56 protein-coding genes, 1 tRNA gene and 1 pseudogene are annotated in these 54,044 nt (G+C 61.1%); 28 read left to right on the top strand and 30 right to left on the bottom strand.

The annotated features are described in order from the left end of the window. Nucleotides 1-266: 266 nt before the first annotated feature. The 3 genes from ACLEJW_RS17800 to ACLEJW_RS17790 form a co-directional block, all read right to left on the bottom strand. On the bottom strand, nucleotides 267-1,952 hold the full coding sequence (locus ACLEJW_RS17800) for a hypothetical protein (protein ID WP_313458789.1): 1,686 nt from the start codon (nucleotides 1,950-1,952) through the stop codon (nucleotides 267-269). 121 nt (nucleotides 1,953-2,073) lie between these two features. Further along, nucleotides 2,074-2,982 (bottom strand): glycosyltransferase, encoded by a 909-nt coding sequence (locus ACLEJW_RS17795; RefSeq protein WP_440777978.1) that lies wholly within the window; start codon nucleotides 2,980-2,982, stop codon nucleotides 2,074-2,076. Next, the gene (locus ACLEJW_RS17790) at nucleotides 2,972-4,345 is read right to left on the bottom strand and encodes a lipopolysaccharide biosynthesis protein (protein ID WP_313458795.1); all 1,374 of its coding nucleotides are present in this window, start codon (nucleotides 4,343-4,345) and stop codon (nucleotides 2,972-2,974) included. Before ACLEJW_RS17790 ends, ACLEJW_RS17795 begins: the two co-directional genes overlap by 11 nt. Nucleotides 4,346-4,654: 309 nt before the next feature. Between ACLEJW_RS17790 and ACLEJW_RS17785 the strand changes: the two genes are divergently transcribed. The 6 genes from ACLEJW_RS17785 to ACLEJW_RS17760 all read left to right on the top strand — a co-directional run bounded on the left by ACLEJW_RS17785 (nucleotide 4,655) and on the right by ACLEJW_RS17760 (nucleotide 11,468). Next, entirely contained in the window at nucleotides 4,655-5,617 is a 963-nt protein-coding gene (locus ACLEJW_RS17785; RefSeq protein ID WP_409520670.1) for a UDP-glucose 4-epimerase family protein, read from the top strand. Further along, entirely contained in the window at nucleotides 5,614-6,639 is a 1,026-nt protein-coding gene (locus ACLEJW_RS17780; RefSeq protein ID WP_313458798.1) for an MraY family glycosyltransferase, read from the top strand. The genes ACLEJW_RS17785 and ACLEJW_RS17780 overlap by 4 nt, the downstream gene beginning before the upstream one ends. Before the next feature lie 42 nt (nucleotides 6,640-6,681). Further along, nucleotides 6,682-8,679, top strand: coding sequence for a polysaccharide biosynthesis protein (locus ACLEJW_RS17775; RefSeq protein WP_313296027.1), 1,998 nt, complete (start codon nucleotides 6,682-6,684; stop codon nucleotides 8,677-8,679). Nucleotides 8,680-8,920: 241 nt separating this feature from the next. Continuing rightward, nucleotides 8,921-9,988, top strand: a complete 1,068-nt coding sequence (gene rfbB, locus ACLEJW_RS17770) for a dTDP-glucose 4,6-dehydratase (RefSeq protein ID WP_313458801.1) — start codon at nucleotides 8,921-8,923, stop codon at nucleotides 9,986-9,988. 81 nt (nucleotides 9,989-10,069) lie between these two features. Further along, complete coding sequence (gene rfbA, locus ACLEJW_RS17765) at nucleotides 10,070-10,951, top strand: glucose-1-phosphate thymidylyltransferase RfbA (RefSeq protein ID WP_178108377.1); 882 nt, start codon at nucleotides 10,070-10,072, stop codon at nucleotides 10,949-10,951. Between the two features lie 184 nt (nucleotides 10,952-11,135). Next, nucleotides 11,136-11,468, top strand: a complete 333-nt coding sequence (locus ACLEJW_RS17760) for a ComEA family DNA-binding protein (protein ID WP_145192127.1) — start codon at nucleotides 11,136-11,138, stop codon at nucleotides 11,466-11,468. Nucleotides 11,469-11,518: 50 nt separating this feature from the next. On the opposite strand, the gene ACLEJW_RS17755 is transcribed toward ACLEJW_RS17760, so the two are convergent. Continuing rightward, entirely contained in the window at nucleotides 11,519-11,686 is a 168-nt protein-coding gene (locus tag ACLEJW_RS17755) for a DUF2897 family protein (protein ID WP_145192124.1), read from the bottom strand. A gap of 166 nt (nucleotides 11,687-11,852) precedes the next feature. Beyond that, nucleotides 11,853-13,013 carry an acyltransferase family protein gene (locus tag ACLEJW_RS17750; protein WP_178108371.1) on the bottom strand — a complete coding sequence of 387 codons (1,161 nt, stop codon included), beginning with the start codon at nucleotides 13,011-13,013 and terminating at the stop codon, nucleotides 11,853-11,855. A gap of 249 nt (nucleotides 13,014-13,262) precedes the next feature. Here ACLEJW_RS17750 and pyrF point away from each other — a divergent pair, with 249 nt between their 5' ends. Then, entirely contained in the window at nucleotides 13,263-13,964 is a 702-nt protein-coding gene (gene pyrF, locus ACLEJW_RS17745) for an orotidine-5'-phosphate decarboxylase (RefSeq protein WP_145192118.1), read from the top strand. A 57-nt stretch (nucleotides 13,965-14,021) separates the two neighbouring features. Here the strand turns inward: pyrF and ACLEJW_RS17740 are convergent, their stop codons facing one another. The 3 genes from ACLEJW_RS17740 to ACLEJW_RS17730 form a co-directional block, all read right to left on the bottom strand. After that, entirely contained in the window at nucleotides 14,022-14,852 is an 831-nt protein-coding gene (locus tag ACLEJW_RS17740; RefSeq protein WP_440777977.1) for an undecaprenyl-diphosphate phosphatase, read from the bottom strand. A 200-nt stretch (nucleotides 14,853-15,052) separates the two neighbouring features. Beyond that, nucleotides 15,053-15,895, bottom strand: a complete 843-nt coding sequence (gene kdsA, locus ACLEJW_RS17735) for a 3-deoxy-8-phosphooctulonate synthase (protein WP_145192112.1) — start codon at nucleotides 15,893-15,895, stop codon at nucleotides 15,053-15,055. Between the two features lie 111 nt (nucleotides 15,896-16,006). After that, nucleotides 16,007-17,008: an NADP-dependent oxidoreductase gene (locus ACLEJW_RS17730; protein ID WP_313296039.1), complete on the bottom strand. Its 1,002-nt coding sequence runs from the start codon at nucleotides 17,006-17,008 to the stop codon at nucleotides 16,007-16,009. A 172-nt stretch (nucleotides 17,009-17,180) separates the two neighbouring features. On the opposite strand from ACLEJW_RS17730, the gene ACLEJW_RS17725 reads away from it, so the two are divergent. Next, entirely contained in the window at nucleotides 17,181-17,942 is a 762-nt protein-coding gene (locus ACLEJW_RS17725) for an SDR family oxidoreductase (RefSeq protein ID WP_313458812.1), read from the top strand. A gap of 21 nt (nucleotides 17,943-17,963) precedes the next feature. Here the strand turns inward: ACLEJW_RS17725 and ACLEJW_RS17720 are convergent, their stop codons facing one another. Further along, complete coding sequence (locus ACLEJW_RS17720; RefSeq protein ID WP_313296042.1) at nucleotides 17,964-19,124, bottom strand: MFS transporter; 1,161 nt, start codon at nucleotides 19,122-19,124, stop codon at nucleotides 17,964-17,966. Between the two features lie 147 nt (nucleotides 19,125-19,271). Between ACLEJW_RS17720 and ACLEJW_RS17715 the strand changes: the two genes are divergently transcribed. The 3 genes and pseudogenes from ACLEJW_RS17715 to ACLEJW_RS17705 all read left to right on the top strand — a co-directional run bounded on the left by ACLEJW_RS17715 (nucleotide 19,272) and on the right by ACLEJW_RS17705 (nucleotide 22,721). Then, nucleotides 19,272-20,669, top strand: coding sequence for a PLP-dependent aminotransferase family protein (locus ACLEJW_RS17715; RefSeq protein WP_440777976.1), 1,398 nt, complete (start codon nucleotides 19,272-19,274; stop codon nucleotides 20,667-20,669). Nucleotides 20,670-20,708: 39 nt separating this feature from the next. Continuing rightward, nucleotides 20,709-21,860 (top strand): annotated as a pseudogene (locus ACLEJW_RS17710) (HAMP domain-containing protein); the annotation flags it as partial. Next, entirely contained in the window at nucleotides 21,849-22,721 is an 873-nt protein-coding gene (locus tag ACLEJW_RS17705) for a methyl-accepting chemotaxis protein (protein WP_371921300.1), read from the top strand. The pseudogene ACLEJW_RS17710 and the gene ACLEJW_RS17705, both read left to right, overlap by 12 nt. A 111-nt stretch (nucleotides 22,722-22,832) precedes the next feature. On the opposite strand, the gene ACLEJW_RS17700 is transcribed toward ACLEJW_RS17705, so the two are convergent. Next, a complete protein-coding gene (locus ACLEJW_RS17700) occupies nucleotides 22,833-24,023 on the bottom strand; it encodes a benzoate/H(+) symporter BenE family transporter (RefSeq protein ID WP_440777975.1) in 1,191 nt (396 codons plus the stop codon). A gap of 147 nt (nucleotides 24,024-24,170) precedes the next feature. Between ACLEJW_RS17700 and ACLEJW_RS17695 the strand changes: the two genes are divergently transcribed. After that, a complete protein-coding gene (locus tag ACLEJW_RS17695) occupies nucleotides 24,171-24,773 on the top strand; it encodes a glutathione S-transferase family protein (RefSeq protein ID WP_440777974.1) in 603 nt (200 codons plus the stop codon). Nucleotides 24,774-24,793: 20 nt separating this feature from the next. On the opposite strand, the gene ACLEJW_RS17690 is transcribed toward ACLEJW_RS17695, so the two are convergent. The 5 genes from ACLEJW_RS17690 to ACLEJW_RS17670 form a co-directional block, all read right to left on the bottom strand. After that, on the bottom strand, nucleotides 24,794-25,159 hold the full coding sequence (locus ACLEJW_RS17690) for a glutaredoxin family protein (protein ID WP_440777973.1): 366 nt from the start codon (nucleotides 25,157-25,159) through the stop codon (nucleotides 24,794-24,796). Nucleotides 25,160-25,217: 58 nt separating this feature from the next. Beyond that, nucleotides 25,218-25,763 carry a GTP cyclohydrolase I FolE gene (gene folE / locus ACLEJW_RS17685; RefSeq protein ID WP_440777972.1) on the bottom strand — a complete coding sequence of 182 codons (546 nt, stop codon included), beginning with the start codon at nucleotides 25,761-25,763 and terminating at the stop codon, nucleotides 25,218-25,220. A 70-nt stretch (nucleotides 25,764-25,833) separates the two neighbouring features. After that, entirely contained in the window at nucleotides 25,834-26,394 is a 561-nt protein-coding gene (locus ACLEJW_RS17680; RefSeq protein ID WP_145192082.1) for a Smr/MutS family protein, read from the bottom strand. Nucleotides 26,395-26,479: 85 nt separating this feature from the next. Continuing rightward, the gene (locus ACLEJW_RS17675; protein WP_145192079.1) at nucleotides 26,480-26,800 is read right to left on the bottom strand and encodes a hypothetical protein; all 321 of its coding nucleotides are present in this window, start codon (nucleotides 26,798-26,800) and stop codon (nucleotides 26,480-26,482) included. An 89-nt stretch (nucleotides 26,801-26,889) separates the two neighbouring features. Beyond that, nucleotides 26,890-27,480 carry a cysteine hydrolase family protein gene (locus tag ACLEJW_RS17670; RefSeq protein ID WP_145192077.1) on the bottom strand — a complete coding sequence of 197 codons (591 nt, stop codon included), beginning with the start codon at nucleotides 27,478-27,480 and terminating at the stop codon, nucleotides 26,890-26,892. 179 nt (nucleotides 27,481-27,659) lie between these two features. Between ACLEJW_RS17670 and prmB the strand changes: the two genes are divergently transcribed. After that, nucleotides 27,660-28,568, top strand: a complete 909-nt coding sequence (prmB, locus tag ACLEJW_RS17665) for a 50S ribosomal protein L3 N(5)-glutamine methyltransferase (RefSeq protein WP_440777971.1) — start codon at nucleotides 27,660-27,662, stop codon at nucleotides 28,566-28,568. Between the two features lie 34 nt (nucleotides 28,569-28,602). Here the strand turns inward: prmB and ACLEJW_RS17660 are convergent, their stop codons facing one another. Further along, nucleotides 28,603-29,391: a hypothetical protein gene (locus tag ACLEJW_RS17660; protein WP_313458831.1), complete on the bottom strand. Its 789-nt coding sequence runs from the start codon at nucleotides 29,389-29,391 to the stop codon at nucleotides 28,603-28,605. Nucleotides 29,392-29,533: 142 nt separating this feature from the next. Continuing rightward, nucleotides 29,534-30,496: an alpha/beta hydrolase gene (locus tag ACLEJW_RS17655; RefSeq protein ID WP_440777970.1), complete on the bottom strand. Its 963-nt coding sequence runs from the start codon at nucleotides 30,494-30,496 to the stop codon at nucleotides 29,534-29,536. A gap of 125 nt (nucleotides 30,497-30,621) precedes the next feature. Between ACLEJW_RS17655 and aroC the strand changes: the two genes are divergently transcribed. From aroC to ACLEJW_RS17640, 3 genes are all read left to right on the top strand, one after another. Then, nucleotides 30,622-31,713 carry a chorismate synthase gene (aroC, locus tag ACLEJW_RS17650; protein ID WP_145192066.1) on the top strand — a complete coding sequence of 364 codons (1,092 nt, stop codon included), beginning with the start codon at nucleotides 30,622-30,624 and terminating at the stop codon, nucleotides 31,711-31,713. Nucleotides 31,714-31,802: 89 nt separating this feature from the next. Continuing rightward, on the top strand, nucleotides 31,803-32,960 hold the full coding sequence (locus tag ACLEJW_RS17645) for an MFS transporter (protein WP_313296063.1): 1,158 nt from the start codon (nucleotides 31,803-31,805) through the stop codon (nucleotides 32,958-32,960). Beyond that, the gene (locus ACLEJW_RS17640) at nucleotides 32,957-33,493 is read left to right on the top strand and encodes an oxidase (protein WP_313458839.1); all 537 of its coding nucleotides are present in this window, start codon (nucleotides 32,957-32,959) and stop codon (nucleotides 33,491-33,493) included. Before ACLEJW_RS17645 ends, ACLEJW_RS17640 begins: the two co-directional genes overlap by 4 nt. A gap of 121 nt (nucleotides 33,494-33,614) precedes the next feature. Here the strand turns inward: ACLEJW_RS17640 and ACLEJW_RS17635 are convergent, their stop codons facing one another. Then, the gene (locus tag ACLEJW_RS17635; protein WP_054883680.1) at nucleotides 33,615-33,887 is read right to left on the bottom strand and encodes a DUF3509 domain-containing protein; all 273 of its coding nucleotides are present in this window, start codon (nucleotides 33,885-33,887) and stop codon (nucleotides 33,615-33,617) included. Nucleotides 33,888-34,156: 269 nt separating this feature from the next. Between ACLEJW_RS17635 and ACLEJW_RS17630 the strand changes: the two genes are divergently transcribed. Together ACLEJW_RS17630 and ACLEJW_RS17625 are read left to right on the top strand one after the other, a co-directional pair. Then, nucleotides 34,157-34,681: an ankyrin repeat domain-containing protein gene (locus tag ACLEJW_RS17630; RefSeq protein ID WP_440777969.1), complete on the top strand. Its 525-nt coding sequence runs from the start codon at nucleotides 34,157-34,159 to the stop codon at nucleotides 34,679-34,681. Between the two features lie 57 nt (nucleotides 34,682-34,738). Continuing rightward, nucleotides 34,739-35,269, top strand: coding sequence for a hypothetical protein (locus tag ACLEJW_RS17625; RefSeq protein ID WP_440777968.1), 531 nt, complete (start codon nucleotides 34,739-34,741; stop codon nucleotides 35,267-35,269). 22 nt (nucleotides 35,270-35,291) lie between these two features. On the opposite strand, the gene ACLEJW_RS17620 is transcribed toward ACLEJW_RS17625, so the two are convergent. Continuing rightward, the gene (locus tag ACLEJW_RS17620; protein ID WP_145192051.1) at nucleotides 35,292-36,233 is read right to left on the bottom strand and encodes a ZIP family metal transporter; all 942 of its coding nucleotides are present in this window, start codon (nucleotides 36,231-36,233) and stop codon (nucleotides 35,292-35,294) included. Between the two features lie 122 nt (nucleotides 36,234-36,355). Between ACLEJW_RS17620 and ACLEJW_RS17615 the strand changes: the two genes are divergently transcribed. From ACLEJW_RS17615 to ACLEJW_RS17600, 4 genes are all read left to right on the top strand, one after another. After that, nucleotides 36,356-36,583, top strand: a complete 228-nt coding sequence (locus tag ACLEJW_RS17615; protein WP_313296069.1) for a PLD nuclease N-terminal domain-containing protein — start codon at nucleotides 36,356-36,358, stop codon at nucleotides 36,581-36,583. Nucleotides 36,584-36,688: 105 nt separating this feature from the next. Further along, a complete protein-coding gene (locus ACLEJW_RS17610) occupies nucleotides 36,689-38,743 on the top strand; it encodes an LTA synthase family protein (protein WP_440777967.1) in 2,055 nt (684 codons plus the stop codon). Between the two features lie 116 nt (nucleotides 38,744-38,859). Beyond that, nucleotides 38,860-39,096, top strand: a complete 237-nt coding sequence (locus ACLEJW_RS17605) for a hypothetical protein (protein WP_440777966.1) — start codon at nucleotides 38,860-38,862, stop codon at nucleotides 39,094-39,096. Nucleotides 39,097-39,268: 172 nt separating this feature from the next. Continuing rightward, complete coding sequence (locus ACLEJW_RS17600; RefSeq protein WP_313296072.1) at nucleotides 39,269-39,601, top strand: ribonuclease E inhibitor RraB; 333 nt, start codon at nucleotides 39,269-39,271, stop codon at nucleotides 39,599-39,601. Between the two features lie 64 nt (nucleotides 39,602-39,665). Here ACLEJW_RS17600 and ACLEJW_RS17595 read toward each other — a convergent pair whose 3' ends face one another. After that, nucleotides 39,666-40,475 (bottom strand): c-type cytochrome, encoded by an 810-nt coding sequence (locus ACLEJW_RS17595; RefSeq protein WP_440777965.1) that lies wholly within the window; start codon nucleotides 40,473-40,475, stop codon nucleotides 39,666-39,668. A gap of 478 nt (nucleotides 40,476-40,953) precedes the next feature. Between ACLEJW_RS17595 and ACLEJW_RS17590 the strand changes: the two genes are divergently transcribed. Further along, entirely contained in the window at nucleotides 40,954-41,688 is a 735-nt protein-coding gene (locus ACLEJW_RS17590; RefSeq protein WP_313296074.1) for an amidotransferase, read from the top strand. A gap of 14 nt (nucleotides 41,689-41,702) precedes the next feature. Here ACLEJW_RS17590 and ACLEJW_RS17585 read toward each other — a convergent pair whose 3' ends face one another. The 3 genes from ACLEJW_RS17585 to ACLEJW_RS17575 form a co-directional block, all read right to left on the bottom strand. Beyond that, complete coding sequence (locus ACLEJW_RS17585; protein ID WP_440777964.1) at nucleotides 41,703-42,674, bottom strand: magnesium and cobalt transport protein CorA; 972 nt, start codon at nucleotides 42,672-42,674, stop codon at nucleotides 41,703-41,705. 63 nt (nucleotides 42,675-42,737) lie between these two features. Further along, nucleotides 42,738-43,457: a lysophospholipid acyltransferase family protein gene (locus ACLEJW_RS17580; protein WP_145192028.1), complete on the bottom strand. Its 720-nt coding sequence runs from the start codon at nucleotides 43,455-43,457 to the stop codon at nucleotides 42,738-42,740. A gap of 94 nt (nucleotides 43,458-43,551) precedes the next feature. Continuing rightward, nucleotides 43,552-44,241: a crotonase/enoyl-CoA hydratase family protein gene (locus ACLEJW_RS17575; protein ID WP_145192025.1), complete on the bottom strand. Its 690-nt coding sequence runs from the start codon at nucleotides 44,239-44,241 to the stop codon at nucleotides 43,552-43,554. 289 nt (nucleotides 44,242-44,530) lie between these two features. Between ACLEJW_RS17575 and ACLEJW_RS17570 the strand changes: the two genes are divergently transcribed. Continuing rightward, nucleotides 44,531-44,620, top strand: a tRNA-Ser gene (locus tag ACLEJW_RS17570). A gap of 122 nt (nucleotides 44,621-44,742) precedes the next feature. On the opposite strand, the gene ACLEJW_RS17565 is transcribed toward ACLEJW_RS17570, so the two are convergent. From ACLEJW_RS17565 to ACLEJW_RS17555, 3 genes are all read right to left on the bottom strand, one after another. Then, nucleotides 44,743-46,881 (bottom strand): TonB-dependent siderophore receptor, encoded by a 2,139-nt coding sequence (locus ACLEJW_RS17565; RefSeq protein WP_440777963.1) that lies wholly within the window; start codon nucleotides 46,879-46,881, stop codon nucleotides 44,743-44,745. Between the two features lie 128 nt (nucleotides 46,882-47,009). After that, on the bottom strand, nucleotides 47,010-47,480 hold the full coding sequence (locus ACLEJW_RS17560) for a GreA/GreB family elongation factor (protein WP_145192019.1): 471 nt from the start codon (nucleotides 47,478-47,480) through the stop codon (nucleotides 47,010-47,012). A gap of 1 nt (nucleotide 47,481) precedes the next feature. Then, nucleotides 47,482-47,874 carry a hypothetical protein gene (locus ACLEJW_RS17555; protein WP_313296084.1) on the bottom strand — a complete coding sequence of 131 codons (393 nt, stop codon included), beginning with the start codon at nucleotides 47,872-47,874 and terminating at the stop codon, nucleotides 47,482-47,484. 129 nt (nucleotides 47,875-48,003) lie between these two features. Between ACLEJW_RS17555 and earP the strand changes: the two genes are divergently transcribed. Both earP and efp read left to right on the top strand, forming a co-directional pair. Beyond that, the gene (earP, locus tag ACLEJW_RS17550; protein WP_440777962.1) at nucleotides 48,004-49,137 is read left to right on the top strand and encodes an elongation factor P maturation arginine rhamnosyltransferase EarP; all 1,134 of its coding nucleotides are present in this window, start codon (nucleotides 48,004-48,006) and stop codon (nucleotides 49,135-49,137) included. A 48-nt stretch (nucleotides 49,138-49,185) separates the two neighbouring features. Further along, on the top strand, nucleotides 49,186-49,755 hold the full coding sequence (gene efp / locus ACLEJW_RS17545; RefSeq protein ID WP_013971530.1) for an elongation factor P: 570 nt from the start codon (nucleotides 49,186-49,188) through the stop codon (nucleotides 49,753-49,755). 55 nt (nucleotides 49,756-49,810) lie between these two features. Here the strand turns inward: efp and ACLEJW_RS17540 are convergent, their stop codons facing one another. The 3 genes from ACLEJW_RS17540 to ACLEJW_RS17530 all read right to left on the bottom strand — a co-directional run bounded on the left by ACLEJW_RS17540 (nucleotide 49,811) and on the right by ACLEJW_RS17530 (nucleotide 51,847). Further along, nucleotides 49,811-50,239: an organic hydroperoxide resistance protein gene (locus ACLEJW_RS17540; protein ID WP_313296091.1), complete on the bottom strand. Its 429-nt coding sequence runs from the start codon at nucleotides 50,237-50,239 to the stop codon at nucleotides 49,811-49,813. 140 nt (nucleotides 50,240-50,379) lie between these two features. Next, a complete protein-coding gene (locus tag ACLEJW_RS17535) occupies nucleotides 50,380-50,835 on the bottom strand; it encodes a MarR family winged helix-turn-helix transcriptional regulator (protein WP_145192007.1) in 456 nt (151 codons plus the stop codon). Between the two features lie 55 nt (nucleotides 50,836-50,890). Beyond that, the gene (locus tag ACLEJW_RS17530) at nucleotides 50,891-51,847 is read right to left on the bottom strand and encodes a LysR family transcriptional regulator (protein ID WP_313296093.1); all 957 of its coding nucleotides are present in this window, start codon (nucleotides 51,845-51,847) and stop codon (nucleotides 50,891-50,893) included. A gap of 123 nt (nucleotides 51,848-51,970) precedes the next feature. Between ACLEJW_RS17530 and ACLEJW_RS17525 the strand changes: the two genes are divergently transcribed. Continuing rightward, on the top strand, nucleotides 51,971-52,720 hold the full coding sequence (locus ACLEJW_RS17525; RefSeq protein WP_440777961.1) for a sulfite exporter TauE/SafE family protein: 750 nt from the start codon (nucleotides 51,971-51,973) through the stop codon (nucleotides 52,718-52,720). A gap of 25 nt (nucleotides 52,721-52,745) precedes the next feature. Here ACLEJW_RS17525 and ACLEJW_RS17520 read toward each other — a convergent pair whose 3' ends face one another. After that, complete coding sequence (locus tag ACLEJW_RS17520; RefSeq protein ID WP_145191997.1) at nucleotides 52,746-53,597, bottom strand: LysR substrate-binding domain-containing protein; 852 nt, start codon at nucleotides 53,595-53,597, stop codon at nucleotides 52,746-52,748. 96 nt (nucleotides 53,598-53,693) lie between these two features. On the opposite strand from ACLEJW_RS17520, the gene ACLEJW_RS17515 reads away from it, so the two are divergent. Beyond that, complete coding sequence (locus ACLEJW_RS17515) at nucleotides 53,694-53,912, top strand: DUF1127 domain-containing protein (protein ID WP_440777960.1); 219 nt, start codon at nucleotides 53,694-53,696, stop codon at nucleotides 53,910-53,912. Nucleotides 53,913-54,044 lie beyond the last annotated feature (132 nt).

Below are 54,044 nucleotides of genomic sequence, written 5' to 3'. Positions count from 1 at the left end.
CGTTACCGGGCGCCTGACGCGCCCCGCTTGCAGCCGGTTATCGGCAGTCATACGGTCGAAGGTCTGGCAGGATTAGAAATCGTTCCGACTGTCAGGAAAGTTTGTTATAGCTGTTAACGATAGGGCGAAGACCCATTGTCTTGACCGCCCATACGCGCGCACGCTTTGAAGGCCTACGGCGCTCACTCCATTAAGGTGATCGGATAAGGCCTCGCCATCCAAGATGCCGAGGCCATTCTTGCACAGTGCCTGTGGTTAGCTCACAGTCATGCCGGTTGCGCTGCAGCAGCTCGCTTATGCCCCGATCTGGTCAAGAGCAAGCGTGCCACGTACAGCCCCGCGATGAATCCAAATATCTCGATCAGGAAGAAAAATTGGACTCTAGGGAAATTGGTTTGAACCACCAAGTAAGCGAGCGCTACGCCGATCGTCGCCTGTGTGAATATATTGCCGACCAGCTGCTTCGCCAAGCGCTCCATTAACGTCCCAGCCACGAATAGCAACACAAGACCTGCGGCCAGTATCGCGAAGCTGTCACTGTAAAGAAGTATCGCAATAGGGCCTGGGATGGTCATGAACGTGAAGTTCTCGTAGGCCGCGTATTGTGCGTTCGACATGCGCTGGTAGATCGCTTGCGTGCCGCTTTCAGGGCGCTCGCTCAGGCTGCGAACAAAAAGTGGCAATCCTTTTTCTGGATAACTTACAACCGTAAGAACGCCTTCGATTCCAACCCACCTATCCACTACAAGCTTGCTCAGCTCTGTGAGCATACCCTTCCAGCGTGCACGTTTGATCGCTTCAGTTTCTACCGGCGGTATCACTGGCTCTGGAATCAACACCGAGGCTGCAGCGGCCGGCGTCGCCGTTTGTGGCGTAACCTCGGGAGTTGGAGCTGGGAGTTCGGAATTGAACTGCAGTTCAAGCGGCGCAGGTTCGATGATCGCAGCCAGCATCTTGGTTGACTTGGTAGGATCGATGACTACCGTCTCAAACCGGGACGAGTCATAAGCAAGGCTGGGCTCGGGTTCAGGCGCCTCCTCTACGATCGTTATAGCGGGGGGCGGCGTTTCGACGGGCTTCGCTTGCGCAAAGGAGTGCACGCGATCAATAGAGACGAGCAGCAGTGAAGCGACAAACAACGCTGCAGTAACACACAGAATTCTGACCCACTGCACCGGCCGCAATAAGCTCACTAGGGCCCGGGCGTGAATCAGGTAGACTGCGAACGGCGCAGCGACATGAAGGATCATCTGCGCTCGACTGCCCATCGAAACGGCAGTGACAGCGCCTTCTAGGATGAGAATATAAAAAAGCGTTTCTAGCTTCATCTTCCGAGCTTGAACCAGCCAATAGCCCAAGGTCGCCAGAAGGATGAGGTTGCCCCATGCGATCATGAACGACACAACTACATAGATGTAGCTATGTAATTGAATGAGCGGTTCTGTACCTACTTTGAGAATGGCGAACTTGAAATTGAAAGCCAGCAGCAGTGCTGTAAAGGCAAGCGACAGCCACAGGGCCGGCTTCAGCAATGTGCCGTAGTAATCAGAGGACTTGGCGCCTGCCGTATGCCAGTGCGAGGTAATCCATTGGCAGCACAGCAGTGTCATAAACGCGACATTCGTTGCGAGCAAGGCCTCGTCCCAGCCTTGTGCGGAGTTATCGAATGTCCCGATGGGCTCAATGAACTGTGTGTCCAAAATAAAGTGCAGGACGAGTTTCGCCCAGCATCCTAGAATCAAGAAAACTATCAAGAAAAAAGAAAAAAAACTGCTGCGATTGTTGAGGACATTACGGACCAATAAGGCTGCCAAGCAGCCATTAATCAGAAAAGGGGCCAGCGCGCCGGGGTAGCTGAATGCCGCGGCTAGGGTCGCTACCGCGACGAGCAGTATCGCCACCAACTGCAGGTAACGATTACCCAGCAGGTGCCCTTGTACTATCTGAATCATTGAAACGCTCCGATGATGCTGTCTAGCTGAATGAAATCGGGCGCTAGACAGTGGTCCTATACTCTTGAATCACGCTCAGGCGCGGTGTTTTCCCGCGCCAGCTTTATGGGTAGCTTAACGTTTAGTTAGATTTTGGCTTGGGTCGACAGACGGTCACCACGTAGCTCACCATCTTTCGAGATAACACTGACGACGGATCCAATAAAGCAGCCTTGCCGATACGCGCGACGAACAGTGCATAACGGCCAGAGAAACCGTGCATGAACCCAGACAACATCAGTGCGTTGGCCGTGGCTTTACGTTTCCACCCCAGAATAGAAGAAGGAAGGTCGCGGCGCTCATAAAGACTTCTGATCACCCGCAGAGGCTCGTCCGCGCGTTGGGCATTACATGGATTGTAGGTGGTCGAGCCCGAGTGGATACGGAAGTCGGCAAGCGGTTGCGGCACGCGTTTGAATGGCCCGAATTGACACAACCGCAGGAAGAAATCCATGTCGGGGATGTTGCGCAATTCTGTGTTCCAACCACCGACTTTTTCCCACACGGTTCGGCGGAATAGAGCGCCTGGCCCGGGTAGGCACTGGAAATTGGCGATGAGCAGGCGCTCTTCGTATTCCGGTGTCGTTACGGTGCGCACGGGTTCTGAATGCTCGTCGATCACACAAAAATCTGGATAGGCCAACACCGCCTCCGGGGCACTGGCCATCGCCTCGACGATGACTTCGACCGCGTTGGGGTGCATGCGGTCGTCAGCACTCAAATAGCCCAGCAGTTCACCGCTGCTCTGTTGCCAGCCAAAATTCATCGCAGCACTCTGGCCGGCATTAGCCTGACGGAATCGGGTGAAATTTCCAGCGTGCTGTTGAAGCAGCGCTGAGGTGTCATCGGTGGAGCCATCGTCGACGACGATCAGTTCAACATTCGGATAGCTTTGCGCTAGCACGCTGTCGATGGCATCTAGCACATATCGCCCGGTATTATAGGTGGGGATGATGATCGAAACCTTGGGCATCATTTTACTAGCGACCATGTGAAACCTTTCGACGGTAATAGAAACGCGCGAAGCGACGTAGGGAGGAATAATTGGCTGTTGTGCTCAGGTCAAATTCCCGCCTGACGAAATAAATTTGAGCGAGTGACTGGCTAATGCCGCCCAGGCTGTATACCACGGCCAGCCCAATGATTCCATAAAGCCACATCGCCAACATGCCCGCTACGATCATGCTGACCCCGCTGATTACTGAGATTCGCATGGCAATGTGCTGTTTCTGAAGCATCATCAGCACAAATCCGGCGGTTCCGGCGTAAGTCTGCATCAATTGTGACGCACCGAGTATGGCGAAAATGTAGTACGCGTCGCTGTAGTCGCTCGACCATACATGGGACAGTACGAATTGGCCGCATAGAAGAAAAACGGCATAGCCCGCCAGGCCCAGGGTGGTTGCGGCGCCCGCGCCCACGCCAAGCACCCGCTGCAGGTACCTTTTTTTGCCTCGTACCCAGATGCGTCCGATGGACGGCGCGACGACGGTGTTGATCACCGCAAGAGGAATAAGAACAAGCGCAGCCAGTCGTGACGCCAAACCATAAATCGCCAAGCCTGCGGCGTCGCCAAACCAAGCAATGATCCAGAGGTCCGCCTGGGCCATCACGAATAAAACTACTGTAGTAGTCAGGTTGGGGCGGGTTTCACGCAGCAGGCCCAGGTAGCTGATGCCTAGTTGAGGCTCGTTGACTGGTTGAGTGCGATACCAGCGGGTGAGGCTGTAACTGCCAAGAACCGTGGTCAGACCGGCTCCTACCACCCCGGCTAGTACGACTGCGTCGAGATCGAGGCTGATCTGACTGCGCCACGCGATCGTGACCGTCGCAGCGCTTGCCAAGCTGGCGCCGGTGGTCAGGAAACTGGCTTGTACAAAATGCCCCAGAGCTCGATGTTGCTCAGAAATAATGGTGCTGAAAGCGGCGAGCACCATGCTTATGGACACTAGCGGCGCAATTCCGTACAGCATGTTGAGCAGATCATCGCCCTCAAAACGCGATAAGACTTCCATGAACAAATTGAAGCCCACGGCCACCGATACGGTGGAAAATATCGCGAGCAGGAGGCTTCGGCGTATGACTAGCTTGACCCGCCCGGTATCGCGACGTCCTTGAGCCGTGGAAATCCCAGCCGGTGCCGTGATGCTAAGCCCAAGCTGCCCTAAGGTTGCCAGTGCCGCGATCAGCGATTGGGCTAAAAAAAACAGGCCCACCGACTCCTGCGGCATGGTCAGTGGGATGATTACTCCTGTCAGGGCGCCAGTGCCAAGCAAGAGAAACCGTCCTCCGACTGCCGCAATACTGGCTGCGATTGGAGACGACAAGGCGTTAGTGACTTTCCCTTTGGACATGTGTAGTTAGAGCTAACCTGAGAGGAGGCGGGGATTTTGTTGTGTTTTGCTTACCCTGTCTATCCATTCGTTGCCGGGCCCAGCAGCGTTGTTTTGATATCTAGCGATTATTTTGCAATCATCGGCAGAATGTCGCTGTCCTGGCTCTGGTAAGCCTGGTCAAAGGTTTGTGGTAGATTGTCGCGATAGACCGCGCCCTTTGCTGCGTTGAAATCGAGCACACAGCCGTCCCCCTTCGCCCGTCCGATCAGCCAGATCAGCCAGATCAGTCCGATAGGGAGGTCAAAAATCTAGATCCATAGGGTGATCATGAAAGTTATTCTTACAGGTGCGTCTGGCTTCGTGGGCGCCGCAGTATTGAAGGCCCTATGCCGCGATGCCGAAACGCAGGTCATATTGCCTTTACGATCGCCGTTGCGCCAAGCGCCGGCCGAAGTCATTACCTATCAGATCGGCGATTTGACCGATGATCAATCGCGCGCCTTGGAAACTCATCGTCCTGAGGTCATCATCCACTGTGCGTCTCGCGTCCACGTCATGGCCGATACTTCCGAAAATCCGTTGGCCGAATATCGGCGGACCAATGTGGATGGCACGTTGTCGCTCGCGCGAGCAGCCAGCAAAGCAGGTGCCCGCCGCTTTATCTTTGTCAGTTCCATCAAGGTCAATGGGGAGCAGACGCCACCGGGCAAGCCTTATCGTGCCGACGATCAGCCTTGCCCCGTGGATCCTTACGGTATCTCCAAACTTGAAGCGGAACGCGGCTTGCTTGCCCTCGGGGAAGAAAGCGGAATGGAGATCGTGATCATTCGCCCGGTGCTGGTGTATGGCCCCGGTGTTAAAGCCAATTTTTTGAACATGATGCGCTGGCTTGATCGTGGGGTACCGCTGCCTTTGGGTGCAATTCACAATCATCGCAGTCTGGTCGCACTGGATAACCTCGTCGATCTGATCATAACCTGCGTGGATCACCCAGCTGCTGCCGGTCAGGTCTTCCTGGTAAGTGACGATGAGGATCTGTCGACAACCGAGCTGCTGGCGCGCATGGCGGGTGCTTTGGGTAAAACCCCTCGCTTGCTGCCTGTTCCTGCACGCGTCCTGCGCGCAGTCGCCAGCGCTATGGGCAAAACCTCATTCTCCCAACGGTTGTGCGGATCATTGCAGGTCGATATCGGCAAGACCCGAGACCGCCTCGGTTGGCAACCTCCTGTCAGCGTCGATTCGGCCCTTCGAGCTACAGCTAAGTCTTTCCAGGAAAACGACAAGAAATGATGCTTTTGTGGTCGGTACCCGTTGTCTTGATCTTATCCTTCGTAGTGACCGCCGGCCTTCGACGGTACGCATTAGAACGTAGCGTGATAGACATCCCAAATGCGAGAAGTTCACACACTGTTCCGACGCCTCGTGGGGGAGGGGTAGGCATAGTGCTGTCCTTCCTGCTAGCACTTTTCGGCTTCATGCTGACCGGCACGTCGCAAATCGATGCCTTGGTGGCGTTGGGTGGTGCAGGGTCGTTGATCGCGGTCATCGGCTTCATGGACGACCATGGCCACATCGCCGCTCGCTGGCGGCTATTGGGGCACTTCATCGCCGCTGGGTGGATGCTGGTATGGCTAGGCGGCTTGGCTCCATTGACCATCTTCGGCTGGCAAGTGGATCTTGGCTGGCTTGGCGGCCTGCTCGCTGCCGTTTACCTGGTCTGGCTGCTCAACCTCTATAACTTCATGGATGGCATCGACGGCATCGCCAGTGTGGAGGCGATCACAGTCTGTCTAGGTGCGGCGCTCCTCTATGTGCTGGCAGGTCTTCACGCCTTTACCGCGTTGCCACTGCTGCTGGCAGCCGCTGTCGGTGGCTTTCTTTTTTGGAACTTTCCACCGGCCAAGATATTCATGGGGGATGCTGGCAGCGGTTTCCTGGGGATCGTTCTGGGCGGCTTGTCGCTGCAAGCTGCCTGGCTGTCGCCGACATTGTTCTGGTGCTGGCTGATATTGCTGGGCGTTTTCATCGTTGATGCGACCTATACGCTGATCAGGCGAGTGATGCGCGGCGACCGGGTTTATGAGGCGCATCGCAGCCATGCTTACCAATTTGCTGCCCGTGAATACGGCAGGCATTTGCCCGTGACGCTTGCGGTGATGGGCATCAATTTGTTCTGGCTTCTGCCGATCGCGGTATGTGTTTTAGAGTTCGGTCTTGACGGCGCCGTTGGGCTGTTGGTGGCCTACGTTCCTTTGGTTGCGCTGGCGGTGCGGTACCGTGCAGGGACGCTTGAGCAACCTCATCAAGGTTGAAGGGCTCAAGCTGTCAAGGATAGGAAGGTTTCTAGAGGAGTTATGGAAAAGGTGCGTACTAAACTGCTGGCTCTGCCGCGGCGACATAAACGTCTGCTGCAGGTAATGACGGACATCGTCCTCATATGGGCGGCCTTGTGGCTTGCATTCGTAGTGCGCCTGGGTATCGACGATCTGGCGAATCCGCTCACCGATCACACATGGCTGTTCTTGTGTGCGCCCCTGGTGTCGATTCCATTGTTTATCCGTTTCGGCCTTTATCGTGCGGTGATGCGCTATTTCGGTAACGACGCGCTTGTTGCCATTATCAAAGCCGTGACGCTCTCGGCATTGATACTTGGATTCATCATCTACTGGTCCAGTAATCACGAAAATGTCGTGCCACGCTCGATCACGTTCAACTATTGGTGGCTGAGCCTGATTCTGATTGGCGGCTTGCGTCTGGCGATGCGTCAGTACTTCCTCGGCGGCTGGTTCACTGCTGCCGTGCAGCATGTACCCTTCGCCAGTCGTGATGACGGGCTGCCTAAAGTTGCCATCTATGGTGCCGGCACTGCGGGCAACCAGTTGGTTGCCGCTTTGCGCATGGATAAAGTGATGCGTCCGGTTGCTTTCATCGATGATGACGCGAGTCTGACCGATCGGGTGATTGCAGGGCTGCAGGTCTACCATCCCGAGCAGCTACAGCGGATGATCGAAGATACGGATGTCCAGGAGATTCTGCTGGCCATTCCATCCTCCACTCGCACACGCCGCCGAGAGATCCTGAATTATCTGGAACGTTTTCCGCTCCACGTACGCACCATCCCGGGATTCATGGACCTGGCCAGCGGAAAGGTCAAGGTCGACGACATCCAGGAGGTCGACATTGCCGACTTGCTCGGGCGCGATGCCGTGCCAGCTCAGAGCGACCTGCTCGAGCGCTGCATCGTAGGCCAGACGGTATTGGTAACCGGTGCCGGGGGCTCGATTGGCTCGGAACTGTGCAGGCAGATTCTGCGTCAGGCGCCCAAGACCTTATTGCTTTTCGATCACAGCGAATTCAACCTCTACAGCATCCTTTCAGAGCTTGAACAGAAGGTCCGGATCGAGTCGCTGTCAGTGTGTGTGGTGCCCATCCTGGGCTCGGTACGCAATCAGGCGCAGTTACTAGACATCATGAAGACCTGGCGCGTCGATACGGTGTACCACGCTGCGGCATACAAACATGTGCCTATGGTGGAACACAACATCACCGAGGGACTGCTCAACAATGTCATCGGCACCTTGCACACGGCGCAGGCAGCCCTGCAGGCGGGCGTCGACAACTTTGTGCTGATTTCAACCGACAAGGCCGTACGGCCCACCAATGTCATGGGCAGCACCAAGCGTCTGGCAGAAATGACGCTTCAGGCGCTCAGTCAGGAGCTGGCGCCGGTTTTGTTCGGGGACGCCGGCAACGTATCGCAGGTTAACAAGACGCGCTTCACCATGGTGCGCTTCGGCAATGTGTTGGGCTCCTCAGGTTCCGTCATTCCCCTGTTCTACAAACAGATAAAGGCGGGTGGGCCGTTGACGGTCACCCACCCCAAGATCACCCGTTATTTCATGACCATTCCTGAGGCTGCACAGTTGGTCATTCAAGCAGGCTCGATGGGTAAGGGCGGGGATGTGTTCGTACTCGACATGGGCGAACCGGTGCGCATCGTCGAACTTGCCGAGAAGATGATCCACCTGTCGGGATTCAGCGTTCGCAGTGAGCGTAATCCCGTTGGTGATATCGCCATCGAGTTCACTGGCTTGCGCCCTGGCGAAAAACTCTACGAGGAGCTGTTGATCGGTGACAACGTTCTTGCGACCGGTCACCCGATGATCATGAGCGCCAACGAGGACTATCTGCCGTGGGATGAACTCAAGGACGCGTTGCAAGCATTGTTGGAAGCTGCCGCCAACGACGATTTCGTCCGCGTCAGGCAACTGCTGCGTGAGACGGTCAGCGGCTATGCCCCAGAAGGCGAGATTGTGGATTGGATTTACCAGCAGCGGCGGCTGGAGCCCTGATAAGCCATGGGCTGGACGCTTGCTCTTTGCGCTCAGCCCTTCCCGCCGGTGTTGCCCTTTCCCTGTGCGATCGGTCGTCGGGATAACCAGGCCTGAACACCTCACCTTTCAACTAAGGTTACTGAAACGCCGACTTCAGCAAAAGCTGCATTGCCCAGCCCCGAGGTTGCTCGGATGCACGCGCCATTGCGTCTACACTATCGCCAGCCACTCATTAGCCCTGCCTTGGACGACTTGACTCATGACTATTCTGGTTACCGGCGGAGCCGGATTCATTGGTGCGAATTTTGTGCTCGATTGGACCAGCGCCTCGCCTGAGACGGTCATCAATCTCGACAAGCTCACTTACGCCGGAAATCTTCAGAGCCTGGCTACCCTCGATGGCAATCCACAGCACGTCTTCGTGCGCGGAGACATCGCCGACTCGGCGCTCGTTGCTCAGCTACTGGCGAAGCATGAGCCGCGGGCCGTGCTCAATTTTGCTGCAGAGTCTCATGTGGACCGTTCCATTCATGGGCCTCAGGCGTTCATTGAAACCAATGTGGTCGGTACGTTTTCACTGCTCGAATCAGTACGTGCGTACTGGCAGACGCTGGAAGGGGCGAAGCGCGAGCTGTTTCGCTTCTTGCACGTTTCGACAGATGAAGTATACGGCTCGCTAACGGCAGACGAGCCCGCCTTCACTGAAAACCACCGGTATCAGCCTAACAGCCCCTATTCGGCCAGCAAGGCAGCCAGTGACCATTTGGTGAGGGCTTACCACCATACTTACGGACTTCCAGTACTGACCACCAATTGTTCGAACAACTATGGCCCGCTGCATTTTCCAGAAAAGCTCATCCCACTAATAATCGTCAATGCACTGCAAGGCAAAGCGCTGCCGATCTACGGCGACGGTCAGCAGATTCGCGATTGGCTCTATGTGAAAGACCACTGCAGCGCTATTCGCAGCGTCCTCGAGGGCGGGCGGGTAGGGGAGGTTTATAACGTGGGTGGGTGGAACGAAATGTCCAACATTGACATCGTCACCCACGTGTGTGCGTTGCTGGACGCGTTGCGTCCCAGGGCGGACAGGAAGTCATACGCGGAACAGATAACCTATGTGAGTGATCGTCCGGGTCATGATCGCCGCTACGCCATCGATGCCCGGAAACTTGAACGAGAATTGGGTTGGAGACCTGCTGAGACCTTCGAATCTGGTATACGCAAGACAGTCTCGTGGTACCTCGATAACAATCCGTGGGTAGAAGCTGTGTTGTCCGGGAGTTATCGCTCTTGGGTCGAGAAAAACTACCAGGATCGTGGCTGATGCTAGAATTTTCGTTGATAGCAAAGAGCTAGCAAGCTGCGCACCCTCCATCCACCACGGTTCTCTATCCCAATGACCATGCTGAATCGAAAAGGCATCATCCTTGCGGGGGGCTCCGGCACCCGCTTGCATCCGGCCACCTTGGCAATTTCCAAGCAGCTGCTGCCCGTCTACGACAAGCCGATGATCTACTACCCGCTGACCACCCTCATGCTGGCGGGCATCCGCGACATTCTGATCATCTCCACCCCCCAGGACACGCCGCGCTTCGAGCAATTACTGGGCGATGGCCACAAATGGGGTATCAACATCACCTATGCGGTACAGCCCACACCTGATGGACTGGCCCAGGCTTTCATCATCGGTGAAGACTTCATCGGGAACGACCGATCGGCGCTGGTACTGGGTGACAACATCTACTACGGCCATGACTTCCAATCGCTGCTGCTCGATGCCATGGGTCGCAATGAGGGTGCGAGCGTATTCGCCTATCATGTGACCGACCCAGAGCGCTATGGGGTGGTCGAGTTTGACAGCAGTGGCAGGGCAATTAGCCTGGAGGAAAAGCCCCTCAAGCCCAAGTCCAACTATGCGGTCACCGGCCTGTATTTCTATGACCAAGATGTGATCGAGATGGCCAAGGGCCTCAAACCCTCGTCTCGCGGCGAGCTGGAGATCACCGACCTCAATCGCCTGTACCTCGAGCGTGACCAGCTTTCCGTTGAAGTCATGGGGCGTGGATACGCCTGGCTGGACACCGGCACCCATGACTCGCTACTTGAAGCCAGCGGCTACATCGCGACCATCGAGCGGAGGCAGGGCCTGAAGGTCGCCTGTCCCGAGGAGGTGGCGTATCGTCAGCGCTGGATCGATGCCGAGCAGTTACAGAAGCTCGCAGCACCCATGACCAAGAATGGCTATGGCCAGTATCTGCAACGAGTGCTACGCGACACTATCTTCTGATGCAGAAGGACAAGTGCACATGCGCCGTGGGGGCATTCCCACAGCGCGTGCGCAACATACGGTGACGTCTAATTTGGTAACCATTCCCGTTGAAATCATGCTGGGATAATCGCAGGTGAGAGGTTAGTTTGAATGCGCAGCCATGGAGTCCGCTGCGCTTAACCTAACTCACAGGAGTGCCCTCATGCGAAACAACGTCCTTAGCTACCTGCTGCTGCCACTGTTCGCTGGCCTTTCATTCTCACTCAGCGCTGCCCCAGCTTCGACCGCTCCAGTGGCCGAACCGGTGCCGATCGTTAGTCAAGTTCAAAGCCAGTCCGCGACGCTCAACCTGAATACCGCAGACGCCTTGACCTTGCAGAAAGAACTCACTGGGATTGGTAAGGCAAAGGCAGAATCCATCGTTGCCTATCGTGACGCCAATGGCCCTTTTGCATCGGTAGACGAACTGCTGGAGATCAAGGGCATTGGTAGCGCGTTGCTCGAACGCAACCGCGGCAAGCTCATGGTCGACTAGGGGAGGTGACCGGGGTTGGCTCAAACAACCCCGGTACCGTTTGAACAGGGCTAGCGATCCTGCGCGTCCTTGGCATCCGCCTCAGCATTGCGCTCGCGCACTTTGCGCAGTTGCTCTTCAGTCAGTGGCAATTTCTTCGCCGTATCGCGCAGCATCATCAGCCCGCCCACGATCGACCCTATCGCTACGACGAGTATCAGCCAGGCATACCAAGGCATGTCGCATCTCCTTTCTTTACGTTGCCGCATATATAGATGTGATCAGCCACTCAGTCATTTGGTTCAAACAAGGCTATCGCAGTCGCTCTAGTCAGGTATCGACGTTGAGTTTGCGCATTCTTCGCCGCTGCGTTTGATCAGATAACATGGCCCACTTCGTCAAACCTCAGCGATGATTACCTAGCTGAGGACCCGCAGAGTTGGAATTGGGTGATGGTCTGTGAGCCATGGCTCTAGACAGCGCGGTGCCGTAGGTTCTGAGCGGTGTTTCGATCATGCGATAGGAAAGATCGGCAAGCAGAAGCGTCACTGAAAGCGCTATCAGAAGTGAAACGCACTGAGCGGTTGACGATGTCAGGTCAATGGTGCCCCTGGCGAGGAAAGCCTCTCTCGTGAATGCGAGAACCGGATTATGCACTAAGTAAATCGAGTACGATCTGGCACCTACATACAAGGCGATCCGCTGTAGCCTGCGCGCTTGCCCGCTAAGGTTGAGGTTAGCCGACGCTACCAAAACCGCCCAGCTAGCGCTGAGGGCGACAAAACCCATGTAGTACTTGAACCAGGTTGGCTGCGCTAAAACAACAGGCAAGGGCAAGCTAAGCAAGAAAACAGCGCTTAACGTGGCTCTGTTCACTGCCGTGAATATCGACATCAAGCGAGCCCCGTAGTAATGCCAAAGCAGCGCAATGATCACCCCATACAATAACGCATCGCTGCGAATGAACCACAGAAGCGAACCCCAGGGGCGTAGATGAAATGATTGTAAAAGTGCCAAAGCCAGTGCGGGAAGTATGAGGAGTTTCTTATTGCTGATCAACGCAAGTGCAATAGGCAATAGCACATAAAATTGCTCTTCGAGCGATAAACTCCAGTAGTGCCACAGCGGCGTGGGAGGCGCGCCTGAGCTGCCCACTAGCCAGATGTGGATGTTTTGCAAGTTAAGGGCTCCGTACAACCACGAGTCAAAGACCGCGGTGGCGGGGGCGAATGTTTCCGACAGAGGCACACTGTATGTGATGCCCAGCGTGAGACTTGACCAAAACAATGCAGCAGGCCACAGCCGGAATATTCGACGCACCCAGAATGGCCCTGCGATGGCGCAAAAAGAGGCGCCTTGCGAGCAGGCTTTGAGGAGTGTGCCGGTTATCAATAGACCTGATATGGCAAAAAATAGATCGACGCCCCCGCCTAGCCAAAAGTAATTCGACCAGCTGTACCATGAAGGATGTAGCACCCCTAGATGGGCTACTACCGTGATTGTAATGGCGCACGCTCGAAGGACTTCTATATCAAGGTTTTTGGAGGCGAAAGTTTGCGCAGTCATCATTGCTCGGCGGTGTGATGCTTAGGTGTGCGCATTTATACACATTCCCAAATGCTCGTCACCTTCAGATTTGATCGACGGGCACGAATTCTCGGCACTCAGGCTGTTGGCCTCATCCAGTCTGTGACCTGCACTTTGTCCGGCTCTCAGGCAGCACCGTGTATCCATTGGTCAGTGATCTTTGCCCCCTACGGACTGTGACTTCGTTTACAATGCGCGCCGTTTACGACTTGCCAAGAGAACCCGCCCATGTCCGCCTGCCAGACGCCCCTGATCGTCGCCCTGGATTTCCCTACCCGTGACGCCGCCCTGCAGCTGGCCGACCAGCTCGATCCTGCCCTGTGCCGGGTCAAGGTTGGCAAGGAGCTGTTCACCAGCAGCGCAGCTGGCATTGTCGAAACCCTGTGCGAGAAGGGCTTCGAAGTATTCCTGGACCTCAAGTTCCACGATATCCCCAACACCACTGCCATGGCTGTGAAAGCTGCCGCTGAAATGGGTGTGTGGATGGTCAACGTGCACTGCTCCGGTGGTCTGCGCATGATGGCAGCGTGCCGTGAGGAACTGGCCAAGCGCAGCGGGCCGCAGCCGCTGTTGATCGGTGTGACGGTGCTGACCAGCATGGAGCGTGAGGACTTGGCCGGTATCGGTCTGGATGTCGACCCTCAGGAGCAGGTGCTGCGCCTTGCCGCCCTGGCGGAAAAAGCAGGGATGGACGGCCTGGTATGCTCGGCCCTGGAGGCGCCGGCCTTGAAGGCTGCTCACCCAGGGCTGCAGCTCGTCACGCCAGGCATTCGCCCAGCGGGCAGTGCTGTCGATGACCAGCGTCGCATCCTGACCCCACGCCAGGCTCTGGACGCAGGTTCTGACTACCTGGTTATCGGCCGCCCGATCAGCAAGGCCGCCGATCCAGCCCAGGCGCTGGCGGCGGTGGTCGCAGAAATTCGCGGCTGAAACGGATGCATATAGAAAGGGCTGCATTGCAGCCCTGTTTCGTTGGTGCGTGCAGCATCACCCGTGGGCAGTCGACCAATCGATCCAGCCAAACTGCCAGGTCGCCAGGATCAGCAACCCAAACACGATGCGGTACCAGGCAAACGTCGCGTAGCTGTGGTGGGCGATGAACTTGAGCAACGCGCGCACCGCGATCATGGCGAAGATGAACGAGGTGATGAAGCCTACGGCGAACACCGGCAGATCACTGGGCTGGAACAGGTCGCGGTATTTGTAGCCCGAGTAAACTGCCGCTCCAACCATGGTCGGCATGGCCAGGAAGAACGAAAACTCGGTGGCCGCCGTGCGCGACAAGCCAAACAGCAAACCGCCGATGATGGTCGAGCCCGAGCGCGACGTACCTGGGATCATCGCCAGGCATTGCACGAAGCCGATCTTCAATGCGTGGCTCCAGCGCATCTGCTCGACGTGATCGATCGTCACTTCATGCTGACGCCGCTCGGCCCACAGCATGATTACCCCGCCAACGACCAGTGCCGCAGCGACGGTGATCGGGTTGAACAGGTACTCATGGATAAGATCGGCGAACAGCACGCCCAGCACCACCGCCGGCATGAACGCGAGCAGCAAGTTGCCGGTAAAGCGACGGGCCTTGGGCTCAGTGGTCAGGCCGAACACCACTTCAAGGATCTTGCCGCGAAATTCCCACACCACTGCCAAGATCGCTGCCAGCTGGATGATGATGTTGAAAGCAATGGCGCGTTCGCCATCGAAGTCGATCAGGTCTGCGACGATGATCTGGTGGCCGGTACTTGAGATAGGCAGGAACTCAGTGATTCCCTCTACTACTCCCAGAATGAGTGCCTGGAAGGCCGTCCATAAATCCATTGAATCCCCCGGTTGCAGCGCTGCGAATGCGCGCAGCGCATGTACTTGATTTGCTTATCGTTGTGACGCGAGACGGTGTTAGATCCATCGCGAGCGGGGATCCTAGCAGGGCAGTTGTTAAAAGATCGTGTGGGGTTGTAACAGATGTAAAAAAAGGCCGACATACGCGGTATGTCGGCCCTTGGTTAATCGCGTAACGATCAGGCAATAACCAATGGCGAGAACCCTTTCACCAGCTCATCCAATGCCTTGATCTGCGCCAAAAACGGCTCCAGCTTGTCCAGCGGCAGGGCGCTTGGCCCATCGCACTTGGCCTGGTCCGGGTTCGGGTGAGCTTCCAGGAACAACCCCGCCAGCCCAACCGCCATTCCAGCACGGGCCAGGTCGACCACCTGCTCGCGACGACCACCGGACGCTGCACCGGACGGGTCGCGGTTCTGCAGGGCGTGGGTCACGTCGAAGATGATCGGCAGGTTGTCGCAGGTGCGCTTCATCACGCCGAAACCGAGCATGTCGACCACCAGGTTGTCGTAACCCATGCAGGTGCCACGGTCGCACAGGATCAGCTGGTCGTTACCGGCTTCCTTGAACTTGTGCACGATGTTCTGCATCTGCGAGGGGCTGAGGAACTGCGGCTTCTTGATGTTGACCGGCTTGCCGGTCTTGGCCAGGGCCACCACCAGGTCGGTCTGGCGGGCGAGGAATGCCGGCAGCTGCAGTACATCGACCACTTCGGCCACCGGCGCGCACTGATGGATCTCGTGTACGTCGGTGATGATCGGTACGCCGAACTCGGCTTTGACCTTCTCGAAGATCCGCAGGCCTTCTTCCATGCCGGGGCCGCGGTAGGAGTGGATCGAGGAACGGTTGGCCTTGTCGAAGCTGGCTTTGAACACGTAGGGGATGCCCAATTTCTCGGTAACCCGCACGTATTCGGCGCAGGCGGTCAGGGCCAGGTCCTCGGACTCGAGCACGTTGATGCCGCCAAAGAGAACGAACGGGGCGGTGTTGGAGCACTCGATGGTGGGGGTGATCTTGATCATGGTCATCTCTGTAAATCCCAGTCACTGGTTTCAGTGGCGATGGGGAATATTACAAGATCTGCACTGCCCGTGCCGGCCCTTTCGCGGGCCTGCACGGGCGCTGCACCGCGGTCAGACCTTCAACACCAACTTGCCGAAGTTCTCGCCGTTGAACAGCTTGAGCAGGGTCTCGGGGAAGGTTTCCAGGCCCTCGACCACGTCTTCCTTGCTCTTGAGCTTGCCGCTGGCCATCCAGCCGGCAATTTCCTGGGCTGCCTTGCCATAGTCCTTGGCGTGGTCCATGACCACGAAGCCCTCCATGCGCGCACGGTTGACCAGCAGCGCCAGGTAGTTGGCCGGGCCTTTGACCGCTTCCTTGCTGTTGTACTGGCTGATGGCGCCGCAGATGACGATGCGTGCCTTGAAGTTGATGCGGGTGAGCACGGCATCGAGGATCTCGCCGCCGACGTTGTCGAAATACACATCCACGCCTTTCGGGCATTCGCGTTTGAGGCCGGCCAGGACATCTTCGGCCTTGTAGTCGATCACCCCGTCGAAGCCCAGCTCGTCCTTGAGGTATTGGCATTTCTCGGCGCCGCCGGCGATGCCCACCACGCGGCAACCTTTCAGTTTGGCGATCTGCCCGACGATGCTGCCGACAGCGCCTGCCGCGCCGGAAATCACCACGGTGTCGCCTTCTTTTGGCTGGCCGACCTCGAGCAGGGCGAAGTACGCGGTCATGCCGGTCATGCCCAGCGCCGAGAGGTAGCGTGGCAGCGGCGCCAGGCTCGGATCGATCTTGTGCAAACCCTGCGGTTCACCGGTGAAGAAGTCCTGCACGCCGAGGGCACCGCTGACATGGTCGCCAGGCTTGTAGTCGGGGTGATTGGAGGCGACCACTTCGCCCACGCCGAGCGCCCGCATCACTTGGCCGAGGGCCACGGGCGGGATGTAGGATTTGCCTTCGTTCATCCAGCCACGCATGGCCGGGTCGAGCGACAGGTACAGGTTGCGTACCTGGATCTGGCCATCGGCGGGGGCTTGAACCGCAACGGTTTCGAACGTGAAGTCGTCACGGCTCACTGCGCCATGCGGGCGCTTGGTAAGCAGGAAGCGGCGATTGGTCTGGGTCATGGCAGGTCCTTATGGGCAATGGGGCACAGCGGTCAATTTAACCTGCTGATGCAAGTTGGTCCGCAAAATCACTGGCAAGCATAGTAGCTCAACCGCTGCCTTGATGATGCTGCCCGGCGGATGCAGCAGCTGGCTAGACTCCGACTCCATTGACCCCCTTCAGGAGCAGACGATGAGCATGACCTTTTCTGGCCAAGTGGTTCTGGTCACCGGTGGCGCAGCCGGCATCGGCCGGGCGACTGCCCTGGCCTTCGCTGGCGAGGGCTTGAAGGTGGTGGTGGCCGACCTCGACGCAGTAGGTGGCGAGGCCACGGTAGCGTCGATTCGCGCGGCCGGTGGCGAGGCGCTGTTCGTTGCCTGTGATGTCACCCAGGAGGCACAGGTTGGTCAGCTGCATGAGCGGGTCATCGAAACCTATGGCCGTCTCGACTACGCCTACAACAACGCTGGCATCGAGATCGAAAAGGGGCGCCTGGCCGAAGGCAGCGAAGCCGAGTTCGATGCCATCATGGCGGTCAATGTCAAGGGCGTGTGGCTATGCATGAAGTATCAATTGCCGCTGCTGATGGCCCAGGGCGGCGGCGCGATCGTCAATACAGCGTCAGTGGCAGGCCTGGGCGCTGCCCCGAAGATGAGCATCTATGCAGCCTCCAAGCATGCGGTGATCGGCCTGACCAAGTCGGCGGCGATCGAATATGCCAAGAAGCGCATCCGGGTCAATGCGGTGTGCCCGGCGGTGATCGACACCGACATGTTCCGCCGCGCCTATGAGGCAGACCCACGCAAGGCCGAATTCGCCGCTGCCATGCACCCGGTCGGGCGCATCGGCAAGGTCGAGGAGATCGCCGGTGCGGTGCTCTACCTGTGCAGCGACGCGGCAGCCTTCACCACGGGGCACAGCCTGACCGTCGATGGTGGTGCTACCGCCATCTAGGCAGGCATCAGCCGCGCAGGCTCAAGGCTGGCCGAGCGCGTACGGCTGCGCACTGGCGCGATACAACGCCCAGGCCACGCTTGCGCAGCCGATCAGCAGTACGGCCCCGAACCCCAGCAACGCCGCGCCCGACCCCAGGCGATCGCTCAGTACGCCAGTCAGCACCACCGGCAGGCTGAAGCCCAGGTACGCCAGCAGAAAGAAGCCGGCACTGGCGCGGGTCTTCTCGGCGCCGGCCAGTTCATTCACCGCCGCCAGCCCGCCCAGGTAGACGAACCCGTAGCACGCGCTGCTGGCTGCCACCGCGCCGGCCAGCACCGCCCATAACCGGCCGCTGTCTGCGCCAAAGGCCAGCAATCCATAGCTGCATGGCAGGATCGCCAGGCCCAGCAAGGTCGCGCTGCGGCTGGGCATGCGCTTGGCCAGCGGCTGAAACAGCAAGCCGCAGCTAATGACGCAGAACGTCGAGAACCCCGACCAGCTGCTCAGGCCCTGCTGGCGCAGGATGCCGGGCAGCAGGGCGATGACCAGGCCGACACAGGCCCACGCCAGCAGAATGGCAAGGCCATGGACCACGCTGCCGGGTGGGTAGCTGGGTAGGCGCAGCATGGCGCTGGGTTGGGCTGGGCGCGGGTCGGGCAGGCGCCACACCAACAGCACGGCGGCGGCCGCCAGCAGCAGTTGCACAGGAAAGCTCGCTGGCGCAAGGCTGGCACCGCCCAGCAGGCACAAGCTGGTAAGCGCTGCGCCCAGGCCGAAACCCAGCGAAGTGCTGGCAGTGACCCAGCTGGCAGCCCGTTGCGCGGCGCCATCACCCATCAGTTCGGTCATGTAGGCCGTAGCGGTGGCCGAGGCCAGACCGGTTCCCAGCCCCAACAGGAACCGCGCCACGCCTAGTGTCGGCAGGCCTGGCGCGAGCAGCATCAGCCCGGTGGCGAGCATCGATAACAGCAATGCAGCCACGATCAGCGGCCGCCGGCCGACCCGATCGGCCAACCCGCCCAAGGCCAGCAGTACCGGCAATACGCCGAGCACATAGCCGGAAAAAGCGACTGCCGTAGCGCCGGCGCCCTGGCCGGAGAGGTCGGCATAGGCGATGTACAGCGGCGCTTGCAGATTAACTGCCAGCGTGATGGTACAAAGGGCGAAGGCGAGTAGGGCGGGGGCGTTGCGTGAGGGCATGGGGCGGTCCTGGTTTCTGCAAGTGTCAGCGGCGGCATGCACGGCGGCCGTTCATCGAACAGTGCCGCTGCCTGCGCCTGGCGACAAGGCACACCAGGCGCTCATTTATGCTTAACTGTTTGCCCGAAATTGACAAACACCTAGCCCATGCACTTTTCCCTTGATCGCTTGAGCCCAACCCCGCTGGTGCGACAGCTGACCGAGCACCTGCAAGCCTGGATCGAACATCAGCGCTTGCGCCCCGGTGCGCGTTTGCCATCGATCCGGGCCCTGGCCCGCGAGCAAGCGGTCAGCGCCTCGTGCGTGATCGAGGCTTACGACCGTCTGGTCGCCGGCGGCTGGTTGGAGGCCCGTCATGGCAGCGGGTTTTTCGTCGCCGCGCGCAAAGATCTCAGCGTCCATGACGCTTTGCCTGTGTGGGGGGAGAGTAACGAGGGTAGCTGGCGGCAGTTTCGCGAAGGCCATGAGCAGATGCTCAAGCTTGGCTGCGGCTGGTTGCCCAACAGCTGGCGTGCCGAGGCCGAGCTGGCCCAGGCGATTCGTCAAGTCAGCCGCGGCGATGCGCAGGACCTGTTCGACTATTGCCCGCCCCAGGGCCTGGCCAGCCTGCGCCAGCAGGTGCACAAGCGTCTGGCGCGATTGGACATCGCTGCCGCTCCCGAGCGTATCCTCACCACGCAAGGCGCCAGCCACGCGCTCGATCTGCTGGTACGCACGCTGCTGCGCCCAGGCGATAGCGTGCTGGTGGAAAACCCCGGTTACTACAACCTGTTCAACCTGCTGCGCCAGCAGCAGGTGACGATGTTGGCCCTGCCACGCACGGCCTGCGGCCCGGACCTCGAAGTGCTCGAGCACCTGCTGATGCGCCATCGCCCACGCTGCCTGTTCATCAACAGCCTGTACCACAACCCGACCGGCACCAGCCTTGCGCCCAAGGTGGCCTACCGCTTGTTGGAACTTGCCCGTGAACACGACCTGCGAATAGTCGAAGACGATATCTATGCCGACTTCCAGCAGGGCCCGGCCACACGTCTGGCGACCCTCGACAGCGAGCAGCGGGTGATCTACCTAGGGAGCTTTTCCAAGACCTTGAGCAGCTCGCTGCGGGTGGGCTACCTGCTCGCCGACGACGCGCTGATCGCACGTACGGCCGAGCTGAAGATGGTCAGTGGCATTGGTACCTCGCGCTTCGCCGAACAAGTGGTCAGCCACATGCTGGGCAATGGCAGCTACCGCAAGCACGTGCAGCGGTTGAACGTACGGCTTGGCCAGCACATGGCCAAGCTTCTGGCGCAACTCGAGCAGTATGGCTGGCAGGTGTTCTGCGAGCCGTACGGCGGGATGTTCGTCTGGGCCCGTGTGGCAGGGCAGGATTTTGCCAGTCTCGAGCGTCTGGCCTTGCAGCACGAGGTCTTGCTCACCCCCGGCAGCGCCTTCGATTACCAGGGCACCGCCAGCGACTGGCTGCGCATCAATGTCGCCTATGGGCAGGACGCCCGGGCCCAACGGTTCTTTCAGCACGCAGTACGACCTTCAGCTAGCTGATCGCGACACACTCATAGCCATTTGACACCATTTGTCCGCATGCCCCTTGTGGGTCGCTGCGCAAGCGCGCCACGCTTGCGCTTGGCAAACCTTCGGGGAAGGGGATCGGCGATGGCGGCGAGCGGGCGCGGTATTCTGGCCAACCTGGGCATGGCCCGTAAGTTGGCGCTGGGTTTTGCCTTGGTGTTGCTGCTCACCGTAGCGGTGGCGGCCATCGGTGTCGCCGCGCTGCACAGCGTGGGTCAACGCTTCGAGGGCTTGCGTCAGCTCAGCCAGTTCAACACCGACCTGCTGCGCCTGCGCGCGCATGAGCAGGCCTTTGCCTTGCGCTCCGACGCCAAGGAGGCCGACGCACTGCGCAGTGGCCTGCAGGGGCTGATCGAGCGCGCCCGCGGCCTGCCTGCACTGGCCGCTGCCGAAGCCGACCTGAGCGCCTATGCTCAGGCCTTTGAAGCCTTTGTCCAGGCGGTACAGGCCAAGGAGCTCGCGCTGGACACCGCCAGTTGGTCGGTCTCGAGCGTTGCCAACAACCTCGATGTGCTGCAGGCCGGGCTCGCCGACGACGGCACCTACACGCTCAAGCAGTCCCAGGGCCAGCAAGGCAGTGAATTTCTCGAACAGGCCACGCAGGTGGCCCAGGTTTCGCGTTTGATGCTGCAGGCCATGGACGAAGCCCGGGTGCGTCTGGAGCAGAGCCGCAAGGGCGAACAGCCAGACGGCCAGGGTCGTATTGCACAGACGCTCGAAGCTGCGCAGTTGGTCGAGCAACTCAAGGCTGCGGTGACTGACCCTGGGTATCAGAGCGTGCTTGGCGAGGTGGCCGGGCACATCGCCAGTTTCTCCGAAAAGCTCAACGAATACACCGATCTGCTCGGCCAGGAGCAGGGTATCAAGACCCAGCTGCAAGCGCGTGCCGAGCAGGTCACAGGCCAGGTCGACCGCGCCTACGCCGCCGAGCAGCAAGAGATGCAGGCGCAACTTACCCGCAACAGCCTGGCCATTGTCCTGGCCACTGCGCTGGCCCTGTTGGTCGGCCTGCTCGCCGCCTGGCTGATCCCGCGCGCCGTGATCGGGCCGCTCAAACGGGTGATTGCGCGGGCCCAACGCATTGCCGCTGGCGAATTGAGCGTCGAGCAAGAGGCCGCGCGTCATGATGAAGTCGGGCAGTTGACCCAGGCCATGCAGCAGATGGCAGCGGGTTTGTCGGGCGTGGTCAGCGGCTTGCAGCAGGGCATCGAGCAATTGGCCGGCAGCGCCCAGGCGCTCTCGGCGGTTACCGAGCAGACCAACCGTGAAGTCGGCAGCCAAAAGGAAGAAACCGAGCAGGTGGCCACTGCCATGCAACAGATGACCGCCACCGTGCACGACGTGGCGCGTAATGCCGAACAGGCTGCCCAGGCTGCGCAGGCGGCCGATGACACGGTCGACGCTGGCCAGCGCGTGGTGCGTCAGAGCATGCAGCGCATCGAGCAACTGGCGAGCGCTGCTGAAACCGCGAGCGAAGGCATCGACAGTCTGAGCGCAGAAATCCACACCATTGGCGATGTGCTGGCGGTGATCAAGAGCGTGGCCGAGCAGACCAACCTGCTGGCCCTCAATGCCGCCATCGAAGCTGCCCGAGCCGGTGAGCAGGGGCGGGGTTTCGCGGTAGTGGCCGATGAGGTGCGGGCGCTGGCCCGGCGTACCCGCCAGAGCACCGATGAAATCGAACGGTTGGTGGCCAGCCTGCGCGGCAATGCCGAGCAATCAGTGGCGCAGATCCGTGGCAGTGCCGAGCTGGTGCGTCTGGCGGTGACCGATGCGCTGCACACCGAAAGCGCGCTGGGCAGCATTGCCTCGGCCGTGTCGCTGATCCAGCAGATGAACCAACAGATCGCCGCCGCCGCCGAGCAGCAGAGCTCGGTAGCCGAAGAGATCAGCCGCAGCGTGACGCAGATTCGCGGCAGCGCCGACCAGGCGGCGCTGGCGATGCAGGACAATGCCCGTTCCAGCATCGAACTGGCGCAACTGGGCAATGACCTCAAGGGCATGGTCGGTCACTTCAGGCTTTGAGGGTTTCTGCCTTGCTGAATAGCTTATGCCCAGGACGACGTTGCAGGCGCAAAGGGCCTTTGTTTCGAGCGTGAGCGCGTATTTTTTACCCGCAATATGCCCATCAAGGCTTCATGCCCTGCGCGGATTGAGGATCAGCAACGTCACCACCCCTGCGACGATCCCCCAGAACGCCGAGCCGATCGAGAACAGGGTCAGCCCGGAGGCCGTCACCATGAACGTGATCAACGCCGCCTCCCGCTCCTTGGCCTCGCTCATGGCCACGGTCAGCCCGTTCATGATCGAACCGAACAGCGCCAGTGCCGCAATCGACAGCACCAACTCCGTGGGCAACGCGGCAAACAACGCCGCCAAGGTGGCGCTGAAGGTGCCGGCGATGCCGTAGAACACGCCGCACCATACCGCTGCCGTATAACGCTTGCGCTTGTCTTCGTGGGCGTGCGGGCCAGTGCAGATCGCCGCACTGATCGCGGCCAGGTTGACCCCGTGCGCACCGAACGGCGCCAACAGCAGTGAGGCCAGGCCCGTGGTGGTGATCAGCGGCGATGCCGGCACCTGGTAACCATCGGCCCGCAACACCGCCACGCCCGGCATGTTCTGCGAGGTCATGGCGACCACGAACAGCGGGATGCCGATGCTGATGGTCGCTGCCAGCGAGAAGCTCGGGCTGGTCCACACCGGCGTCGCTACCTCCAGTCGAAAATCACTGAAGTCCAGCAATCCCAGTGCCCCCGATAGACCGCTACCCACCACCAGCGCAGCCAGCACGCAGTAGCGCGGCGACACGCGCTTGATCAGCAGGTAAGTGAAGAACATGCCCAACACCAGCACGGTGCGGTGCTGGGCCGCGACGAAGATCTCGCTGCCGATCTTGAACAAGATACCGGCCAGCAGAGCCGATGCCAGCGATGCCGGAATGCGCTTGACCAGCCGCTCGAAGCTGCCGGTCAGGCCGCAGACCACCACCAGCAGCGCGCAGGTGATGTATGCCCCGATGGCCTCGCCATAACTCACCCCGCCCAGGCTGGTGATCAACAGTGCGGCGCCCGGTGTGGACCAGGCCACGGTGATCGGCGTGCGGTAGCGCAATGACAAGCCGATGCTGCATACCGCCATGCCCATCGACAGCGCCCAGATCCACGACGAGATCTGCCCGCTGCTCAAGCCGGCCGCCTGGCCGGCCTGAAACATCAGTACCAGCGAGCTGGTGTAGCCGGTCAGCATGGCGATGAAGCCTGCCACCAATGCAGAAGCCGAAGTGTCTGCCAGGGGCCGCAAAGGCGCGGAGGTGGCGTCGTTCATGGGCGCAGGTCCTTGTCCAGATGTAAGCATTTTTTTCAGCCTAGCGCGCATGCGCTCGATCATTGCCATACAGCAGGCATTGCTTTTAGCCGTACAGTCGCCAACTATTGGGCGAATGTGCGCAATTGCGTGGAAAGGGGAAGGGCGATGTTCAAGGTGTATGGCGACTACCAATCGGGCAACTGCTACAAGGTCAAGCTGATGCTCAGCCTGCTCGACCGCCCGTATGAGTGGCACGCGGTGGATATTCTCAAGGGCGAAACCGAAACCGCGGAATTTCTGGCCATGAACCCCAACGGCAAGGTGCCGGTGCTCAAGCTCGAGGACGGGACTTGCCTATGGGAATCGAACGCCATCCTCAACTACCTGGCGGACGGCAGCGAATATCTGCCCACCGAGGCGCGGCTGCGTACCCAGGTGCTGCAGTGGCAGTTCTTCGAGCAGTACAGCCACGAGCCGTATATCGCCGTGGCGCGGTTCATCCAGTTCTACCTGGGCCTGCCCGATGCGCGCGTTGAGGAATACCGCAAATTGCACAAAGGCGGTTACAAGGCACTCAAGGTGATGGAGCGCCAACTGCAGATGACGCCTTACCTGGTGGGCGAGCAGTACTCGATCGCCGACGTTGCGCTGTATGCCTATACCCATGTCGCCCACCAGGGCGGTTTCGACCTGAGCGATTACCCGGCCGTACGCGCCTGGCTGGCGCGTGTGGCCAGCCATCCTCGGCATGTGCCCATGGTCGAGTGAACCGCTGAACCGCGCTTGGCTCAGGCGAAGCGCTGGTCCAGGTAGGCGATGATCGCCTTGGATTCATACATCCAGGTGACCTCGCCGTTTTCTTCGATGCGCAGGCATGGCACTTTCACTCGGCCACCGCCTTCGAGCAGGGCCTGGCGATGCGCGGGGTCGTGCTTGGCATCGCGCAAGGCCACCGGCACGTTCAAGCGGTGCAGGGTGCGGCGGGTCTTCACGCAGAACGGGCAGGCGTGGAACTGGTAGAGCGCAAGGCGCTTGGCCTCCTGCTCGACTTGCGCTTGAGCGGCGGCATCGCGCTTGCGCTTGGCTGGGCGGCTGATCCAGTCGCCGAACACGATGAGCTGGCCGAGGCCGACCCGCAGGGCTTTGACGATCATGGGCTACTCCTGAAATGCACAAGCCGACCCCTGGGGGCCGGCTCGGGTCTGGCGCCGATCACTTGATCAGGCTGAGGAACTCGCTGCGCGTGGCGGCATTGTCACGGAACTCACCGAGCATCACCGAGGTGAGCATGGTCGAGTTCTGCTTCTCGACACCGCGCATCATCATGCACATGTGCTTGGCTTCGATCACCACGGCAACGCCGGCAGCGCCGGTCACCTGCTGCACGGCATCGGCGATCTGCCGGCTGAGGTTTTCCTGAATCTGCAACCGGCGGGCGTACATGTCGACGATCCGCGCGACCTTGGACAGGCCGAGCACCTTGCCCTTGGGCAGGTACGCCACGTGAGCCTTGCCAATGAACGGCAGCATGTGGTGTTCGCACATCGAGTACAGCTCGATGTCCCGGACCAGCACCATCTCGCTGTTATCGGAAGTGAACAGCGCGCCGTTGGTGACTTCTTCCAGCGTCTGCTCATAACCGCGGCAAAGGTACTTCATCGCCTTTGCAGCCCGCTTGGGCGTGTCGAGCAGGCCCTCACGGGAGACGTCCTCGCCGATCTGGCCAAGGATCTCGGTGTAGTTCTGTTCCAGGGACATGTATCTACCTGTGGGAAAAATCGCAAAAAAGGAAGGGTAAGGCGGCGCGGGCGGCGCTGCAAGCACGGCGTTACTCGTCGCGGCCTTCCATCATGGTTCGCTTGAGCATGACATACACAGCCCCAGTGCCACCGTGACGCGCCTGACACGAGGTGAATCCCAGCACCTGGGGATGCTGGCGCAGCCAGGTGTTGACGTGGCTCTTGATCATCGGGCGCTTGCCGTCCAGGCGCGCGGCCTTGCCGTGGGTGACCCGCACGCAACGCACTTCCAGCTGGGTGGCTTCGGCGATGAAGGCCCACAAGGTTTCGCGTGCCTTCTCGACACTCATGCCATGCAGGTCGAGGCTACCCTCGAAGGCAATCTGGCCGAGCTTGAGCTTGCGGATCTGGGTTTCCTGCACGCCGTCGCGGCGCCACATCAGCTCGTCTTCGGCACCGACGTCGATCACGAACTGGTCGGACAGGCCGTCGATCACCAGCGCCTGATCGCTGCGCACGGTCGCGGCCTGGCGCAGGCCAGCCAACTGCTTGCGGTCGGTTTTCGGTTTGCCCACCTCGGCGCGATCGTGCTTGATCGGCTTGACGCCGCGCACTTCGGCACTGAACAGGGAAAAATCGTCGTCTTGCATGGTGCCTCCACGTGGGCGGCGTAGTTTACGCGATCAGCCTGGTGGCGTCAGTACCAGGCGTTTTGCGAGGCAACCCGGCAAACCATCAATCATGCTTTTTCATCAGGTGCGGCGACAGGTTCAGTTCACGGCCGCGGCGCAGACGGATGCGGCTGCGCCGCCAGAAGCGCACGCCGAAGTACAGCATCAGCAACCCGGCGCCGGCAACGATCGCCGCCAATGGGCGATTGGCGTTCAGTTCGGCCAGCGCTGCGTAGTTGCCCAGCAGCCCGGCGAAACCAGCCATGACCAGCAAGATGCCCAATGTCGCGATGAGGGCCGCCAGGCCAGCGGCGATGCGTGCAGCCCAATTGGCCGGTTGGCGCTGGCGCAGACGCTTGGCGTCGAAACTGCCTTTGAGCTTCATTTCAGTTTCCTCGGTGGACCTGCGCAATTGGACTCGAACCCGGCCTTGCGGTTCCGCCCGGTGGCCGGGCGGCACGGGGCCGCGAAGGCTCAGATCAGGCTGGCGGTGGGGGCGACGCAGGCGAAGTTGTCGGCCATCACGGCCATTTCGCAGGCGTGGATCTGGGCGGCTGGGATCACCTGGTCCTTGAGCGCCAGGTCACGGGTTGCCGAGGCGTCCTCGACCAGGGTGCAACGGTAACCGTAGTCCTTGGCCCGGCGCACCGTGGTGCTGACGCTCGAGTGGCTCATGAAGCCGCACACGATCAGGTCCAGGTGCCCCAGGCCTTGCAGGGTGTCGTGCAGCTTGGTGTTCTTGAAGGCGTTGGGCATGCGCTTTTCGATGACGATCTCGCCGTCTTGCGGCTCCAGGCCAGGGATGAACTCACCGGCCGGGCCCTGCGGATCGAAACGCCCGCCAACGGTGCCGAGGTGGCGAACATGGATGATCGGACGGCCAGCCTGGCGGGCGGCGTCGAGCAACCGGGCGATGTTGGCCACGGCCTCGTCCATGCCCGACAGTTGCAGGGGACCACTGAGGTACTCCTTCTGCGCATCGATGATGATCAGGCTGGCTTGGCTCAGCTTGGCCGGCGGGTAATCGCGGCCAGTGAGGCGGAACATCGTGGTTGGAACGGACATCAAGGGCTCCTTGGGTAGGGCTTTTGTGGACCTATTCTCCTCTGCCTTGACGCCAATGGGAATGGTTGACAACGCAAGCGGCGTGATTACTGGCCTGTGGCCAACCATCGGGTCATCGGCAGGAACATTTGTGCGGGTTGGGCTGTTAGACTTTTGTACGGTCTGAATAGGAGTACCCCGTGATCACATCCCGTCTGCGCACGCTGCGCGACCACATTCGCTGGGCGGTCAGCCGCTTCCACGAGCACGAACTGTTCTTCGGCCACGGTGCCGACAATGCCTGGGACGAAGCGCGCCTGCTGGTACTCGGTGCGGTGCACCTGCCGTGGGAAATCGCCGACAGCTACCTGGACTGCCAGCTCGAGGACGACGAGCGGGTACGCCTGCAACACCTGCTCAAGCGCCGCATCGAAGACCGCGTACCCACCGCCTACCTGTTGGGCGAAGCCTGGTTCTGCGGCATGTCGTTCATCGTCGATGAGCGCGTACTGGTGCCCCGTTCACCGATCGGCGAGCTGCTGGAAAAACGCTGCGAGCCGTGGCTTGCCAGCGAGCCTGCGCGCATTCTCGACCTGTGCACCGGTTCAGGCTGCATCGGCATCGTCGCCGCCGAGGTGTTCCCGCAGGCCGAAGTGGTGTTGGCCGACCTGTCTTTCGACGCGCTTGAAGTGGCTAACCAGAACATCGAGCGCCACGGCCTGGAAGAGCGCGTATTCACCGTGCAAGGTGACGGCTTTGCCGGCTTGCCGGGCCAGCGCTTCGACCTGATCGTGTCGAACCCGCCTTACGTCGACGCCGAAGATTTCGGCGACATGCCGGCTGAGTATCACCACGAGCCGGCGATGGGCCTGGCGTGTGGCAACGATGGCCTTGATCTGGTGCGGCGCATGCTCGCCGAGGCGGCCGATCACCTGACCGAAAAAGGTTTGCTGATTGTCGAAGTCGGCAACAGCCAGGTGCACGTCGAGGCGCTGTACCCGGAGGTGGACTTCGCCTGGCTTGAGTTCGAGCGCGGCGGGCACGGGGTGTTCATGCTCACCGCCGAGCAGTGCCGCGCCCATCAGGGGTTGTTCGAGGCGCGCATCTGAAGACCACCCGGCCCGCAAGGCGGCGCCAGCCGCCTTAGCGCGTGGCGATCCAGATCAGCAAGCCTGCCTGGAACACCGCAAAGGCCACCAGGCAGGTAATGGTGAAGCGCAGCCCGCTGTCTTCCCGGCGGTATTTGGCTACGCGCTCATCGCGTTCGCGCAGTTGTCCTTCTTTTTCCTGCAGCAGCTGTTCGGCCTGTTGCAGCATGCCCGCCGCTTCGAGAATGCCGACCTGCTGGACCTTTTCGGTGTTCCAGCCGCCCTTGAGTTGACTGACTGTGGTGTCCAGCGTGCGGCCCTTGAGGTGCTGCGGGTCGGCGTATTCCACCTCAAGCCCGGTGGCGGTCAGGAAGCGGTCGCGGCGCAGGCGGGTGTCTTCGTTGAGCGCGTCCTTGTTGGCCAGGGCGGTGCCTTCGACTCGATAATTCGACCAGCGCCGCTGCAGCCACTGCACCGCCTGGCCGAGCATGAAGCGGCCCAGCCCGCGGTTCAGCGGTTCCAGTTGCAGCCCGCTGTCGCCCCCAAGGGTGACCCGGCGTTCGGCATGGTCGACGCGTACGTCGAGCTGATTCTGCTCCTTGCGTACTTTTTGCCCTGGCAGGCGAATTTCCATGCGCAGCAGGCTATGGGCCTTGTCATGCCGCTCGGCATAGGCGAATTCGACGAAGCGCAGTGGCCGCCCGCCGCTGTTGCGGTCGGTGGTCAGCGGCGCCAGGCGCAGCAGCTGGAAGTGCTCCACCACCAGGTCGGCCCAAGGCAGGGCGGCAGGTTCCGGGGCGTGCGGCTCTTCGGCCGGTTCGACGGCAGCGGTGGCATCGGTCATCTAGGCGTTTCCTCATGGACGGGCGGCGCTGAACTGACGCGCGCCGGGCAGCAACTGCCGGCGAACGCGCAAATGGGCCATGCAGCGGCCCGGATGCAGCACCAATACCGCGTTATCGGCAGCGTTCGCCGATGATTGAGGGCTAAGCCGATGGCAGCTGGCGAATGAAGCTGACCACCCGCTCGCCGAGTTCGCGTGCCAGCGGCAGCTCTGGGTTCAGGTAACTGTCGCGCTGCAGGTGCATGTCCTTGGGGCTGATACGCAGCATGTGGTTCATGCCGTCGATCAGCACCAGCTCGGCATCGGGCTTGGCCGCTTTCAGGCGTTCGGCGTCGGCGACATCGACCTGCACGTCATTGCGCCCCTGGACGATCAGCGCCGGCATCGGCAAGCGGCCGAACGCCTGCGCCGGGTCCTGCTGCAGCAAGGTGATCAGGTAGGGCTGCACGCTGGGGCGAAACACCTGACGCAGCGGAGCAGGCACGTCCAGGCTGGTCTGCCCGGCCTGCAGGCGCTCGAGCAGGGCGCTGCCAGCGGCCAACTGAGCCGGTGGCAGACGCTGGGCCAGTTGCTCGCGCAACACCTCGGCCAGCGGCCGGCCCATGCCGGCCAGGGTAATCACCGCACTGGCCCCGGCCCGCTCGGCGGCCAGGCTGGCGATCAGCGCGCCTTCGCTGTGGCCCACCAGGATCAGCTGGCCGAAGCGCGGATCGGCCTTGAGCTTGCGGCTCCAGGCGACCACGTCGTCGACATAGCGCTGCACGCTCAGGTTGCGCTCATCCGGGGTCGCCGGCTGGCTGGCGGCGACCCCACGCTTGTCATAGCGCACGCTGGCGATGTGTTCGTTGGCCAGCAACAAGGCCAGACGCTTGAGGTTGTCGACCTTGCCCCCGGCCGGGTTGTTGCCATCGCGGTCGGTCGGGCCCGAGCCTGCGATGATCAGCACCACCGGCGGCGGTGTGCCCTGCTGGGGCAACAACAGGCTGCCGTGCAGCACGCCCTGGCCGGTGTCCAGGTCGATGGGACGTTGCAGGACAGTGGGAGCGGCGGCCTGGGCCAGGCCAGTGCACAACAGGAGCAACAGGGCAACGAAACGCGGCATCATGCGGTACTACATGGGGAGGTGATTTTTCGACCTGGGCGGCGCGGGAAGGTTCTCCAGCACAGGCAGCCGAACCATCTGTATACTGCGCGCTTTCGATCACTTCAGGCTGATTTCGCGGAGCGCTCATGTCCGGCAATACCTACGGCAAGCTGTTCACTGTCACCACCGCTGGCGAAAGCCATGGACCGGCGTTGGTCGCCATTGTCGATGGGTGCCCACCGGGCCTGGAGATTTCCCTGGCCGACCTGCAGCACGATCTCGACCGGCGCAAGCCCGGCACCAGCCGGCATACCACCCAGCGCCAGGAAGCGGACGAAGTGGAAATCCTCTCCGGCGTGTTCGAGGGGCGCACCACTGGCTGCTCGATCGGGCTGTTGATCCGCAACACCGACCAGAAGTCCAAGGACTACTCGGCGATCAAGGACCTGTTCCGCCCCGCCCACGCCGACTACACCTACCACCACAAGTACGGCGTGCGCGACTACCGCGGCGGCGGGCGTAGCTCGGCGCGCGAAACCGCGATGCGGGTGGCGGCCGGTGCCATCGCCAAGAAATACCTGGCGACCCAGGGCATTCGGGTGCGCGGTTACATGAGCCAATTGGGCCCGATCGACATCCCGTTCAAGACCTGGGAGTCGGTCGAGCAGAACGCCTTCTTCAGCCCAGACCCAAGCAAGGTGCCGGAGCTTGAAGCGTACATGGACCAGCTGCGCCGCGATCAGGATTCGGTCGGGGCCAAGATCACCGTGGTCGCCGAAGGCGTGATGCCGGGCCTGGGCGAGCCGATCTTCGACCGTCTCGACGCCGAACTTGCCCACGCACTGATGAGCATCAACGCGGTCAAGGGTGTAGAAATCGGCGCAGGCTTCGCCAGCGTGGCCCAGCGCGGCACCGAACACCGCGACGAGCTGACGGCCGAGGGCTTTCTCAGCAACAACGCCGGTGGCATCCTCGGCGGCATCAGCTCGGGTCAGCCGATCGTGGCGCACCTGGCATTGAAACCGACCTCCAGCATCACCACCCCTGGGCGCTCGATCGACGTCCACGGCAACCCGGTCGATGTCATCACCAAGGGCCGTCACGACCCGTGCGTGGGCATTCGCGCCACGCCGATCGCCGAGGCCATGATGGCGATTGCGCTAATGGACCACCTGCTGCGCCATCGCGCGCAGAACGCCGACGTCAAGGTGGGTACGCCGGTGTTGCGTCAGCTCTGATACCGCCAGGTCCGATGCCTTCGCGCTCGTCTGAAGAGCGCCTGCAACTTGCGCTCAAGGGCTCGGACCGGCCACACAAGGCTTTGCCCATGCCTGCGATTCCCTACTGGCGGCTGTCCAGTTTCTACCTGTGCTATTTCGCGCTGCTGGGCGCCACGGCGCCGTTCCTGGCGTTGTATTTCGACCACCTGGGCTTTTCGGCGGCACGCATCGGCGAGCTGGTGGCCATCCCCATGCTGATGCGCTGCGTCGCGCCCAACCTGTGGGGCTGGCTCGGCGACCGCAGCGGTCAGCGCCTGTTGATCGTGCGCCTGGGCGCATTGGCCACCCTGGCGAGCTTTTCGCTGATCTTCTTCGGCACGAGCTACGCCTGGCTGGCGCTGGTCATGGCGCTGCACGCCTTCTTTTGGCATGCCGTACTGCCGCAGTTCGAAGTCATCACCCTGGCTCACCTGCATGGCCAGACGTCGCGCTACAGCCAGGTGCGGCTATGGGGCTCGATCGGCTTCATCATTACCGTGGTCGGGCTCGGGCGGCTGTTCGAATGGTTGAGCCTGGACATCTATCCGGTCGCGCTGGTGACCGTGATGGCCGCTATCGTCGCCGCCAGCCTGTGGGTACCTAACGCACACCCCGTCGAGCATGTCGAGCGGCCGGCGGCCGGCGGCTTTTTGCGCCAACTGGGCGCTCCGGGAGTGCTGGCGTTCTATGTGTGCGTGGCGTTGATGCAGCTGAGCCACGGGCCTTACTACACGTTTCTCACCCTGCACCTCGAGCATTTGGGCTACAGCCGGGGAGCCATCGGCCTGCTGTGGGCATTGGGCGTGGTTGCCGAAGTGCTGATGTTCATGCTCATGGGCCGGGTATTCGCCCGCTTCAGCGTGCAATCGGTATTGCTGGTCAGCTTCCTGCTGGCGGCATTGCGCTGGTTGCTGTTGGGCAATCTGGCCGATGAGCCGGTGGTGCTGATTGTCGCCCAGCTGCTGCACGCAGCCACCTTCGGTTGTTTCCACGCCGCAAGCATCGCCTTCGTCCAGTCCAGCTTCGGCGCGCGCCAGCAAGGGCAGGGGCAGGCGCTGTATGCCGCGCTGTCCGGCACCGGCGGCGCGCTGGGCGCGCTGTATTCAGGGTATAGCTGGAAACAGCTGGGGCCGGCCTTCACCTTTGGTATGGCCAGTGCCGCAGCGCTGGCTGCAGCCGTTATCATTGCCACTTGTTTGATTGCCACCAGGACCCGTAGCCGATGAGCATCCTTTGCGTTTTTCATGCGTCCAGCCCGGGCTTGCCGAACAAGGTGCTTACGCACCTGGACGACATCGCCAATACCCTGGCCCAGGCTGGCTTGACCTTCAGCCACACGCCGATCGAACTGCGCGTGCGTCCCGGCGGCAGCGACGCGCACGTGCTCGATGCCTGTCGCGTGCATCTCGACCAGCTGATGGACAGGCACGGGAGCGCGGCCTGCAGGCTAATCAACCGTGACGGTGTCGATGCTGCACAGGCGGATCTGCGCGCCGAGCACGTCATCGCCAGCGACGAGGTATTCGCGGTCGTCACGGGGCGTGCGCAACTGGCAGTGCGAGTGGAGGATTGGGTGTATGCGGTAGTGTGCGAGAAGGGCGATCAGTTGCTGGTGCCAGCAGGCGCTAGGCGTTGGATCGAGCTAGGGGATAACCCGTTCTGTGTGGCGGTGCGCTTGACCAAGGATGAGCAGGGCGCTCAACTGGCGTTCACGGGCGATGAATCAGCCCGGTTGTTTGCCGGAATCGATGAGTTTTAGTGTCTGACCGGGCCCTTCACGGGTAAGTCAGCTCCTACGCAGGTACCCCGCCATCCCTATGGGCACTGCAGTATCTGTGTAGGAGTTGATTCACATCGCGAAAGGCCGGTACAGACAAAACTCAACGGTAGGTCGGCAACGCGAAACGCTGCTGGCTTTGCAACATCGAAATAACGGGCAGCTCGCTGGCCTGTTCAGCCAGGTCCCGGCGGATTGCACTGATAGCCCAGGACAGCTGCTCGGCACTGTGCAGTTGTCCATAGGTCAGCACGCGGCGAGTGACTTTGCCATCGGCGGCGCGCAGGGTCAGCAGTACGCCACCATCAGGGCGAGGCTGGGTGGCGACTTGGTAGGCCGGGAACACCGAGACGAATTTTTCCTGGATGAGGTCCATATCAACTCCTGACTGTTAGGTTGGCAGACATGAGTGGATAGTTGCAGCGACCGTGCCAAAAATGGCGATCCGGTAAAACCCTTTAAAATCAGTTGGTTGAGAGAATTTTCAGAACCCCTTGCCGTGCAGCCTGCAAGGTCGTGCAATTTGCACAGTGCAATTTGCACGGGTCAGGCGTTTGTCTATCAGGCCCATAGATTCGGAACCTTTGACGGCAATGGCATGCCTGACAAAGACTTGGGCAACATTTACTACCAGGAGGTTCCCTCATGTCCGCACAACCCGCCGCCGTTGCCATGACCGAAGATGAAGCCGCAGCCTTTGCCGATCAAGTCTTCGAGCGTGCCCGCCAAGGCGATGCCCAGATGCTTGAACGCCTGCTGGCCAGCGGACTGCCCGCCAACCTGCGCAACCACAAGGGCGACACCCTGCTGATGCTGGCCAGCTACCGTGGCCACCACCAGGCCGTGCAGGTACTGCTGGCGCATGGGGCCGATCCCTTGATTGCCAACGACAATGGCCAGTTGCCGATCGCCGGCGCCGCCTTCAAGGGCGATATGGCGATGATTCGCTTGCTGCTCGACAGTGGCGTGCCGGTCGATGCTGCTGCTGAGGACGGGCGCACGGCATTGATGCTGGCGGCGATGTTCAACCGCCTCGAAATCCTCGACTATCTGCTGGACCAGGGCGCTGACCCAGCGCGCCAGGACGCGCGCGGTGCCACGGCGCTGATGGCGGCGCAGACCATGGGCGCGGTCGATGCGGCAGCTCGCCTGCAAGCGCTGGCCGGCTAACGGTTCGGGGGCTTTTGCGGCTATCCTTGGCGACTTTTCCGCGCCGCAGGTCCCTTCATGAAAATCCAGTTGCTCGAATTCATTCGCCTCATCGGCGCCGGTTGCATGCGCGATGAGGAGATCGAGCGCATCGCCGAGGAAGCCGTCCAGGCCTACGCCGATCCGGCCGCTTTCCTCGCCGCCAATCCTGATATCAACTACGACGACAGCTTCCCGATACCCCTCGGTGAATGGGTGGTGCTTGGCAGCTTGCCCGATACCGTGGTGTTTCAGGCCGACAGCTACCAGGAGCTGTTCCAGCACATCAGCGAGTCCTTCGACAAGAGCGTGCCGTTCACCCTCAAGCCCAAACAGCTGGCGCGCACCGAGCCTTTGACCGCTCTCAACCGCATCCAGGTGCAGATGGGCGCGTTGAACAAGGAAGCGGGCGGCTACGTGCTGCTCAATTTCAGCCAGCTATTGGATGACGAACTGCAAATGGTCATGGTCGGTCAGCAGGATCTGCAGCGTGTCCTGGACCTGGGCGCAGAGCTGGGTATCAAGGTCGAACCGGCACTGGAAGCGCTCAAGGTCGCGGTGCACGTCTGAGCCGCGGGGCTGCCTGTCACCCTCAGCCCAGCGCGGTGTCGAGAAACATCATCACCGCAAAGCCACCCATCAAGCCCAAGGTCGCCGACGTCTGGTGGCCATGGCGGTGGGTTTCCGGGATCACCTCGTGGGACACCACGAAGATCATCGCACCGGCCGCCAGGCCCATGCTGATGGGGTAGGCGAGGGCAAAGCCGGTCGAGATGCCCAGGCCGATCACCGCGCCCAGCGGCTCCATCAACCCGGAGCCCACCGCCACCAGTGCAGCTTTCAGGTTCGACAAGCCGGTCGCGCGCAACGCCAGTGCCACGGCCAGGCCTTCTGGAATGTCCTGAATGGCAATGGCGCTGGTCAGCGGCAGGCCGATGTTCATGTCGCCATTGGCGAAACTGACGCCGATCGCCATGCCCTCGGGCAGGTTGTGCAAGGTGATTGCCAAGACGAACAACCAGACCCGGTTGATGCGCTCGGCATCCGGCCCACAAGGCCCGGTGCTTTCATGCTCGTGAGGGGTGAAACGGTCCAGGCCGAGCATCAGCAACACGCCAAGGCCCATGCCCAGTACCACCGTGAATGCAGCGCCAGGGCCGCTGCCGGTGATCTCCCGGGCGGCATCCAGGCCCGGCAGAATCAGCGAAAACGAGCTGGCCGCCAGCATCATGCCGGCAGCGAAGCCCAGCATGACGTCCTGGCTGCGCGTACTGACGTCGCGCAGTACCACGGCAAGCCCGGCCCCCAGCGCAGTCGCCGCGAAGCCCGACAGCCCGCCCAGCAGCGCCAAGTGCAGGTTGTCGGCATGATCGCCGTTCACCGCGTTCCAGAAGCTCGCTACCAGCAGCACCAGCACCGCCAGCAGGCTGGCCCCCAGGCCCGCGCTGAGCCAGGGCGTGCTGCGCATCTGCTGGCGCCAGGCGCTGCGCATGGAAGAGGGTGGGACGGCGCTGTCGGTGTGGGCGGGGGGCATGTAAACCTCGAATCCATGAATGCGAGCAGTTTATTCAGTGACCTGTGGGTGTGGCCAAGGATTCCCTTCTATTGGTTCGATAGACGCGTATGCTGCCAAGCCTTTCATGGAGGAGCTGGCGAATGAGCGCTGCATTCAACGACCTGGTTGGCCTGGCGCTGCTGGGCTTGAGCCTGTGGGCGATCTACAACGTGTTGCGCAGCGCTGCCACGGCGGTCGTCAAGACGCTATGGGTGCTGCTGATCGCACTGCTGCCCGTGCTCGGGGTGATCATCTGGGCCATCGCCGGCCCGCGCTGCAGCGCGGGCGCCCGGGGGGCGGGCTCGACAAAGTCAGCAACAGGGTCGTGACAAAATTTTCACATTGGTTTAAAGAGAATCCGCACCCGCACAATGCTGCGCTGGGTAACGCCCGGCGCCCTCTTAGCAACCCGCAATCCTAGGACTTCCTCTTTCATGGCTAACACGGATGCCTTGAAGCAACAGGGCGCGCGAGCTTTCACGCCGACCTTGAAATCGCACCTGGCCTACACGCTGCTTTGCGCCCTGGTGATCATGTTGATGCTGAGCCTGGTGCGCCTCGCGCTGCTGGCCTACAACAGCGACATGATCGGCGACACCCCCTATTCGACGGTTGCCGAGGGCTTGCTCAACGGCCTGCGTTTCGACCTGCGGGTGGTGGTGTACCTGAGCATTCCCTTGCTGCTGGCCATCCTCAGCCCCTGGCTGATGGCGCGGCGCGGCCTGTTCCGCTTCTGGCTGACGCTTACTTCCAGCGTGGTGATGTTCCTCGGCCTGATGGAGATGGACTTCTACCGTGAATTTCACCAGCGCCTGAACGGCCTGGTGTTCCAGTACATCAAGGAAGACCCGAAGACCGTGCTGAGCATGCTTTGGTATGGCTTCCCGGTGGTGCGCTACCTGTTGGCATGGGCCTTCGGCACTTGGTTGCTGAGCCTGCTGTTCAAGGGCATCGACCGCGCCACCCGCGGCATTGGCCAGCGCCCGGTGGCGCCATGGTACAACCGCCTGGCGGTGTTCATGGTGATTCTGCTGGTGGCCGTGGTCGCCGCCCGTGGCACCTTGCGTCAAGGCCCGCCCATGCGCTGGGGCGATGCCTTCACCACTGACTCCAACTTCGTCAACCAGCTCGGCCTGAATGGCACCCTCACGCTGATCGACGCCGCCAAGAGCCGCTTCGGTGAAGACCGCGCCAACATCTGGAAGCCGGTACTGGAGCAGGCGCTGGCCACCGATACCGTGCGCAAGCAGCTGCTGACCGCCCACGATACCTTGGTCGATGCCGATGAAGCCGCCGTGCGCCGCGACTTCCTGCCGCCAGCCGAGCGGACGCTGCCGATCAAGAACGTCGTAGTCATCCTCATGGAAAGCTTCGCCGGCCACTCGGTGGGTGCGTTGGGCAGCCCGAACAACATCACCCCGTACTTCGACAAACTGGCCAAGGAAGGGCTGCTGTTCGACCGCTTCTTCTCCAATGGCACCCATACCCATCAGGGTATGTTCGCCACCATGGCCTGCTTCCCCAACCTGCCAGGCTTCGAGTACCTGATGCAGACCCCAGAGGGCGGCCACAAGCTGTCTGGCCTGCCGGCACTGCTCGGTGCGCGCGACTATGACGATGTGTATGTCTATAACGGCGACTTCGCCTGGGACAACCAGTCTGGTTTCTTCGGCAACCAGGGCATGACCACCTTCATCGGTCGTAACGACTTCGTCAATCCGGTGTTCTCCGACCCGACCTGGGGCGTGTCCGACCAGGACATGTTCGACCGCGGTAACGAAGAACTCGCCAAGCACGATGGCAAGAAGCCGATCTACGCGCTGTTGCAGACCTTGTCGAACCACACTCCTTACGCCCTGCCGGCTGACCTGCCGGTGGAGAAAGTCACCGGCCAGGGCCGCCTCGATGAACACCTGACGGCCATGCGCTATTCCGACTGGGCCTTGGGGCAGTTCTTCGAGAAGGCGCGCAAGGAGCCCTATTTCAAGGACACCTTGTTCGTCATCGTCGGTGACCACGGCTTTGGCAACCACCAGCAAGTCACCGAGCTGGACCTGGGCCGCTTCAACGTGCCGCTGCTGCTGATCGCCCCCGGTATTCAGGAAAAATTCGGCGCCATCAACCATACCGTGGGCACCCAGGTCGATATCGTGCCGACCATCATGGGCCGTCTGGGTGGCCAAGCCCGCCATCAGTGCTGGGGCCGCGACCTGCTCAACCTGCCGCAAGGCGATCAGGGCGTGGGCATGATCAAGCCGTCTGGCAGCGAGCAGATCGTCGGCCTGGTCAAGGGTGATCAGTTGCTCATCGAGTCCAAGGACATGAGTCCGCGTCTGTATCGCTACCAACTGGGCCGCGAGTTCAAGGCCGAACTCATCGAAAGCCCAGAGCAGCCACAGATGCTGCAGCAGCTCGAGGCGTTCATTCAGACCGCGACCAAGAGCCTGCTCGACAACACTGCCGGTGTAGTGCACGGCACGCCTAAATGAAGAACGACGAAGGGCCGCACTGCGGCCCTTTGACTTAATGAACAATCACCGAGGGCCAAGGTCAGCTTTAACAGGCACTACATACCTGTTGTTCCTTGATCGAGAGGGCGCGTTCGATGAAAGAGTGGGAAGTCATCTTTGCTGATCAGAAAGGCGTGCCAACGTCGTTGCTTTTGCATGCGGAGCACTGCCCCAGCGAGGAAGACGCTGCGCGGGCAATACGAACTCATTTGTTTCCGGTAATGGACGAGCTGGATCTCAACGACTTTCAGGACCGCACGGTTTCGCCCACGGCGCGTTGGCTCAAGGAGCACAGCGGCGTGACCATCACGACCATTCAGGAGGCGCCCTGACACACCCCTTGGCGTAGCCCCATCGCAGGCGCTACGCTTGTAAGGCGCGGGCCTTGTCTGCCAGCCTGCGCTGTCTTTGTTCGCGTCTTGCATCAGCTCGGACTGCCAGGGGTACTGGCAGGTGCGTAGTGCACGGAAAGTCTATCCATTGTTTTATTCGGGAGGACGATTCATGAGCAGCCAAAGCGACGATATCAGCAGCAATGTGCTGCGCCAGATGAAAGCGGGTGGTTTTGACTTCACCCGCATCCACCCCATCGAGTTCTATGCGGTATTTCCAGACGAAGCCGCCGCCAGGCGGGCTGCCGGGGAGTTCGTGGGCGAATCGCTCAATGCGCAGGTCCACGAAATGGACGATGGCGCCTGGCACCTGGAGTTGAGCAAGGTGATGTTCGCTACCTACGGCGGCATCGGCGACTTCGAGGAAGCTTTCGAGCAAGTGGTTTCGCCCCATGGCGGTGAGGTCGAAGGCTGGGGCGTCAAACAGGAGCGCATGATGGCCTAGGCCATTCACAGGCCTGCACTGCTGCTTGGGTGCAGGATGCGCAAAGGGGGCTGCTTGGCAGCCCTCATTTTTTTGCCGGTCTACGGCCTGCCATATGGCTCAGGTAGCCCAGCAAGGCGTCCAGTTGCTCATCGCTCAATACCGCTTCGGCAAACCCTGGCATACGCGCCTGCGGCCAATGGCGCAGGCTTTGCGGATCGCGGATGTATTGGCGCAAGTACTGCGGCTGAAAGTACTCAGTGGGGTTGTGCGGCACGTTCAGGTCCGGGCCGAACTGCGCATCCCCAGCGCCATTCAATCGATGGCACACCAGACAATTTTGCTGGAACAGGGCAAAGCCCCGGCGCACCGGGCTCTCAGCAGGTAGCTGCGGATCGGGCAACAGCGCTGGAAAGCGCTGCTCGACCGGTGCCAGGCGGCGGATAGTGCTGATCTGAAACGGCCACTGCTCTGGTCGGATGCCGCTTGCCTGCGGATCGGTCCATACCAGGTAGAAGGGCCCGGCGCTAGGTTTGCCCTTGGCCAATGCCGGCCACGGCTTGGCCGGGTCCTCCACGGCAAGCCATGCGCGCGCAGGCCCATTCTGCAGCAATGGCCCCGCCGGCATTTCTGCCGCGAAGCCGTCCAGGGCCACCCCCTGCAAATGGTCGCTCGGCTGCACCCCTTGCAGCAGCGCCGAGAGGGGCACGGCGCGGTAGCGCATGCTGCGTTTGTACGACACATCGTGCGCGATGGCGATGTCGCGGGCCTGAGGATGCTCGAGCAACGCTTGACTGGACCACTGCCGGGCGCCATTACCCAGTTCCAGGTTCAACTGCGCCGCCAACGGTGATTGGCTCAGCAGCAGCGCCATCAGGGCGATGCATCGACGCATGGGGCATTCTCCGCACATGAAAATGCGCAGGTTAACCCAAGCGTGGCCAGAAGCGTCAGCCGAACAGGCGTGTGAGGTTGGGCAGAATCAACAGCAACGTGGTTGCGAAGAGAATCAGCCCGGCTTGGCGAATTTTCGATTGTCTGAACATGGCGGACCGCCTTTTTGTTGTTATTCCTGAATACCCGGTGGCTTCCTTGTCGGGTCTGCTTGCCTCATGTATGTGGATATAAACCACTCAAGCGGCCAGCGTCTTCCTGGGTCGAGAACGCTTTGTACTAAAAACCTAAACATCAATTGCGATGGGTTATTAAGCCCGCTGGCGCCATGCTCACATGCTCTGCCTAGACGCCTGGCGTGCCGCTGAACCAACCCAGACAAAATGTGACCGTTCGTCAGTGCACCCTACTTGCTTGTACGTGTCTTTCGCGTCAGGCTCTATAGCTGATTTCCACTCACGTCGTTCAGGACTATCCCTATGTCGTTACGCATCTGCATCCTTGAGACCGATGTCCTGCGACCGGAGTTGACCGCGCAGTACCAGGGCTACGGCAGGATGTTCGAGCAGCTCTTCGCGCGTCAGCCGATCGCAGCCGAGTTCCGTGTATTCAACGTCATGAATGGCGTTTACCCGCCCGAGGGCGAGCACTTCGACGCCTATCTTGTGACTGGCAGCAAGGCTGATTCGTTCGGTGACGACCCCTGGATCCAGACCCTCAAGGCGTATCTGCTCAAGCTCTATCAGCGTGGCGAAAAACTGCTGGGTGTGTGCTTCGGTCACCAGTTGCTGGCCTTGACTCTCGGTGGCAAGGCCGAGCGTGCCGAGCAGGGCTGGGGCGTGGGCACCCACCGCTACACCCTTACCGCACATGCACCCTGGATGGACCCCGAGGTAGGCGAGCTGACCTTGCTGATCAGCCACCAGGACCAGGTGACCGAGGTGCCTGCCGGCGCTACCGTGATAGCGTCGAGCGAGTTCTGCCCCAACGCTGCGTACTACATCGCCGATCAGGTGCTGTGCTTCCAGGGGCACCCGGAATTCGTCAACGACTACTCACGGGCACTGCTCGATGCGCGCCAGCAGTACCTGGGCGATGAGGTCTACCAGAAAGCCATTGCCAGCCTTGCCACCGAGCACCAGGGCGACCTGGTCGGCGAATGGATGCTGCGTTTCATCCAGCAGCCAAGCAAGGCTCGCGACAGCGCCGCCTGATTGCGCAAGGGCTGCTAGAGCCAGCCAGACTTCTTGAAGCTGGCGTACAAGCCAGCGCAGCCCAAGCCGATCACCCCGAGCACGGCATAGTAGCCGTAGTGCCAGCCAAGCTCGGGCATGTTCTGGAAGTTCATCCCGTAGATACCGGCAATTGCCGTGGGGAACGCCAGGATCGCCGCCCAGGCGGCGAACTTGCGTTGCACAATGCTCTGCCGCGAAGCTTCCAGCAGCATGCCGATTTCGATGGTCTGGCTGGCGATGTCGCGAATGCCGGACAAGTCTTCCATCTGCCGGGTGACGTGGATCTGCACATCGCGAAAGTACGGGCGCATGTTCTTGTCGATGAACGGAAAGCTCAGGCGCTGCAGCTCCTCACTTACCTCCACCATCGGCGCCACGTAGCGACGCAGGCGCAGAATGTCCCGGCGCAGGCTGTGCAGGCGGTGGATGTCTGCCTCTTGCAGCGAGTTGCTCAGCACGCTCTGTTCGAGCGCTTCGATTTCGCTGTGGATCGCTTCGCTGACCGGCTGGTAGTTCTCGGTGACGAAATCGAGCAGGGCATACAGCACGAAATCTTCGCCATGTTCGAGCAGCAGCGGCCGCGCCTCGCAGCGTTGGCGCACCAGCGCATAGGACTTGGAGTGGCCGTTGCGGCAGGTGATGACGTAGCCGTTGCCGGCGAAGATATGGGTTTCGATGAACTCCAGCCTGCCCTCGAGGCGCACTGGAGAATAGGTGACGATGAACAGCGCGTCGCCGAATGTCTCGAGTTTGGGCCGGCTGTGTTTTTCCAGGGCATCCTCGATGGCCAGCTCATGCAGATTGAACTGGCACTGCAGGGTGGCCAGCTCCTCGGCGTTGGGTTCCTCCAGGCCGATCCACACGAAATGGCCAGGCTTGCACGCCCATTCACGGCCCTCGTTGATGCTGATGTTGGTCACTTTCCTGCCTGCGGCGTACACCGCCGATGCCACGACTCGACCCATGGTTATCCACTTGTTCGGTTGTAATCGCTGTACAGCTTGGGCCGAAGCGGCCAGCAGAGCAACCTAGCGCTGCTGCAGTTCGTTTTCCATGCGGTCGATGCACTGTTGCATTTGCGCGCGGCACTGCTCGATCAAGGCCGGCAGGTCCTGTTGGCTGAGGCCTTGGGTAGCGATCGGCGGCAGCGAGCGGACGATCACGGTGCGCCGTCGCCAGCTGTTCAGGCTCATGCGTCGGGCATAGCGGCTGACACATACCGGCACGATCGGCACGCCGGCTTCAATGGCCATGTGAAACGCGCCTTTCTTGAAGGCCAGCAGTTGCTCGCCCGGGTTGCGCGTGCCCTCGGGAAAGATCCAGATCGAGGTGTCGTTGCGCAGGGTGCGCGTGGTGGTTTGCAGGGCCTTGCGCGCCTGGTAGGCATTCTTGCGATCGATCAGCACGTTGCCGCCCAGCCAGAACAGCTGCCCGAACAGCGGGATCCAGCCCAGGCTCTTCTTGCCGATGGCCACCGTGCGCGGCGGTACCACATGGCCAAGAATGAAAAGATCGAAATTCGATTGATGGTTGGCGACGATCACACAGCCGGGCGGCTGATCCCACAGCGGGCCGACCTGTGCCTTGACCTTGATGCGCATCAGCCAGGTAGCCGGCACGCTGTACAGGCGCGCGAACACGCGGCTGTTGTCAGGGTTGAACGGGCGCAACAGGCCGATCACCAGGCCCACCAATCCGACCAGGATGAAGTGCAGACCCAGCAGAAACATACGAAGCACATAAAGCATGGTACGACTCACACCAGACAGTCGCCGGCCAGTGTACGGCTGTGCACTGGTTGGGGCAAACCTTGGCGTGAGCCGTCATGGCGGCGTGTAGGGGTCAGCCCATGTAGCCCTGATCGAGCGCGATGGCCTCGTCCAGTGCATCGAGCAGCGCCTTGCGCACCTTGAGTTTGGTGTTCTTGTGCGCTTGCATGTTCAGCTTCTTGAGCTCGTGGGCGATGTCGTGGGCAGCGTCGAGCAGTTGCTCGGCGGGCACCACTTTGTCGAGGAAGCCGGCCTTGAGCGCTTCTTTGGGCTCGAACATCTCGGCGTTGATCACCGAGCGCTGGAAGGCTGAACGGCGCAGGCGGTCACGGGCCAGCTCGATACCGGCGTGGTGCATGGTCATGCCGATCTGCACCTCGTTCAGGCCGATCTTGTATGGCCCTTCGACGCCGATACGGTAATCGGCCGACAGCAGCAGGAAGGCCCCTTTGGCCACGGCGTGGCCTGGGCAGGCAATGACCACCGGGAAGGGATGTGCAAGCAGGCGGCGGGCCAGGGTCGAGCCGGCGGTCACCAGGGCGACTGCTTCCTTCGGGCCAGAGGTCATAACCTTCAGGTCGTAGCCACCGGAAAGGATGCCGGGCTGGCCAGTGATGACGACCACCGCGCGCTCTTGAGTGGCGCGATCCAGGGCGGCGTTGAAGGCGCTGATGACATCGGGCGAGATGGCATTGACCTTGCCGTTGTTCAAGGTCAGCGTGGCGATGCCGTCTTCGGCGTGGTAGGAGATCAAGTCGCTCATGGCAAAATCCTTTGGGTGGCGTGGCGCTGACGTTACCCAGCACGGCCGGCCAGGTAAAGCAGCAAGACTGACTACTCGGTCAGCCGGCCGGCGCTATGCTGCGCCAGGTCTAGGGCAGGGCGGCTGCCTGGGTAAAAGCGCTGGCGAGAATGGCAGCATTGCCTTGGCCACGGTCACATTTCGTCAGGATGGCTTAAATACATGAAAAAACTAAAAAAAATGCTTGCCAAAGAAAAGCGCTTCCACTAAATTAGCGCGCCTCGACAGGGTGAATGCCTTGAAGAGAAACGGTGAAGTGTCCGAGTGGTCGAAGGAGCACGCCTGGAAAGTGTGTATACGAGAAATCGTATCAAGGGTTCAAATCCCTTCTTCACCGCCACATTCTGCGAAAGCCCCCGCGCTGAAAAGCTCGGGGGCTTTTTGCTTTCAGCGCAGCCTGTCCATGTCGCCAGCGCACGGCCGATGCCGCTTTGCGCGCTGGCGCCAGGGCCTATGCGCTCGCTAGAAGCTTACCGACGCCGACAGGCGCGCCGTACGCGGTGCGCCTTGGAACAAGTAGTTGTCTCCCAGGTAATCGCCTACGTCGCGCCAGTAGCGTTTGTCGAAAACATTGTCGACGGTCAGCCGCAGCACCGTTTGGTAGCCACCTACCTGCGTGGTGTAGCGGCTGCCCAGGTCGAACACCGTATAACCGCCCACCTGCACAGTGCCGGCCTGGCTGGCGTACTTGCTGGCGCTATAGCGTGCGCCAGCGAGCAGCGCCAGCCCCGGTAGCGGCAGGGCATACTCGGCATGCAATGCCGCCCTGAGCCGCGGCACATTAATGGCCTGATGGCCTTCGTAAGCGTCGGTGCCGCTGTTTTGCACCCGAGCACGTATCGCCGCGGCGCTGGCGTGGATCTGCAGGTCGGGCGTCAACCAGCCGGTGGCGCCCAGCTCCAGCCCGAGGTTCTTTTGTTGGCCCTGCTGCACATAGGTGAAGCTGCCTGCGCCATCGGGACGCGCGTATTGATACTCTTGGCGAATCTGGAACAACGCGGCGTTGAAGCTCAGGCCCTGCCAGTCACGCTTGATGCCCAGCTCCAACTGGTGCGACAGCGTCGGGGCGAGGATGTCAGCGGCATTGCTGGTGTACCACGGCGCCGTCGCGCCGGCGGACAGCCCCTTGGCGTAGCTGGCGTACAGCGTAGTGTCCAGGTCGGGCTTGAACATCAGCGCCGCGTTGGGCAGCAACTGATACTGACGAGTATGTCGCCCAGGCTCGCCGGTCTCGTCCCAGGTTCGCTCGTCAAGGCGCACTTCGCGGGCGCCCCATACAGCCTGCCAGTGTTCGTCGAAGGTGATCCGATCGCTGAAAAACAAGCCGTACTGGCGGCTGTCCAGGCGCTTCTGACTGGCGCCGATCGGCTCGTCCGATGGCGCTGCGAAAGGTGCGCCGGCGTCTATGTTGCCGCTGCCGACCAGCACGTTGTAATAAGGCCGCTGGTTTAGGGTGCGGCGTTGGGCGCTGGCGCCCAGGGTCAGTTCATGCTGCACACCCAGGGCGGCGAAGCGGCCGTTGAGCAAAGCCTGGGTTTCATCGGTGCGGCGGGTGTCGTCGGGGCTACGAAAGTCATAGATGTCGTAATCGCCGGCAGCGCTGAAATGCGCTTGCATGCCGTTTTCGCTGCCCCAGGCGAATGCACTGTAGTCGTCGATCACCACCTTGCTGCGCGAGGCGCTCAGGGTGCCGGTCCAGGCCTCGTCGAAGCGGTACTCAAAGCGCCCGCCAAGGTTCAGCGCATCGTTCTGCACAGGCTTGGCCCAGGGTTGGTACGCCAGGCGGTCGCTCGGGTCGATGCCATGCGGCAACGCGCTGCCAGCGAGCAATTGATAGCCCGGCACCGAACGTTGTTCACGGTGCTGGTATTCGGCGTCCAGCTGCAGGCTGGCTGCCGCGCTCAGCTGCCAGTCGAATGCCAGCGACGCGAAGTCGCGCGTGCCATCGGCATGGTCGACATAAGAGCGTATGTCTTCGTGGGCGAGATTCGCGCGCAGGCCAAACTGGCGTTCGCTACCAAACCAGCCGCCCAGGTCGGTGGCCAGGTAGCGCTCGCCCTGGGCATTGCTCGCCAGCGTCACGCTGCGTACGTCAGCGGCGCGCTGGGTGACATAGTTGATCAACCCGCCCGGCTCCGACACACCGCTTTGCAGGCCGGACAGGCCTTTGAGCAGTTCGACCTGCTGCTTGTTTTCAAGCGCCACGTTTTGCTCGCCGGCGATGGTCTGGCCGTTGATGCGATAGCTGCTGGCAGCGTTCAGTTCGAAGCCGCGCACGTTGAAGTTCTCGTAATAGCCAACTGGCGCGTAGCTTTCGCCCACCGAGGCATCGCCTTGCAGCACTTCACTGAGCAAGCGCACCTGACGGTCTTCAAGCAGCTGCTGACTGAACACGCTCACCGAGGCGGGGGTGTCGAGCAGTGTTGCAGGCGCAAAGCCGCCGACCGAGGCTTCTTTTGCCGCGTAGCCGTCGCTGGCCAAGGTATCGGACACCTGCACGGGGGCGAGCTCCACGTGGGTGTCTGCCCAGCCTTGCAGGCTGTGCAGCGCCAGGCCCAGGCTGAGCAGGCTCAGGGGCAGGTGGGGGCGAAGCAGGGGCATGCCGAGGTGTCCTTGGACGAAACCTATTCAGCGACCCGTGCGCTGCGGGCACGCTTGGCTCACGGCAAGGGCGAAACAGGCTGATAAAAAGGGGGCGCCATCCTAGCATGTCGCCCGTTATCAGGCGCTCAGGCAATGGCGACGATAAAGAAGATCTGCGCGCCCAGGCTTACCTCATCGTCAACCCGTCTACCCAGCAGCTGTTGGCCCAAGGGGGCACGCGGGGTGATCACGGTAACCTGCTGCGCACCCTCATCGATCTTCAGCCCAGCCGCCTCTGGCCCTACGAAGAACAAGCGCCGTGCGCCGTGCTCATCTTCAAGGGTCACCAGACTGCTCACCTGCACGCCCCGCGCCGGGTCGTAGTCGCGCAGCAACAATTGCTGGTAAGTCAGCAGCGCTTGACGAATTTCCGCGGTGCGCCGAGCTTGGCCGGTGGCCAGGTAGGAGGCTTCCAGGCCTAAGGTGTCGTACTTGTTTTCGGCAATGTTCTCTTCGGCTGTAGCGGCCTCATAGGCGGTTTGCGCTGCTCGTTGCAGCACCTGCATGTCGCTTTGGAGTGTGGCGACGATGCGCCCGAGCAATAGCACCTTGTCCATGTCAGTAACAGAACTCCAACACGTTGGCCTGGCTCTTGTCGGTCGGCGCCGTGCGGTTCTGCGCGAGCCAGAACTGGCACTTGGGATTGTTGAGGTGGCGCGGATTGCCTTGCGCGGCGTCAGCGGCCTGCTGCGATTGCTGTTGCTGCAGAATCTCCTTGTAGCGTTCGAACATCTCGCCCTGGGCATCGCCGGGCGGGGCGGCGGGCGGCGTTGGTTGGCTCAGCGCAGGTGCCAGCGCCTGGGCGACCGGGGCGACTTGCGCAGGCCACAAATGCAGCGCCAGCCACAGGCTCAGGGCAATCGCCATCGCACCGAGCCACAGGCCCAGCGCCACGCAGATGATCAGTTGCAGGGGTTTGAGCGTTACCTTCAGTTCACGACGGCGGATCATGACGCCTCCTGGCAGGGCGGGCAGGGTAGTCATTGTCGCATGGCCCCGGCCTTTTTTCCGTGCGATGCTTTCGTCCGCGCCCATTTATCCGCAGAATCCGCGACTTTTCCCAGGACAAGGCAGGGCCACATGAAAACTACTTGGGACATTTTTTGCACCGTCGTCGACAACTACGGCGACATCGGTGTGACCTGGCGCCTGGCCCGCCAGTTGGTCGCCGAGCATGGGCTGGCCGTGCGCTTGTGGGTCGACGACCTGAATGCCTTCGTGCCACTGTGCCCAGGTGCTCAACACGATGCCGCGCGGCAATGGCAGCAGGGCGTGGAGGTGCGCGCGTGGCCTGGCCAATGGCAGCCGGTCGAGCCTGCGGATGTGGTGATTGCTGCGTTTGCCTGCCAATTGCCTGCGGCGTATGTCGAAGCCATGCGCACCCGGCGGTCACCCGTGCTGTGGCTGAACCTTGAGTACCTCAGTGCCGAGGATTGGGTGCAGGGCTGCCACGGCTTGCCGTCCCCCCAGGCCAACGGCCTGCGCAAGGTGTTCTTCTTTCCAGGGTTTACCGAGCAAACCGGCGGCCTGCTGCGTGAGGCCAGTCTGCTTCAGCAGCGCCAGGCGTTCGAGCAGTCGACTCAGGCGCGCACGGCGTTTTTGCAGAGTTTGAGCGTCCATCCGCAGCCTGGCGCGTTGTTGATTTCCCTGTTCGCCTACGAAAACAGCCAGCTCGGCAGCTGGCTCGACGCGTTGGTCGAGGAACCCAGCCCGGTGCATCTGCTGGTTCCTCAGGGGCGCATTGTCGGGCAGCTGGGTGAGTGGCTGGGGGAGCGGCAACTGCAACCTGGGGCGCTGCATCGGCGCGGTGCATTGACCGTGCAGATCCTCCCGTTCGTCAGCCAGGAGGCTTATGATCGGCTGTTGTGGAGCTGTGACTTCAACGCCGTGCGCGGTGAAGATTCCTTCGTGCGTGCGCAGTGGGCGGCGCGACCGATGCTGTGGCACATCTACGTTCAGGATGAAAACGCCCACTGGGAAAAGCTCGAAGCGTTCCTCGGCCTTTATCGACACGGCCTGTCGGACGCGGCCAGCGACGCATTGATGGCGTTGTGGCGCGCCTGGAACATGGATCGCGACATGGCCCAAGCCTGGCAAGGCGCCCGTAAACATTGGGCGGAACTGCAGCGGCATGCGCGCGATTGGGCTGCCCGCCAGGCCGCTCAGCCGGACCTTGCCAAGGCGCTGGTACAGTTTTACCGAAATTGGCTATGATATGCGGCCTCGATTTTTATAAATCCATCCAGATTCGGATACTTCGTAATGAAAACTGGTAAAGAACTGAAACCCGGTACCGTGCTGCGGATCGACAATGACCCGTGGCTGGTTCAAAAAGCCGAGTTCACCAAATCGGGTCGCAACAGCGCGATCATGAAGACCAAGCTGAAAAACCTGCTGACCGGCTACAAGACTGAAACCGTCTACGGTGCAGACGATAAGCTGGACGACGTGATCCTGGATCGCAAAGAAGCGACCCTGTCGTTCATCAACGGTGATGAATACACCTTCATGGACACCACCGACTACACCATGTACGAACTGAACGCCGAGGACATCGAAGCCGTTCTGCCGTACATCGAAGAAGGCATGGAAGACGTCTGCGAAGCGGTCTTCTTCGAAGGCCGTCTGGTATCGGTTGAACTGCCGACCACCATCAGCCGTCAGGTCGTCTATACCGAGAACGCTGCACGTGGCGACACCTCGGGCAAGGTCATGAAGCCTGCCAAGCTGAAGAACGGTACCGAAATCTCGGTTGCCGACTTCATCCAGATCGACGAGTGGATCGACATCGACACTCGCGACAACAGCTTCAAGGGCCGTTCCAAGAAGTAAGCTTCTTGCAGAACGCAAAAAACCCGGCACATGCCGGGTTTTTTTATACCTGTGATTACACGGTCACGTGCAGGCGCACATCGACGTTGCCGCGGGTGGCGTTGGAGTACGGGCAGACCTGGTGGGCCTTTTCGACCAGGCTCTGGGCATCAGCCTGCGCCAGGCCGGGCAGGTTGATGTGCAGGTCGATATCCAGACCGAAACCGCCCGGGATCTGGCCAATGCCGACCTTGGCAGTGATCGACGAGTCGGCGGGCAGGGTTTTTTTCTCCTGACCGGCGACGAATTTCAGCGCGCCAATGAAGCAAGCCGAGTAGCCAGCGGCGAACAGTTGCTCAGGGTTGGTGCCCTCGCCGCCGGCGCCGCCCAGCTCCTTCGGGGTGCTCAGCCTGGCGTCGAGCTTGCCATCGCTGGAGCGTGATTTGCCGTCGCGACCGCCAGTGGAGGTGGCTTCTGCGATGTACAGCGGAGTGACCTTTTGCATCTTGAGCCTCGCTAGTGTGCTGTGCGCCCCCGGGATCGGGTGGCGTCAAGTGGGTACGGAATCTAAATTAGCTCGCAATTATTTTGCGCGCAAGATAAATTTCAACCGTTGGTCCGAACGAGCATCACACAGCGTAGCCCCTACAAGTTTTTTTGCAGGCTTTCGCGCAGTTCCAACAGGTCTGCCTGCAGGTGTTGCAGGCGTTCAAGGCTGCGCCCACTGGCCTTGAGTATGCAGGGCGGCACCTTTTTCGCCTGGTCTTGCAGCGCTCGGCCTTTGTCGGTCAGTTGCACCAGCACCACACGCTCGTCTTCACGGCTGCGGTTGCGCTGCAGCAGGCCTTCGCTCTCAAGGCGTTTGAGCAGTGGGGTGAGCGACCCTGGGTCGGTTAATAGATGCTGGCTGATTTCACCCACGGTGAGGCCATCCTGTTCCCACAGCACCAGCATCGCCAGGTACTGGGGGTAGGTCAGGCCCAGTGCCTGGAGCAGGGGCTTGTACACCTTGGTCATCAATAACGAGGTCGAATGCAGGGCGAAGCAGACCTGGTTGTCCAGCAGCAGCTCGTCACAGGAAGCGTGGATAGTGGCGTTCATGCAGGTCCTTGAATGTCATCAATGGAGAAATCTAGCACGCTGAAGGTTAGTGCGCTCAATTCCAGCGCAGCTCACTTCGCAAAGCCTGATCCCACGGTGGCACCGGGCTGAAGCGGCTCTTGAGAAATTCGAGCAGCAAACGACTGCGAGAGTTCGTTTCATGTTCAAGGCGCAACGCATAAATGCCACTGCTCTCGGCGGGCGGCAGGCCGTTGTCGCAGAAAAGCGCTAGCAGTTCACCGCGCAGCAGGTAGTCGCTGACCAGCCAAGTGGGCAAATGGGCGATACCCAGGCCGGCCAGGGCCCCGAACAACAAGGCCTCTGCATTGTTGGCAGTCATGCGCATGCGTGATGGACGATACAGCCGCACGCCGTTTTCGAGCGCAAAGCGCCAGGCGAACGGCGGCGCCAACCCGTCCCAGTCCAGGCCATCATGTTGCGGCAGTTCGCTGGGGCAGGCAGGCACCCCGCGGCTGGCCAGATAGGCCGGGCTGGCGCAGGCGATGCGCACCATGTACGCCAGCGGCGTGGCGACCAGGCGCGTATCGGCGAGTGGCCCTGCGCGCAACACCAAGTCCACCTCGCCGAGGTGGCTACCGTGCAGGTCGACGAAGCTGTCGATCAGGCGCAGTTGTACGTCCAGGCCAGGGTAAGCCACCAGGAAATCGGCGATGGCCGGCGCCAGATGTCGTCGCCCGAAGGCAGCCGGAGCGTCGATGCGTATCAGTCCTTCGGGTGCACTGCTCAGTGATACCGCCTCGGCGCGGGCCAGGCGCAGCTCTTCAACGATACGTCGGGCACGCTCGGCGAACGCCTTGCCGGCCGGCGTTGGCCGTACGGCATGCGTGCTGCGGGTGAACAGGCGGCTGCCCAGGGCGCTTTCGAGATTGTCGATCCGCCGCGCGACCGCAGAGGGGGTCAGTGGATAGCGGCGCGCGGCGGCCGAGAAGCTGCCGCTTTCAAGTACATCGAGGAACAGGCGCAGTTGGTCGGTCAGGGTGTCGGGGCTCATGGCGGGCCTTGCAGAGATGCTGGTTGTGCGTCAAGCGCATAGCCATTGTGCGTTGCTGTGCGTTTCGCTGCCAGCCGTGGTTGGTTAGCATGCGTGCAATTAAATTGGCTGGGTGGACCCCTGATGATCGAGTGGTTGCTGTATATCGTACTGGGCGCGGGCCTGGGCACGATGGGTGGGTTGTTCGGCATTGGCGGCGGGCTGATAGCCATCCCAGCCCTGGGTGTGTTGTTCGGTCTTGACCAGCAGCTGGCCCAGGGGACGGCGCTGGTGATGGTTGTACCTAACGTGCTGCTGGCGCTATGGCGTTACCATCAGCGCAACCGCATTGCCTTGCGCCATGCCGTGCCGCTGTCGTTGTGCAGCTTTGTCTTTGCCTGGCTGGGGTCGATCTGGGCGGTTGGCCTGAACGCCCACGCCATGCGCCTGGGTTTCGTCGGGTTCCTGGTGGCATTGGCAGTCTGGAACGTGCTGCGCATGTTCCTCAGGGCCTCTCCGCCCAGTGCCGAGATGCGCTATGCCTGGCCGTGGCTTGGCGTGCTGGGCAGCTTCGCCGGCACCATGGGTGGGTTGTTCGGGGTGGGTGGGGCTGTGGTGGCCACGCCGATTCTGACCAGTGTGTTCGGTACCACGCAGGTGGTGGCGCAAGGTCTGTCGCTGGCCCTGGCTGCACCAAGTACGGCGGTGACGTTGTTCACTTACGGCGTGCACCATAGTGTTGATTGGGCGATCGGCATCCCGCTGGCGATTGGTGGCTTGCTGAGCATCAGCTGGGGCGTGAAGCTGGCCCACGCGCTGCCGGAGAAGGCGCTGCGGGCGCTGTTCTGTGTATTTCTGGTGGTGTGTGCGGTGATGCTGGGCTTCGAACTGTAGCCCGCACGCCAGTCTGGCTGCTCCCTCACTGAAAGCCTTGGGCGATATAGTCGGCCATGGCGTCGATGATCGGAGACTGGCTGTGGCGGTTGCGCAGCAGCATGACGTTGGCCACCGGTAGCTGTGGCAGGCCGTCCTGTTCGCCAAGGATGCGCAGGTTGCCGCTGATCAGGCTCTGCAACTGCGCCGTCACCGCCAGGCCGGCGCCGACGATAGCGAAGATTGCGGCAATGCTGGGGCTTGTGTAGGCGGTGCGATAGTCGATGCCCTGAGCTTCGAGGGCGTTGCAGGTCCAAGCACGGCAGAAGCAGTCGGTGTTGAACAGCGCCAGGGGCATGGGCCGTTGTTCATGTGGGCAAAAGCCTTCGGCAGCGGCCCATACCATGCGTTCTTGTCGTAACAGCTGGCCGACTTCGTTGCCAGGCTCGCGGGTCACGATGGTCAGGTCGAGGTCTTGGCGTTGCATCAGGTACTTGGAAGATTCGCAGTGCACTTCGACCTGCACGAGAGGGTAGGCCTGGGCGAAGCTTGAGAGGATGGTGGGCAGATAACGCATGGCGTAGTCATCGGGGGTGCCAACCCGCACCACGCCGACCATGTGTGGCATGCGCAGGGTATTGAAGACTTCGCCATGCAATTTGAGAATGCGCCGCGCGTAGCCCAGCAGTACTTGGCCTTCGGCAGTCAGGCGCACCTGGCGGCCATCGCGTTCGAAGAGTTGGCGCTGGAGGATGTCTTCTTCCAGGCGTTTCATTTGCATGCTCACGGCCGACTGGGTGCGGTTGACGATTTCGCCGGCACGGGTGAAACCGCCTTGTTCGGCGATGGCGACGAAGGTGCGAAGCACGTCGGGGTCGAGGCTTTGGTACTGTGACATTGCATCAATCTCCGAGATGCATTGCATAAGAAACATTCGTTGGATTGATCTTAAGCCTGGGCAGAGACTGAAGCCATCGATACGGAGGGCTTCACGATGAAAGGTCAGCTTAGTGGCTTGCAGCAATCCACCATCAACATCACTCCCCTTTGGCAGCAGCTGGCGCGGCGGCCAGCGCGCTGGATTGAGTTGTATCGGCAGCGGCGGCAGTTGGCGAGTATCAGCGATGCCATGCTGCAGGATTTGGGTTTGAGCCGTGCGGATATCCTGCAGGAGACTGAGCGGCATTTTTGGGACGATCCATTGGCAAAATAATCTGAGCAGAGCGCTTTGCTTCTGCTTCTGCTTCTGCTTCTGCCTTTGCTTTTGCTTCTAAGCGCGCGGAAGTTCAGCCAACGCGAAACGCGACCTCAGGAGGCCGAACGTAGACGTCTGGAGGGCCCAGGA

Source organism: Pseudomonas sp. SMSB3, assembly GCF_052041965.1.
GTDB lineage: Bacteria > Pseudomonadota > Gammaproteobacteria > Pseudomonadales > Pseudomonadaceae > Aquipseudomonas.
This window is presented reverse-complemented; position numbering and strand designations above follow the sequence as displayed.

Coding starts and splice junctions, on each gene's coding strand:
- ACLEJW_RS17530 (WP_313296093.1), bottom strand. CDS start 51,847: ATGAGCCCCGACACCCTGACCGACCAACTGCGCCTGTTCCTCGATGTA.
- ACLEJW_RS17520 (WP_145191997.1), bottom strand. CDS start 53,597: ATGTCACAGTACCAAAGCCTCGACCCCGACGTGCTTCGCACCTTCGTC.
- ACLEJW_RS17600 (WP_313296072.1), top strand. CDS start 39,269: ATGAGCAGCCAAAGCGACGATATCAGCAGCAATGTGCTGCGCCAGATG.
- ACLEJW_RS17740 (WP_440777977.1), bottom strand. CDS start 14,852: ATGGATTTATGGACGGCCTTCCAGGCACTCATTCTGGGAGTAGTAGAG.
- ACLEJW_RS17680 (WP_145192082.1), bottom strand. CDS start 26,394: ATGCAAGACGACGATTTTTCCCTGTTCAGTGCCGAAGTGCGCGGCGTC.
- earP (WP_440777962.1), top strand. CDS start 48,004: ATGAAAACTACTTGGGACATTTTTTGCACCGTCGTCGACAACTACGGC.
- ACLEJW_RS17635 (WP_054883680.1), bottom strand. CDS start 33,887: ATGGACCTCATCCAGGAAAAATTCGTCTCGGTGTTCCCGGCCTACCAA.
- ACLEJW_RS17610 (WP_440777967.1), top strand. CDS start 36,689: ATGGCTAACACGGATGCCTTGAAGCAACAGGGCGCGCGAGCTTTCACG.
- ACLEJW_RS17640 (WP_313458839.1), top strand. CDS start 32,957: ATGAGCATCCTTTGCGTTTTTCATGCGTCCAGCCCGGGCTTGCCGAAC.
- ACLEJW_RS17630 (WP_440777969.1), top strand. CDS start 34,157: ATGTCCGCACAACCCGCCGCCGTTGCCATGACCGAAGATGAAGCCGCA.
- ACLEJW_RS17615 (WP_313296069.1), top strand. CDS start 36,356: ATGAGCGCTGCATTCAACGACCTGGTTGGCCTGGCGCTGCTGGGCTTG.
- ACLEJW_RS17660 (WP_313458831.1), bottom strand. CDS start 29,391: ATGACCGATGCCACCGCTGCCGTCGAACCGGCCGAAGAGCCGCACGCC.
- ACLEJW_RS17780 (WP_313458798.1), top strand. CDS start 5,614: ATGATGCTTTTGTGGTCGGTACCCGTTGTCTTGATCTTATCCTTCGTA.
- ACLEJW_RS17795 (WP_440777978.1), bottom strand. CDS start 2,982: ATGGTCGCTAGTAAAATGATGCCCAAGGTTTCGATCATCATCCCCACC.
- ACLEJW_RS17670 (WP_145192077.1), bottom strand. CDS start 27,480: ATGTCCGTTCCAACCACGATGTTCCGCCTCACTGGCCGCGATTACCCG.
- ACLEJW_RS17690 (WP_440777973.1), bottom strand. CDS start 25,159: ATGATCGTCAAAGCCCTGCGGGTCGGCCTCGGCCAGCTCATCGTGTTC.
- ACLEJW_RS17790 (WP_313458795.1), bottom strand. CDS start 4,345: ATGTCCAAAGGGAAAGTCACTAACGCCTTGTCGTCTCCAATCGCAGCC.
- ACLEJW_RS17575 (WP_145192025.1), bottom strand. CDS start 44,241: ATGAGCGACTTGATCTCCTACCACGCCGAAGACGGCATCGCCACGCTG.
- ACLEJW_RS17540 (WP_313296091.1), bottom strand. CDS start 50,239: ATGCAAAAGGTCACTCCGCTGTACATCGCAGAAGCCACCTCCACTGGC.
- ACLEJW_RS17625 (WP_440777968.1), top strand. CDS start 34,739: ATGAAAATCCAGTTGCTCGAATTCATTCGCCTCATCGGCGCCGGTTGC.
- ACLEJW_RS17535 (WP_145192007.1), bottom strand. CDS start 50,835: ATGAACGCCACTATCCACGCTTCCTGTGACGAGCTGCTGCTGGACAAC.
- ACLEJW_RS17620 (WP_145192051.1), bottom strand. CDS start 36,233: ATGCCCCCCGCCCACACCGACAGCGCCGTCCCACCCTCTTCCATGCGC.
- ACLEJW_RS17595 (WP_440777965.1), bottom strand. CDS start 40,475: ATGCGTCGATGCATCGCCCTGATGGCGCTGCTGCTGAGCCAATCACCG.
- pyrF (WP_145192118.1), top strand. CDS start 13,263: ATGTCCGCCTGCCAGACGCCCCTGATCGTCGCCCTGGATTTCCCTACC.
- ACLEJW_RS17720 (WP_313296042.1), bottom strand. CDS start 19,124: ATGCCCTCACGCAACGCCCCCGCCCTACTCGCCTTCGCCCTTTGTACC.
- ACLEJW_RS17580 (WP_145192028.1), bottom strand. CDS start 43,457: ATGCTTTATGTGCTTCGTATGTTTCTGCTGGGTCTGCACTTCATCCTG.
- ACLEJW_RS17785 (WP_409520670.1), top strand. CDS start 4,655: ATGAAAGTTATTCTTACAGGTGCGTCTGGCTTCGTGGGCGCCGCAGTA.
- ACLEJW_RS17705 (WP_371921300.1), top strand. CDS start 21,849: ATGCAGCAGATGGCAGCGGGTTTGTCGGGCGTGGTCAGCGGCTTGCAG.
- ACLEJW_RS17515 (WP_440777960.1), top strand. CDS start 53,694: ATGAAAGGTCAGCTTAGTGGCTTGCAGCAATCCACCATCAACATCACT.
- ACLEJW_RS17555 (WP_313296084.1), bottom strand. CDS start 47,874: ATGATCCGCCGTCGTGAACTGAAGGTAACGCTCAAACCCCTGCAACTG.
- ACLEJW_RS17760 (WP_145192127.1), top strand. CDS start 11,136: ATGCGAAACAACGTCCTTAGCTACCTGCTGCTGCCACTGTTCGCTGGC.
- rfbB (WP_313458801.1), top strand. CDS start 8,921: ATGACTATTCTGGTTACCGGCGGAGCCGGATTCATTGGTGCGAATTTT.
- ACLEJW_RS17725 (WP_313458812.1), top strand. CDS start 17,181: ATGAGCATGACCTTTTCTGGCCAAGTGGTTCTGGTCACCGGTGGCGCA.
- ACLEJW_RS17560 (WP_145192019.1), bottom strand. CDS start 47,480: ATGGACAAGGTGCTATTGCTCGGGCGCATCGTCGCCACACTCCAAAGC.
- ACLEJW_RS17590 (WP_313296074.1), top strand. CDS start 40,954: ATGTCGTTACGCATCTGCATCCTTGAGACCGATGTCCTGCGACCGGAG.
- ACLEJW_RS17525 (WP_440777961.1), top strand. CDS start 51,971: ATGATCGAGTGGTTGCTGTATATCGTACTGGGCGCGGGCCTGGGCACG.
- ACLEJW_RS17800 (WP_313458789.1), bottom strand. CDS start 1,952: ATGATTCAGATAGTACAAGGGCACCTGCTGGGTAATCGTTACCTGCAG.
- ACLEJW_RS17755 (WP_145192124.1), bottom strand. CDS start 11,686: ATGCCTTGGTATGCCTGGCTGATACTCGTCGTAGCGATAGGGTCGATC.
- ACLEJW_RS17715 (WP_440777976.1), top strand. CDS start 19,272: ATGCACTTTTCCCTTGATCGCTTGAGCCCAACCCCGCTGGTGCGACAG.
- ACLEJW_RS17645 (WP_313296063.1), top strand. CDS start 31,803: ATGCCTGCGATTCCCTACTGGCGGCTGTCCAGTTTCTACCTGTGCTAT.
- ACLEJW_RS17750 (WP_178108371.1), bottom strand. CDS start 13,013: ATGACTGCGCAAACTTTCGCCTCCAAAAACCTTGATATAGAAGTCCTT.
- ACLEJW_RS17695 (WP_440777974.1), top strand. CDS start 24,171: ATGTTCAAGGTGTATGGCGACTACCAATCGGGCAACTGCTACAAGGTC.
- aroC (WP_145192066.1), top strand. CDS start 30,622: ATGTCCGGCAATACCTACGGCAAGCTGTTCACTGTCACCACCGCTGGC.
- efp (WP_013971530.1), top strand. CDS start 49,186: ATGAAAACTGGTAAAGAACTGAAACCCGGTACCGTGCTGCGGATCGAC.
- ACLEJW_RS17675 (WP_145192079.1), bottom strand. CDS start 26,800: ATGAAGCTCAAAGGCAGTTTCGACGCCAAGCGTCTGCGCCAGCGCCAA.
- folE (WP_440777972.1), bottom strand. CDS start 25,763: ATGTCCCTGGAACAGAACTACACCGAGATCCTTGGCCAGATCGGCGAG.
- ACLEJW_RS17565 (WP_440777963.1), bottom strand. CDS start 46,881: ATGCCCCTGCTTCGCCCCCACCTGCCCCTGAGCCTGCTCAGCCTGGGC.
- ACLEJW_RS17585 (WP_440777964.1), bottom strand. CDS start 42,674: ATGGGTCGAGTCGTGGCATCGGCGGTGTACGCCGCAGGCAGGAAAGTG.
- ACLEJW_RS17605 (WP_440777966.1), top strand. CDS start 38,860: ATGAAAGAGTGGGAAGTCATCTTTGCTGATCAGAAAGGCGTGCCAACG.
- ACLEJW_RS17775 (WP_313296027.1), top strand. CDS start 6,682: ATGGAAAAGGTGCGTACTAAACTGCTGGCTCTGCCGCGGCGACATAAA.
- ACLEJW_RS17655 (WP_440777970.1), bottom strand. CDS start 30,496: ATGATGCCGCGTTTCGTTGCCCTGTTGCTCCTGTTGTGCACTGGCCTG.
- kdsA (WP_145192112.1), bottom strand. CDS start 15,895: ATGATCAAGATCACCCCCACCATCGAGTGCTCCAACACCGCCCCGTTC.
- ACLEJW_RS17700 (WP_440777975.1), bottom strand. CDS start 24,023: ATGAACGACGCCACCTCCGCGCCTTTGCGGCCCCTGGCAGACACTTCG.
- ACLEJW_RS17730 (WP_313296039.1), bottom strand. CDS start 17,008: ATGACCCAGACCAATCGCCGCTTCCTGCTTACCAAGCGCCCGCATGGC.